The sequence below is a fragment of the Brevundimonas sp. UBA2416 genome (genome assembly GCF_002343105.1).
Taxonomy (GTDB): domain Bacteria; phylum Pseudomonadota; class Alphaproteobacteria; order Caulobacterales; family Caulobacteraceae; genus Brevundimonas.
The window spans coordinates 451-55,161 of sequence record NZ_DDRM01000019.1; the positions used below are offsets into that span (position 1 = coordinate 451).

At 67.8% G+C, this 54,711-nt stretch carries 53 protein-coding genes and 2 tRNA genes (1 of these 55 only partly in view); 24 read left to right on the plus strand and 31 right to left on the minus strand.

The features are described from left to right. Positions 1 to 129 precede the first annotated feature (129 nt). Genes B3E43_RS06285 through B3E43_RS06300 form a run of 4 tightly spaced genes read left to right on the plus strand, consistent with a single transcriptional unit; the run spans position 130 to position 3,211 of the window. Positions 130 to 933, plus strand: a complete 804-nt coding sequence (locus B3E43_RS06285; RefSeq protein ID WP_292027672.1) for an aminotransferase class IV — start codon at positions 130 to 132, stop codon at positions 931 to 933. Between the two features lie 50 nt (positions 934 to 983). Further along, positions 984 to 1,466, plus strand: a complete 483-nt coding sequence (coaD, locus tag B3E43_RS06290; RefSeq protein ID WP_292027674.1) for a pantetheine-phosphate adenylyltransferase — start codon at positions 984 to 986, stop codon at positions 1,464 to 1,466. Between the two features lies 1 nt (position 1,467). Further along, positions 1,468 to 2,322, plus strand: coding sequence for a peptidylprolyl isomerase (locus B3E43_RS06295; RefSeq protein WP_292027676.1), 855 nt, complete (start codon positions 1,468 to 1,470; stop codon positions 2,320 to 2,322). A 4-nt stretch (positions 2,323 to 2,326) separates the two neighbouring features. Next, a complete protein-coding gene (locus B3E43_RS06300) occupies positions 2,327 to 3,211 on the plus strand; it encodes a peptidylprolyl isomerase (RefSeq protein ID WP_292027678.1) in 885 nt (294 codons plus the stop codon). Here B3E43_RS06300 and B3E43_RS06305 read toward each other — a convergent pair. Next, a complete protein-coding gene (locus tag B3E43_RS06305) occupies positions 3,208 to 4,317 on the minus strand; it encodes a Ppx/GppA phosphatase family protein (RefSeq protein WP_292028117.1) in 1,110 nt (369 codons plus the stop codon). The two genes, B3E43_RS06300 and B3E43_RS06305, sit on opposite strands and share 4 nt — an antisense overlap. A 147-nt stretch (positions 4,318 to 4,464) precedes the next feature. Between B3E43_RS06305 and hspQ the strand changes: the two genes are divergently transcribed. Both hspQ and phhA read left to right on the plus strand, forming a co-directional pair. Continuing rightward, positions 4,465 to 4,779, plus strand: coding sequence for a heat shock protein HspQ (gene hspQ, locus B3E43_RS06310; protein WP_292027680.1), 315 nt, complete (start codon positions 4,465 to 4,467; stop codon positions 4,777 to 4,779). 82 nt (positions 4,780 to 4,861) lie between these two features. After that, the gene (gene phhA, locus B3E43_RS06315) at positions 4,862 to 5,737 is read left to right on the plus strand and encodes a phenylalanine 4-monooxygenase (protein ID WP_292027682.1); all 876 of its coding nucleotides are present in this window, start codon (positions 4,862 to 4,864) and stop codon (positions 5,735 to 5,737) included. Here the strand turns inward: phhA and B3E43_RS06320 are convergent. Further along, positions 5,704 to 6,945: an acyltransferase family protein gene (locus tag B3E43_RS06320; RefSeq protein ID WP_292027684.1), complete on the minus strand. Its 1,242-nt coding sequence runs from the start codon at positions 6,943 to 6,945 to the stop codon at positions 5,704 to 5,706. The genes phhA and B3E43_RS06320 overlap by 34 nt on opposite strands. 130 nt (positions 6,946 to 7,075) lie before the next feature. On the opposite strand from B3E43_RS06320, the gene B3E43_RS06325 reads away from it, so the two are divergent. Then, positions 7,076 to 7,897 carry a LytTR family DNA-binding domain-containing protein gene (locus B3E43_RS06325; RefSeq protein WP_292027686.1) on the plus strand — a complete coding sequence of 274 codons (822 nt, stop codon included), beginning with the start codon at positions 7,076 to 7,078 and terminating at the stop codon, positions 7,895 to 7,897. Here B3E43_RS06325 and B3E43_RS06330 read toward each other — a convergent pair. The 9 genes from B3E43_RS06330 to B3E43_RS06370 are packed head-to-tail and all read right to left on the minus strand — an operon-like array spanning position 7,894 to position 16,331. Then, on the minus strand, positions 7,894 to 9,168 hold the full coding sequence (locus tag B3E43_RS06330) for an MFS transporter (protein ID WP_292027687.1): 1,275 nt from the start codon (positions 9,166 to 9,168) through the stop codon (positions 7,894 to 7,896). The two genes, B3E43_RS06325 and B3E43_RS06330, sit on opposite strands and share 4 nt — an antisense overlap. 23 nt (positions 9,169 to 9,191) lie before the next feature. After that, positions 9,192 to 9,635 (minus strand): hypothetical protein, encoded by a 444-nt coding sequence (locus B3E43_RS06335; RefSeq protein ID WP_292027688.1) that lies wholly within the window; start codon positions 9,633 to 9,635, stop codon positions 9,192 to 9,194. Next, a complete protein-coding gene (locus B3E43_RS06340; protein WP_292027689.1) occupies positions 9,632 to 10,246 on the minus strand; it encodes a DUF998 domain-containing protein in 615 nt (204 codons plus the stop codon). Before B3E43_RS06340 ends, B3E43_RS06335 begins: the two co-directional genes overlap by 4 nt. A gap of 30 nt (positions 10,247 to 10,276) precedes the next feature. After that, the gene (locus B3E43_RS06345; RefSeq protein ID WP_349677564.1) at positions 10,277 to 10,837 is read right to left on the minus strand and encodes a GNAT family N-acetyltransferase; all 561 of its coding nucleotides are present in this window, start codon (positions 10,835 to 10,837) and stop codon (positions 10,277 to 10,279) included. Continuing rightward, positions 10,834 to 11,301: a GNAT family N-acetyltransferase gene (locus B3E43_RS06350; RefSeq protein WP_292027690.1), complete on the minus strand. Its 468-nt coding sequence runs from the start codon at positions 11,299 to 11,301 to the stop codon at positions 10,834 to 10,836. The genes B3E43_RS06345 and B3E43_RS06350 overlap by 4 nt, the downstream gene beginning before the upstream one ends. Positions 11,302 to 11,306: 5 nt before the next feature. Beyond that, on the minus strand, positions 11,307 to 12,644 hold the full coding sequence (gene astB / locus B3E43_RS06355) for an N-succinylarginine dihydrolase (protein ID WP_292027691.1): 1,338 nt from the start codon (positions 12,642 to 12,644) through the stop codon (positions 11,307 to 11,309). Next, complete coding sequence (astD, locus tag B3E43_RS06360) at positions 12,641 to 14,059, minus strand: succinylglutamate-semialdehyde dehydrogenase (protein ID WP_292027693.1); 1,419 nt, start codon at positions 14,057 to 14,059, stop codon at positions 12,641 to 12,643. Before astD ends, astB begins: the two co-directional genes overlap by 4 nt. 8 nt (positions 14,060 to 14,067) lie before the next feature. Then, the gene (locus B3E43_RS06365; RefSeq protein ID WP_292027696.1) at positions 14,068 to 15,075 is read right to left on the minus strand and encodes an arginine N-succinyltransferase; all 1,008 of its coding nucleotides are present in this window, start codon (positions 15,073 to 15,075) and stop codon (positions 14,068 to 14,070) included. Between the two features lie 5 nt (positions 15,076 to 15,080). Beyond that, on the minus strand, positions 15,081 to 16,331 hold the full coding sequence (locus B3E43_RS06370; protein WP_292027697.1) for a hydrolase: 1,251 nt from the start codon (positions 16,329 to 16,331) through the stop codon (positions 15,081 to 15,083). Positions 16,332 to 16,440: 109 nt separating this feature from the next. Here B3E43_RS06370 and B3E43_RS06375 point away from each other — a divergent pair, with 109 nt between their 5' ends. Further along, positions 16,441 to 16,968 (plus strand): hypothetical protein, encoded by a 528-nt coding sequence (locus B3E43_RS06375; protein ID WP_292027699.1) that lies wholly within the window; start codon positions 16,441 to 16,443, stop codon positions 16,966 to 16,968. A gap of 6 nt (positions 16,969 to 16,974) precedes the next feature. Here the strand turns inward: B3E43_RS06375 and B3E43_RS06380 are convergent, their stop codons facing one another. From B3E43_RS06380 to B3E43_RS06390, 3 genes are all read right to left on the minus strand, one after another. Further along, the gene (locus B3E43_RS06380; RefSeq protein ID WP_292027701.1) at positions 16,975 to 21,201 is read right to left on the minus strand and encodes a translocation/assembly module TamB domain-containing protein; all 4,227 of its coding nucleotides are present in this window, start codon (positions 21,199 to 21,201) and stop codon (positions 16,975 to 16,977) included. After that, positions 21,198 to 22,988 (minus strand): autotransporter assembly complex protein TamA, encoded by a 1,791-nt coding sequence (locus tag B3E43_RS06385; RefSeq protein ID WP_414631343.1) that lies wholly within the window; start codon positions 22,986 to 22,988, stop codon positions 21,198 to 21,200. Before B3E43_RS06385 ends, B3E43_RS06380 begins: the two co-directional genes overlap by 4 nt. Before the next feature lie 75 nt (positions 22,989 to 23,063). After that, positions 23,064 to 23,321: a hypothetical protein gene (locus tag B3E43_RS06390; protein ID WP_292027703.1), complete on the minus strand. Its 258-nt coding sequence runs from the start codon at positions 23,319 to 23,321 to the stop codon at positions 23,064 to 23,066. Between the two features lie 137 nt (positions 23,322 to 23,458). Between B3E43_RS06390 and B3E43_RS06395 the strand changes: the two genes are divergently transcribed. Beyond that, positions 23,459 to 25,192 carry an ATP-binding protein gene (locus tag B3E43_RS06395; RefSeq protein WP_292027705.1) on the plus strand — a complete coding sequence of 578 codons (1,734 nt, stop codon included), beginning with the start codon at positions 23,459 to 23,461 and terminating at the stop codon, positions 25,190 to 25,192. 3 nt (positions 25,193 to 25,195) lie between these two features. Here B3E43_RS06395 and B3E43_RS06400 read toward each other — a convergent pair whose 3' ends face one another. Beyond that, positions 25,196 to 26,278, minus strand: a complete 1,083-nt coding sequence (locus B3E43_RS06400; RefSeq protein WP_292027707.1) for a CaiB/BaiF CoA transferase family protein — start codon at positions 26,276 to 26,278, stop codon at positions 25,196 to 25,198. A 109-nt stretch (positions 26,279 to 26,387) separates the two neighbouring features. Here B3E43_RS06400 and B3E43_RS06405 point away from each other — a divergent pair. Both B3E43_RS06405 and B3E43_RS06410 read left to right on the plus strand, forming a co-directional pair. After that, positions 26,388 to 26,464 (plus strand) — tRNA-Lys (locus B3E43_RS06405). A 271-nt stretch (positions 26,465 to 26,735) separates the two neighbouring features. Beyond that, positions 26,736 to 27,281 (plus strand): hypothetical protein, encoded by a 546-nt coding sequence (locus tag B3E43_RS06410; protein ID WP_292027710.1) that lies wholly within the window; start codon positions 26,736 to 26,738, stop codon positions 27,279 to 27,281. On the opposite strand, the gene tgt is transcribed toward B3E43_RS06410, so the two are convergent. Both tgt and queA read right to left on the minus strand, forming a co-directional pair. Next, the gene (tgt, locus tag B3E43_RS06415) at positions 27,278 to 28,402 is read right to left on the minus strand and encodes a tRNA guanosine(34) transglycosylase Tgt (protein WP_292028124.1); all 1,125 of its coding nucleotides are present in this window, start codon (positions 28,400 to 28,402) and stop codon (positions 27,278 to 27,280) included. The genes B3E43_RS06410 and tgt overlap by 4 nt on opposite strands. Then, positions 28,399 to 29,502: a tRNA preQ1(34) S-adenosylmethionine ribosyltransferase-isomerase QueA gene (queA, locus tag B3E43_RS06420; protein ID WP_292027711.1), complete on the minus strand. Its 1,104-nt coding sequence runs from the start codon at positions 29,500 to 29,502 to the stop codon at positions 28,399 to 28,401. The genes tgt and queA overlap by 4 nt, the downstream gene beginning before the upstream one ends. Positions 29,503 to 29,620: 118 nt before the next feature. On the opposite strand from queA, the gene B3E43_RS06425 reads away from it, so the two are divergent. From B3E43_RS06425 to B3E43_RS06435, 3 genes are all read left to right on the plus strand, one after another. After that, positions 29,621 to 30,496 carry an alpha/beta hydrolase family protein gene (locus B3E43_RS06425; RefSeq protein ID WP_292027712.1) on the plus strand — a complete coding sequence of 292 codons (876 nt, stop codon included), beginning with the start codon at positions 29,621 to 29,623 and terminating at the stop codon, positions 30,494 to 30,496. 52 nt (positions 30,497 to 30,548) lie between these two features. Continuing rightward, positions 30,549 to 32,222: a lysine--tRNA ligase gene (locus B3E43_RS06430; RefSeq protein WP_292027713.1), complete on the plus strand. Its 1,674-nt coding sequence runs from the start codon at positions 30,549 to 30,551 to the stop codon at positions 32,220 to 32,222. Positions 32,223 to 32,346: 124 nt separating this feature from the next. Further along, on the plus strand, positions 32,347 to 32,820 hold the full coding sequence (locus tag B3E43_RS06435) for an SH3 domain-containing protein (RefSeq protein WP_292027714.1): 474 nt from the start codon (positions 32,347 to 32,349) through the stop codon (positions 32,818 to 32,820). Between the two features lie 54 nt (positions 32,821 to 32,874). Here the strand turns inward: B3E43_RS06435 and B3E43_RS06440 are convergent, their stop codons facing one another. From B3E43_RS06440 to B3E43_RS06470, 7 genes are all read right to left on the minus strand, one after another. Beyond that, entirely contained in the window at positions 32,875 to 33,510 is a 636-nt protein-coding gene (locus tag B3E43_RS06440) for a S24 family peptidase (RefSeq protein WP_292027716.1), read from the minus strand. 69 nt (positions 33,511 to 33,579) lie between these two features. After that, entirely contained in the window at positions 33,580 to 34,008 is a 429-nt protein-coding gene (locus B3E43_RS06445) for a hypothetical protein (RefSeq protein ID WP_292027718.1), read from the minus strand. An 88-nt stretch (positions 34,009 to 34,096) separates the two neighbouring features. After that, a complete protein-coding gene (locus tag B3E43_RS06450) occupies positions 34,097 to 34,450 on the minus strand; it encodes a hypothetical protein (RefSeq protein WP_292027720.1) in 354 nt (117 codons plus the stop codon). A 34-nt stretch (positions 34,451 to 34,484) separates the two neighbouring features. Further along, positions 34,485 to 34,874 carry a hypothetical protein gene (locus B3E43_RS06455; protein WP_292027722.1) on the minus strand — a complete coding sequence of 130 codons (390 nt, stop codon included), beginning with the start codon at positions 34,872 to 34,874 and terminating at the stop codon, positions 34,485 to 34,487. Between the two features lie 65 nt (positions 34,875 to 34,939). Beyond that, a complete protein-coding gene (locus B3E43_RS06460; RefSeq protein ID WP_292027724.1) occupies positions 34,940 to 35,338 on the minus strand; it encodes a PaaI family thioesterase in 399 nt (132 codons plus the stop codon). Continuing rightward, positions 35,335 to 35,808: a PaaI family thioesterase gene (locus B3E43_RS06465; RefSeq protein ID WP_292027725.1), complete on the minus strand. Its 474-nt coding sequence runs from the start codon at positions 35,806 to 35,808 to the stop codon at positions 35,335 to 35,337. Before B3E43_RS06465 ends, B3E43_RS06460 begins: the two co-directional genes overlap by 4 nt. A gap of 59 nt (positions 35,809 to 35,867) precedes the next feature. Then, entirely contained in the window at positions 35,868 to 37,511 is a 1,644-nt protein-coding gene (locus B3E43_RS06470; RefSeq protein WP_292027727.1) for a response regulator, read from the minus strand. 193 nt (positions 37,512 to 37,704) lie between these two features. Between B3E43_RS06470 and queC the strand changes: the two genes are divergently transcribed. The 3 genes from queC to B3E43_RS06485 are packed head-to-tail and all read left to right on the plus strand — an operon-like array spanning position 37,705 to position 39,418. Further along, positions 37,705 to 38,421, plus strand: a complete 717-nt coding sequence (gene queC, locus B3E43_RS06475) for a 7-cyano-7-deazaguanine synthase QueC (protein ID WP_292027729.1) — start codon at positions 37,705 to 37,707, stop codon at positions 38,419 to 38,421. Continuing rightward, positions 38,418 to 39,053 carry a 7-carboxy-7-deazaguanine synthase gene (gene queE, locus B3E43_RS06480; protein WP_292027731.1) on the plus strand — a complete coding sequence of 212 codons (636 nt, stop codon included), beginning with the start codon at positions 38,418 to 38,420 and terminating at the stop codon, positions 39,051 to 39,053. The genes queC and queE overlap by 4 nt, the downstream gene beginning before the upstream one ends. Beyond that, a complete protein-coding gene (locus B3E43_RS06485; RefSeq protein ID WP_292027732.1) occupies positions 39,050 to 39,418 on the plus strand; it encodes a 6-pyruvoyl trahydropterin synthase family protein in 369 nt (122 codons plus the stop codon). The genes queE and B3E43_RS06485 overlap by 4 nt, the downstream gene beginning before the upstream one ends. A 1-nt stretch (position 39,419) precedes the next feature. Here the strand turns inward: B3E43_RS06485 and B3E43_RS06490 are convergent, their stop codons facing one another. Beyond that, the gene (locus B3E43_RS06490; RefSeq protein ID WP_292027734.1) at positions 39,420 to 39,692 is read right to left on the minus strand and encodes a hypothetical protein; all 273 of its coding nucleotides are present in this window, start codon (positions 39,690 to 39,692) and stop codon (positions 39,420 to 39,422) included. A 130-nt stretch (positions 39,693 to 39,822) separates the two neighbouring features. Here B3E43_RS06490 and B3E43_RS06495 point away from each other — a divergent pair, with 130 nt between their 5' ends. From B3E43_RS06495 to B3E43_RS06505, 3 genes are read left to right on the plus strand one after another with little or no spacing between them, the layout of a single operon-like run. Beyond that, on the plus strand, positions 39,823 to 40,401 hold the full coding sequence (locus B3E43_RS06495; protein WP_292027736.1) for a helix-turn-helix domain-containing protein: 579 nt from the start codon (positions 39,823 to 39,825) through the stop codon (positions 40,399 to 40,401). Beyond that, positions 40,398 to 41,249: a GNAT family N-acetyltransferase gene (locus B3E43_RS06500; protein ID WP_292027738.1), complete on the plus strand. Its 852-nt coding sequence runs from the start codon at positions 40,398 to 40,400 to the stop codon at positions 41,247 to 41,249. Before B3E43_RS06495 ends, B3E43_RS06500 begins: the two co-directional genes overlap by 4 nt. A gap of 17 nt (positions 41,250 to 41,266) precedes the next feature. Continuing rightward, positions 41,267 to 41,785 (plus strand): hypothetical protein, encoded by a 519-nt coding sequence (locus B3E43_RS06505; protein WP_292027740.1) that lies wholly within the window; start codon positions 41,267 to 41,269, stop codon positions 41,783 to 41,785. A gap of 64 nt (positions 41,786 to 41,849) precedes the next feature. Here B3E43_RS06505 and B3E43_RS06510 read toward each other — a convergent pair. Then, a tRNA-Val gene (locus tag B3E43_RS06510) sits at positions 41,850 to 41,926 on the minus strand. Between the two features lie 31 nt (positions 41,927 to 41,957). Further along, on the minus strand, positions 41,958 to 45,140 hold the full coding sequence (locus B3E43_RS06515) for an autotransporter outer membrane beta-barrel domain-containing protein (RefSeq protein WP_292027741.1): 3,183 nt from the start codon (positions 45,138 to 45,140) through the stop codon (positions 41,958 to 41,960). Between the two features lie 200 nt (positions 45,141 to 45,340). Here B3E43_RS06515 and B3E43_RS06520 point away from each other — a divergent pair, with 200 nt between their 5' ends. The 4 genes from B3E43_RS06520 (at position 45,341) to B3E43_RS06535 (ending at position 48,368) form a co-directional block, all read left to right on the plus strand. After that, positions 45,341 to 46,231: an SPFH domain-containing protein gene (locus B3E43_RS06520; protein ID WP_292027743.1), complete on the plus strand. Its 891-nt coding sequence runs from the start codon at positions 45,341 to 45,343 to the stop codon at positions 46,229 to 46,231. Positions 46,232 to 46,259: 28 nt separating this feature from the next. Continuing rightward, positions 46,260 to 46,415 (plus strand): hypothetical protein, encoded by a 156-nt coding sequence (locus B3E43_RS06525; RefSeq protein WP_292027745.1) that lies wholly within the window; start codon positions 46,260 to 46,262, stop codon positions 46,413 to 46,415. Between the two features lie 133 nt (positions 46,416 to 46,548). Then, positions 46,549 to 47,796: a glycosyltransferase gene (locus B3E43_RS06530; protein ID WP_292028126.1), complete on the plus strand. Its 1,248-nt coding sequence runs from the start codon at positions 46,549 to 46,551 to the stop codon at positions 47,794 to 47,796. A 56-nt stretch (positions 47,797 to 47,852) separates the two neighbouring features. Continuing rightward, positions 47,853 to 48,368 (plus strand): SixA phosphatase family protein, encoded by a 516-nt coding sequence (locus B3E43_RS06535; protein WP_292027747.1) that lies wholly within the window; start codon positions 47,853 to 47,855, stop codon positions 48,366 to 48,368. A gap of 96 nt (positions 48,369 to 48,464) precedes the next feature. On the opposite strand, the gene parE is transcribed toward B3E43_RS06535, so the two are convergent. The 4 genes from parE to B3E43_RS06555 form a co-directional block, all read right to left on the minus strand. Next, the gene (gene parE / locus B3E43_RS06540) at positions 48,465 to 50,576 is read right to left on the minus strand and encodes a DNA topoisomerase IV subunit B (RefSeq protein WP_298701950.1); all 2,112 of its coding nucleotides are present in this window, start codon (positions 50,574 to 50,576) and stop codon (positions 48,465 to 48,467) included. Beyond that, positions 50,542 to 51,894, minus strand: coding sequence for an O-antigen ligase family protein (locus B3E43_RS06545; RefSeq protein ID WP_292027751.1), 1,353 nt, complete (start codon positions 51,892 to 51,894; stop codon positions 50,542 to 50,544). The genes parE and B3E43_RS06545 overlap by 35 nt, the downstream gene beginning before the upstream one ends. A 106-nt stretch (positions 51,895 to 52,000) precedes the next feature. Further along, positions 52,001 to 52,456, minus strand: a complete 456-nt coding sequence (locus B3E43_RS06550; protein WP_292027754.1) for a hypothetical protein — start codon at positions 52,454 to 52,456, stop codon at positions 52,001 to 52,003. A gap of 146 nt (positions 52,457 to 52,602) precedes the next feature. Beyond that, a protein-coding gene (locus B3E43_RS06555; RefSeq protein WP_292027755.1) for an ATP-dependent helicase crosses the window boundary here: on the minus strand, positions 52,603 to 54,711 show its 3' portion. 228 nt of this gene lie beyond the right edge of the window; 2,109 of the gene's 2,337 nt are visible here — the last part of the coding sequence; the start codon falls outside the window, past its right edge; the stop codon is at positions 52,603 to 52,605.

Below are 54,711 nucleotides of genomic sequence, written 5' to 3' on the forward strand. Positions count from 1 at the left end.
TCCCGGCGAAAGCCGGGACCCAGTTCTTTTGCAAGGCAGGCTGGATGGGATTGATGTCAGCGGGAAACAGCGACACCGGAACGCCCAAAGCACTGGGTCCCGGCTTTCGCCGGGATGAGCGGGGTTATCATGTCCGCTGCGCTTGAGCTGCACGTTGATGGTCAACCCGCCACGGCGGAGGATCTCGCCCACGTCGCCCTGGTCAACTATGGCGGCTACACCTCTTTCCGGGTGGAGCAGGGCGGCGTGCGGGGGCTCGACCTGCATCTGGCCCGGCTCGAAGCCGAGGCTGTCGAACTGTTCGGCGAACCGGTCGGCGCGGATCGGTTGCGTGGCCTGATGTGCAAGGCTGTGGCGGGCCGCGACGCCTGCTGGTTGCGGGTCAGCCTGTTCTCGCCGGACATCAGCCCCCGGACGCCGGACTGGCACGGTGCGCCGAGGGTGATGATCGCCCTGTCGCCGCCGCCTCCGCCCTTCTCCGACTCGCCGCGCCTGCAACTCCAGACCTATGGCCGCGAAGCGCCGCACCTGAAGCACGTCGCCACCTTCGGCCTGATCCGGGCCCGTCGCGTCGCCCGCGCCGCCGGCTTCGACGACGCCCTGTTCGTGGACGAAGGGGGAAGGGTCTCGGAGGGCAGTCTCTGGAACATCGGATTCGTCAGCGGCGACGACATCATCTGGCCGCAGGCGCCGATGTTGGCCGGGGTGGCGCAGGCGCTGGTGCAGCGCGGCCTTGCCTGTGTCGGGCTGACGGGCCGCACGGAGCGGGTCCTTGCCGACGATCTCGCCCGGTTCGACGCCGCCTTCCTGTGCAACAGCGCCACGCCGGCCTGCGCCATCGCGTCTATCGGCGATCGTGTCTTCAAGACGCCATCCGGCGTGATCGGGCGCCTTCAGGACGCATGGGCCTCGAACCCGGTCCAGTCACTCTAGGCCAGCGGTTTGGCGCCTGCTAAACCCTTTGGGACGCGGGGAGGAAAGCGATGCGCATCGGCCTGTATCCGGGCACATTCGATCCCGTCACCAACGGGCATATGGACATCATTGGCCGTGCGGTGAAGCTGGTCGACCGTCTGGTCATCGGCGTGGCTCGCAATGACGAGAAGGGCCCGATGTTCGCCACGGACCAGCGGGTGGCCATGGTCCGCGCCGAGGTGGCCCATCTGGGCGACCGGGTCGAGGTCCGGCCATTCTCCAGCCTCCTGATGCATTTCGCCGAGGAACTGGACGCCGGCATCATCGTGCGCGGTCTGCGCGCGGTTGCCGACTTCGAATACGAATTCCAGATGACGGCGATGAACCAGCGCCTCAATGCCGACATCGAGACGGTCTTCCTGATGGCCGATCCGCGGCACCAGGCCATCGCCTCGCGTCTGGTCAAGGAGATCGCCCGCCTGGACGGCGCGATCGACAGTTTCGTCAGCCCCGCCGTCGCTGAAATGGTGCGGGCCAAGGTCAAGGGTTAGAATGAGCTTCAAGATCGCAATCGCCGGCGCGCTTTCCATGGCGCTACTCGCCGCGTCCGGCCCGGTCGCCGCCCAGACGGCGGCCCCCGAGTGGCGCACCATCGCGCCCGAGAACCTGCTGATCATCGACACGGCGAAGGGCCGCATCCTGATCGAGCTGGAACCGCGCATGGCGCCCCTGTCGGTCGAGCGTATCCGCACGCTGTCCGACCAGGGCTTCTTTGACGGGCTGAAATTTCACCGTGTGCTCACGGACTTCATGGCCCAGACCGGCGACCCCCTGGGCACCGGAGAGGGCAGCAGTGATCTGCCGGACCTCGAAGGGGAGTTTCAGTTCCGCCGGGGGCGCGACCTCGGTTTCGTCAGTGTCGCTACGGGTCAGGCCGGTCTGCTGGGTTTTGTCGGATCCATGCCGGTCTTCACCCAGCCGGACGCCCAGATGATGGTCACGGCCGACTTCAAGACCGCGGCCCAGGCCCTGTTCTGTCCCGGCGTCCTGGGCATGGCGCGCGGTCAGGATCCGCACAGCGCCAACAGCCAGTTCTTCATCATGACCGGGACCAATGAGGGTCTGAACGGTCTGTACACGCCCTTCGGTCGGGTCGTGGCCGGGCTCGACGTAGTGCGGGCGTTGAAACCGGGATCCGAGGCGGCCAATGGACAGGTCGTCGATCCGGATCTGATGACCCGCGCTCGCACCGCCGCCGCCCTGCCGGCAGCGCAGCGTCCGGTCGTCCGTGTGCGACCACCCGCCAGCCCCGCCTTCACCGCGATGGTGGAGCAGGTGCGGGCCGAGCGTGGCGCGCGTTTCACCGTTTGCGACGTTCAGCCGATCGCCGAAGTCACCGGGGGATAATGCAATGAAAGCCATCGCCGGCCTCACGGCCGTGGTCGCCCTGATCGCAACGCCAGCGTTCGCCCAGGATGTCGGCGGTCCGCCGCCGCCGGCCCCTACGGCCGCGACGACGGTCGAACTGCCCGAGTGGCGCATGGTGCCTGCCGAGAATCTGCTGGTCATTGATACGACGCGCGGCCGCATTCTGGTGGAACTGACGCCCGAGGTCGCCCCGCTTCATGTCGAGCGGATCAAGCTGCTGGCGCGCCGGGGCTTCTACGACAATGTGCCCTGGCATCGGGTCATCGACTGGTTCATGGCCCAGACCGGCGATCCGCTGGGCAATGGCGAGGGCCAGAGCCCCTATCCCGACCTGAAGGGCGAGTTCACCTTCCGACGCGACACGACCATGCCGTTCGCCGCCGTGGCCGAGCCGGCTGGAGCGCGTATCGGTTTCTTCCATTCCCTGCCGATCCAGACCCAGCCCGACGCCGCCTTCGCCCTCACCGGCGACGGCAAGGTGCACGGCTGGGGCCTGTATTGCCCCGGCGTGGCCGGCATGGCCCGCGACGAAGGCAATGACACCGCGAACAGCCAGTTCTTCCTGATGCGTCAGGCCTATCCGGCCCTGGACAAGCGCTACACCATCTGGGGCATGACGGTGTCGGGCCTCGATGTCGTGCGATCGCTGCGTGTTGGCGACGGGGACAACGGGATGGTCACGGCCGAGCCCGACCGGATGACGCGGGTGCGTGTCGCGGCCGACCTCGCCGAGGGCGAACGGCCGGCGGTGCAGGTGCTCGCCACGGACTCCCCGAGGTTCCGGGCGATGGTGGACGAAACGCGGGTCTCGCGCGGCGCCGACTTCTCGGTCTGTGACATCACCCTGCCGGTTCAGGTCACCAACTAGGACCGGCCGCGACGGCGACGCCGGTTCGGCTTCCTGTCCTCGCGCATCTGTTGCAGCAGAAGGCCCTCGCGCAGGCCGCGGTCGGCGACGCGTACGCGCTCCGACGGCCAGGCGCGCTGCACCGCCTCCATGATCGCGGCGCCGGCCAGCACCAGATCGGCGCGGTCGGGCCCGATACAGGGTTCGGCGGCGCGTCCCTCCGCCCCGAGGCGTTTCAGGGTGTCGGCGGCGGCCTCGCAGTCGCCCCGGGTCATCCACAGGCCATCGACCAGATTGCGCTGGTAGCGGCGCAAGCCCAGGTGGATGCCCGCCAGGCTGGTGATGGCGCCCGAGGTGCCGACCATATGGGCGCGCCCGCTCACGAACTTGTCGCGTAGCGCCCGATCGACCGGCGCGTCCGCGATGGCGGCGCCCATGTCGACCACCATGGCCTCGTACCAGTCGTCGAGGCCGCCAGCCGGTTCGGGATGCCGCTCCGCCAGGGTGACGACCCCCACCGGCGCCGACATCCAGCCCTCCAGCACGAAGGAATCGCCGCGCTTGGAAAGCCAGTTCAGCTCGGTCGAGCCGCCGCCGACATCAACGACCAGCACCGCCTCCACCGAAGGGTCGAACAGGTTTAGACAGCCCCGAACGGCCAGCCGGGCCTCCTCGATGGGGTCGATGATACGCAGTTTCAGGCCGGTGCCGATCCGCACCCGCTCAATGAAGGCCGGCCCGTTCTCGGCCTGTCGGCAGGCCTGGGTGGCCACGGCCATGAGCCGGGAGGATTCGACCCCCTTCCTGGCGACCCGTTCACCGCACAGCGCCAGGGCCTCATAGGCCCGGTCCATCGCGGCGTCATCGAGAAGGCCCGTGCGCGACAGCCCCTCGCCCAGACGGACGATGCGACTGAAGGAGTCGACGACCCGAAAGCCGTCCCGCGCCGGCTTTGCGATCAGCAACCGGCAATTATTGGTCCCGAGATCGAGCGCGCCATACAGGGGCGCATCCCGACCTGACGCCCCTGGATCTCCGGCGGCGCCGTTCGCGGCGCGCTGCCTGTCAGACCTGCGGGGCTGGGACCGGTCGTCACGCCGTGGCGGCGCGCCGTCGGTCTCCGGCATGGGCCGAACTTTCATGGTGGGCGGTCCGAAGCGGCGCCCGTCCCGGACACTCTAGGACTGTGTGATCGTCCGCGCCAAGCGTGTCTGTCGCGAAAATGAACGACGTCACGCGGATTAGGCTCAGGTGGGGTCAGCCATTGTCGCGCCATGACCCAGGAAACTGTCGCAAAATTCGGCCTCGGCCAGATCGTCCGTCACCGCGACGACGCCTTTCGCGGCGTGGTGATCGACATCGATGCCTCCTATGCCGGCCTGCCCGGCGAGACGGGTGAGGTTGCGCCGGACCAGCCCTTCTATCAGGTGCTCGCCATCGGCCCGGACGGCGGCTTCATCGCCTATGCGGCCGAGACGGCGCTGGAGCACGACCCGGAGCTTTCAGCCCTGACCCGGGAGGCCGAGACCCGCTGGTTCACGGTCGACGCCAACGGCCGCCACGCGCCCCGGGCCCACGCCATTCACTAGACCGGCGCTGGCGCGGACCGCGCGAGCGGCCTAGATTGCCGGCAAGGGCCTTTCAGAGCCCGCAGGTTGCAGGAGCAGGTCCATGTCCGACTTCGAACATGTGTTCGATGCGCCGCCCGAAGGCGCCGCCGCCGACTGGACCATTCCGCAGGACTGGGCCGCCTACAGCGAGGTCGAGCACCGGACCTGGGACACACTGTACGCCCGTCAGATGAAGATCCTGCCCGGGCGCGCCGCCGACGTCTTTCTCAAGGGGCTGACGGCGCTGGACCTCAACACGGGCGGCATTCCCGATTTCGCGGTGATGAACCCCAAGCTGCAGGCCCTGACCGGCTGGACCGTGGTCTGCGTGCCGGGACTGGTGCCGGACGAGGTCTTTTTCGACCACCTCGCCAACCGCCGCTTTCCGTCCGGCCAGTTCATCCGCAAGCCGGACCAGCTGGACTATCTGCAGGAGCCGGACATCTTCCACGATGTCTTCGGCCATGTGCCGATGCTCACTGACCCCGATTTCGCCGCCTATATGGAGGCCTACGGCAAGGGCGGGCAGCGCGCGGCCTCGCTGGGCGTGCTGCAGAACCTGGCCCGGCTCTACTGGTACACGGTCGAGTTCGGGCTGATGCAGGACACCGATGGCCTGCGCATCTACGGGGCGGGGATCGTTTCCTCGGCGACAGAGAGCGTCTTTTCGCAGGAGGATCCGTCCCCCAACCGCCTCGGATTCGACCTCGAGCGGGTGATGCGCACCCTCTACCGGATCGACGACTTCCAGCAGGTCTATTTCGTCATCGACTCGATCGAACAACTGAAGCGCGAGACGCTGCAGGATTTCGGCCCGATCTATGAGCGGCTGAAGGGCGCGGCGGACATCGCCATAGACGCCATCCTGCCGACCGACGCCATCTTCACCCGCGGCACCCAGGCCTATGCGGCGCGGGGCGGGCGGTTCGCGGCCTGAGGGCGGACGCCCAGCAGCAGGCCCGCCCAACCCAGCCGGCGCGCGAGTTCATAGGCGAGGAAGCAGGCGGCGAAGGTGGCGGCGATCAGGATGCCCGCCTCCGCGGCCAGCGGCAGATGCAACTGCGCCAGATGGTGGCCGACGACGACGATGACCGTCTGGTGCACGATGTAGAAGGGGAAGACCCCGACTGTTAGATAGCGCAGCACGGGACCGCCGCGGTTCAGGTGTTTCGCACCGAAGCCGAGGATGGCGACGATGAAGGCCCATTGGTCCGCCGCATAGACGATCCGCATGACCCGGCGCAGGGCGTCGGCGGGCAGGGCGTCCTCGGCGCGGTATTCCCAAGCGTAGCCGGCCCAGGCGGCCCAGGCGACGAGGCCGAGGATCAGCGCCGGCCAGCGCAGGCGGATGAAGCCCTCGCGCAGGGCCTCGGACCGGGCCGTCAGGAAGCCGAACAGGAAGGCGCTGAACGACAGGGCGTGGTTGTACCAGTCGTTGACCAGATCGTGGGTGATCTCGAACCGGAGGGCCAGATCCCAGCGGATCACAGCCAGAAAGACGATGGGCCAGATCAGCAGGCCCCAGCCCTTCAGGCCGCGCTCCAGCAGGTCGCCGAGGCCGCGCAGCCGCCCGAAGGTGAGCGCCAGCAGGCCAGCGAGGATCAGGCTGTAGACCAGCAGATAGGCCACGAACCACATATGGTTCCAGGTCGGGGTGATCAGGCAGCCGTCGGCGTCGCACCAGTTCCCCGAAGCCGTGGCGTAGCGAACCCAGAAGTCGGCGGTGAAGGCGTTGCGATAGGCGTCGGCCTGCGGCGCCAGCCGGCCGAGGGCCTCGACAATCTCGTAATAGCTCTGCGGCGGCACGATCACGAACATGGCGAACAGCAGCGGCGGCAGCAGCCTCAGGATCCGAGATCCGGCCAGCCGGCCGGCGCCGACCCGGCTGTCGCGGGCCAGGTTGTCAGCGAGGAAGCGCGTCGCCGCCCCCGAGACGAGGAACAGCAGGGTCAGCCGCCACGGACTGGTCAGCTGCATGATCGGTTCAAGCGCCGGAACCTCGTGGCTGGACTTCACGTGCCAGTCCCAAGGCACGTAGAACATGCCGACGTGGTAGAGAATCAGCAGCAGGAACGCCCCGACCCGGATCCAGTCGAGGTCGTAACGGCGGACGGAAACGGACGAGGGCGCGGATTCGGTCGTCATGCAAAAACCCATGCGTAAGGATCATCCGGACCGTGTCACCCCGCGCGGCGGAGCAACTCAAGCGTCCGGGGACGTTCGGCGTCCCGCCGGGGGCGATCGCGCGCCTCCGGTGACGAGCGGCGCGCCTTCCGTGACGAACGGCGGAGGACCGGGTCTCTTCCGGCGGGCGGACCGGCGCGACCTGTGGAGCGCTGGCCTGACCATCGCCGCCGTCGGCATGGCGGTGGTGATGGTCAACGCCCTGACCGCCCTGGCCGATCGTGAGGATCTGGATGTCTGGGAGCCCTGGGTCTGGGAAGGGTCCAGCATGGTCGGGGCGTTGCTCGCCCTGTGGATTCCCTGGCTGGCCGTCGCCCTGGCGCCGCCGGACGAGGCCCTCGCCGAGGGCTGGCGGCCCAAGGCGCGGTTCGTCGCCGCCCATCTGATCGGAGCCCTGGCCTATTCCATCCTCCACGTCGGAATCTTCGTGCTGTTGCGCGAAGCGGCCTATGCGGTGGCCGGCGCGCCCTACGATTTCGGCGACCGCTTCCTCTACGAGTTCCGGAAGGACGCCCTGACCTATTCGCTCTTCGTCAGCGTCTTCTGGGTGACGGCCTTCCTGCGCAGACGTCACGATGAGCCGGTGCGGCCGGTCAGTTTCGACATCCGCGACGGCGCCCGCATCCTGCGCGCGCCGCTGGGCGACATCCTCGCCGTCTCGTCGGCGGGCAACTATGTGGAATTCTGGCTGGCGGACGGCCGCCGGCCGCTGATGCGCACCACCCTGTCTGCCATCGAGACGGAACTGGAGCGGTTCGGTTTCGTGCGGGCGCACCGGTCGTGGCTGGTGAACGGAGCGCGGGTCACCGGGCTGGAGCCGGACGGATCGGGCGACTGGACCATCGAACTGGGCGAGGTTCGCGCGCCGCTGTCGCGCCGGTTCCCTGAGGCTCTGGCGCGACTGAAGGGTTAGTCGTGCGTAATCAAGCTATTACGACCTGTATCTCGCATCCGGATATAGGTCAGTAGCGACACGCCGATCAGAGCTGTGACGTACCAGAAATAGGCGCTCTCCATGCCTTCGCCCTTGAACCACAGGGCGGCGTATTCGGCCGTACCGCCGAACAGGGCGTTGGCTATGGCGTAGGGCAGGGCGACGCCCAGCGCGCGGATATGGGCCGGAAACAGCTCGGCCTTCACCACGGCGTTGATCGAGGTGTAGCCGCTGACGATGATCAGGGCGGACATGGCCAGCAGGAAGGCCATGAAGGGGCTCTCGACGCCTGCCAGCGCCGTCATGATCGGCACGGTGAACAGGACGCCCGCCACGCCGAAGGCGATCATCACCGGTCGTCTTCCGACCCGGTCCGACAGGGCTCCGATGGCGGGCTGCAGCAGCATGAAGACGAACAGGGCCGCGGCGCTGACCTCGGTCGCCGTCGCCTTGGAGAAGCCGCTCGTATTGACGAGGAATTTCTGCAGGTAGGTGGTGTAGGTATAGAAGGCGATGGTCCCGCCGGCGGTGAGGCCGAGGACCATCAGCGCCTCCTTCGGATGTTTCAGGATCAGCAGCAGGGCGCTGGATTTCGGCGCCTCGTCCGCATCGGTGGCGATGAAGGCCGAGGTCTCGTCCAGCCGCCGCCGCAGCCAGAATACGACCACCGCCAGCGCCGCCCCGATGAAGAAGGGAATGCGCCAGCCCCAGGCCGCCAGGTCGGTCTCGGCCATCGTCTTCTGCAGCACGATCAGCAGCAGCAGGGCCAGCAGCTGGCCGGAAATCAGGGTGACATACTGGAAGCTGGACCAGAAGCCGCGGTGCCTGGCCGTGGCCATCTCCGACAGATAGGTGGCCGAGGAGCCGTACTCTCCGCCGACGCTGAGCCCCTGCAGCATGCGGGCGAACAGCAGCATGGCCGGGGCGGCCAGGCCGATGGTCGCATAGCCGGGCGTGCAGGCGATGATCAGACTGCCGGTGCACATCAGGGTCACCGACAGGGTCAGCCCGGCCTTGCGGCCCCTGCGGTCTGAATAGACCCCCATGACCCAGGCCCCGACGGGGCGCATCAGGAAGCCGACGGCGAACACCGCCGCCGCGCTCAGCAACTGGGCCGTGCTGTCGCCCTTGGGGAAGAAGATCGGCGCGAAATAGACGGTGAAGGCGGCATAGGCGAACCAGTCGAACCATTCGACCAGGTTGCCCGCCGATCCGCCGATGATGTTCTTCAGTCTGCGGGCGGGAGTCATGGCTGACGTCATTGGGGCGGCGCTCATCGGCGGGGTTTCAGATTGGGCCAGGCCGTCCAGGTGCCGACCGCATAGGCGATGCCGTAGACGAGCACGATCAGCGAGCTCCACAGGATGAACGGCACCACATCAGCCCCGTTGATCACCAGCGCGGGGATCAGGGCCAGTCCGCGCAGCAGGTAGATGGCGCTGATCACGACCAGTCCGGTGCGCAACAGTGGAAGGCGGGGCAGGAGACCCGCGCCGGAAAAGGCGTAGGCCGCCCAGATCGCGAGGATGGCGGCGATGCCGAGAGTGATCAGGGTCGGTGTCATCGAGCCCTGCTCGGCCAGGGTCGCCATGGCCTCGCCGGCGCCGAAGAACCGGTACCAGGCAGGTCCGCCGATAATGCAGCCGATGTGCAGCACGGAAGCGGCGACGCTCAGCAGGCCGCCGATGATCAGGGCGGGATTTCGGGCCGGCTTCATGCGGGTCTCCGGTTTGAGGTTCGAACCCGCAGCGCTACGGCCATGGTCCAGACGGCGAGGGCGATCTCCACGACCCGCTGGGCCGCGCCGTACCATTCGAACGCCGGATGGATCAGCCAGATGGCCAGCGCAGCCGGGATCCCGCAGATCAGGCTGAGGCCGAACAGCCCGCGACCTTGCGGCCAGCCTCTCGCGGCGAACCCGACGACGAAGACGCCCGCGATCCCGCACAGATAGCCGATGCCCCCGAATACATCGTGCAGCAACGCTGCAGGGCTCAGGTCGGCGGTCGAGCACTCGAAGTCGCAGCGGAACACGCCCCCGAGCACCAGCCCGACACCATTCAGGGCGCTGAGGCCGAAGCCGATCACCGACAGGAGGCTGCGCGGAAACAGAACCGCACAGAGAAGCCAGAAGACCGTCAGCAAGGCGCCGGAGACGATGAAGGCGAGGCTGACGCCCGCGCTGGTCGGCGCGCCGGTCGCGCCGAGCTCGCTGATGTATTGCGTCAGGTGATCATAACCGGGGTAGGCCATGCCGCCCGCGATCGTGGCGGCGGCCAGCACCAGCAGACTGAGAACGCCGCATCCGAAGGCGATGTGTCTGATCACGCTGCTCCCCCCGTCGCTGACCCGCGGACGCTAGCCGGGTTCGCCCGGAGCGCCAAACCCGTCCAGCCGCTTGCCCATCCGCACCAGCGGTACGGGCGCGCCGCCGCGGTCGTCCTCGAACCGTTCGATCTCGACATAGCCGGCGGCGCGGTAGAGCGGCTCGCCGCCCATGGTGGCCACGAGTTCGGCGCGGTCATAGCCGGCAGCGCGGGCCGCGGCCTCGCAGAGCTCGAGGATCAGGCGACCGACCCCCCGGCGGACGAACTCCGGCGCGGTGTACATGGCGCGGATACGGGCGGCGTCGACGCCGGGCGTCAGCGGCGCCGGCATCCGGCCAGGCGTGTGGTCGCCGCCGTATTCAGTGATGCGCCCGCTCCAGCCGCCGCAGCCGGCGATCACGCCGTCCGCCTCGACGATGACATAGGTGCGGTCGGAGACGATCTGGCTGTCGATCCCCATCAGCTTGCGGCTGGCGACGATCTGGTCCGGCGTCAGGAAGGCGGCGAGCGGGCCCGCGATCGACCGGTCCATCAGCGCCACCAGAGCCGGGATGTCGGCTTCGGTGGCGATGCGGTGGGTGAAGTTCGTCACGCGTCCCGCTCGCGAGCCATATAGACGAGTTCGATACCCTCGTCCGAGACTCTTCGGTCAAACTCCTCGAATCCGAGAATCCAGTACAGGGCGATATGGCGCTCGCTCAGGGAGCCGGTGAAGAGCTCGAAACGCTTCACCGACGGCGGTGCATAGTCCTGTACCGCCTTGACCAAACGGACGCCGAGGCCTGCACCCTCCCGATCCGGAGCCACCACCAGCCGCCCCATATGGCCGACGGTTCCTTCTATGCGGATCCGTGCGGATCCCACGATGCGATGTCCGTCGACCGCCGCCAGCACGATCTCCGACCGGATGGCCTCGGCCACCTCGTGAAGGGTTTCCAGAAGGGGCGGCAGGAAGGGATCGCGATACAGTTGGGCCGTGGTCACATAGGCGGCCCGCTGCAGCGTCAGGAGCTCCCCGGCGTCCGCCTCGACGGCCCTGCGCAGGACGACGGGCATGCGAGTCAGCCCCTCTGGAACGGATAGAAGCCGCCGCCGAGCCCGAGCAGGCCGGTCAGTTCATCCAGCGCGACGCGGCTCTCCTCCAGCAGGTCCGCCCCGGCGAGGTCGGCGGGCGTCAGCCGGTCGCGGTAGTGCCTGGCGCCCCAGGCCGACAGCCGCATGTGCAGGTCGTCGGTCAGCCGCATGGCGGGGTTGGTCGCCGCCTGTTCAGCCTCGGTCAACACCACGCGCAGGCGCAGGCAGGCCGGCCCGCCGCCGTTGCGCATCGACTGGCGTACATCGACGTACTCGACCTTGCCGATGGGCCCGTTGGAGGCGGCGAGCCGTTCGGCGACCGCATGGCTGCGCGGGTTGTCGCGCGTCTCGGTCGGGCAGATCAGGGTCAGGCGGTCCTCGCCGGGAATCTGCACCAGCATGGAGTTGAACAGATAGCTGGAGATCGCGTCGGCCAGGGGCAGGTCGGCGGACGAGACCTCGACGAAGACCGGCTCGAACCGGCCGTCTGCTGCGGCGCGGATGGCGGCTTTTGTGCCCGCCGTGTCCTCGAAGGCGAGGTCATGGAAGAACAGCGTCTCCAGGGCCCCGACGCAGACCACGTCATTGTGGAAGGTCCCGCCGGCGATGGCGGCCCGCGACTGACGGGCCAGCACCACGCCGGACGCGCCATGGCGAAGGGCGACGGCGTCGGAGGCCTCACGCGTCTGGCGGGCGGGGAAGGCGTCGGCCCAGGGTTCGAAGGCCTCGCGGCCCCAGACCAGCAGATTGACGCCCGGCTCGCCATGGTCGGCGCACAGGCGGACGTGGTTGGCCGCGCCCTCGTCGGCGAGATGGGCGACGGAGGGCAGGGCGTCGTGGACGGCGAACCGGGCCGGGTCAGGGAAGAGGGCGTCCAGCGACCGCTTTGTCTGTTCGTGTTCCAGCGAGCGATGCAGGTTGGTGACCAGATTGGCGGGGGTGAAATGCACCCGGCCGTCGGCGCTGTCGGCGCTGGGCGTCACCGTCGCGGCATTGGCCGCCCACATCGGCGAGGCCGAACAGGCCGCGGCGGCGAAGCTGGGCGCGTCCTTCCAGGCCTGTTCCAGTACGCGGGCGTCGGAGCCGGTGAAGCCGAGGCTGCGCAGAAAGGGGATGTTGGGCCGTTCGTGCGGCGGCAGGACGTACTGCGGCAGGCCGAGGTCGGCCAGCCGCTTCATCTTGTCGAGGCCCTGAAGGACGGCCGCGCGCGGGTTCGACGCCTCGCCCTTGTTCAGGCTGGACGCCAGATTGCCCGGCGACAGGCCCGCATAGGAGTGTGTCGGGCCGATCAGGCCGTCGGCATTGGCTTCGACGGCTGAGGTCATGCCTTCAGGCCCTTGATCTCGCTTTCAATATTCCTCACGGAGCCGGCCTCGAAACTCGCCACCGGATAGGCGCAGTAGTCGGCGGCGTAATAGGCCGAAGGCCGGTGATTGCCGCTGGCGCCGAGGCCGCCGAAGGGCATGTCGCCGGCGGCGCCGGTGGTCGGGCGGTTGAAATTGACCACGCCGGCGCGGATGCGGCGGATGAAGCGGTCCCAGTTGGCCGGGTCGTCGCTGACCAGACCCGCGGACAGGCCGTAGCGGGTGGCGTTGGCGGCGGCGATGGCGGCGTCGAAGCTGGCGACGCGGGTCACGGACAGGAAGGGGGCGAACATCTCCTCGTCGGGGACCTCCACGCCGGTGACGTCGATGATGGCGGGTTTGACGAAGGCGCCGGGCAGGTTGCCGACGGGGCCGGAGCCACGGATCACTTTCGCGCCCATGTCGATGCGGTCCTGCAGGGACTTCAGCGCAGCCTCCGCCGCCTTCACCGAGATCAACGGCCCGGCATAGGGCTCGGGGGTGGAGTTCCACGGCGCCAGGATCAGGCGATCGACCATGGCGTCGACGGCCGCGATGACGGCGTCCCCTTGCGGACCTTCGGGCACGATCAGGCGGCGGGCGCAGGAGCAGCGCTGGCCGGTGGTGACGAAGGCGGACTGGACAACGATGCCGGCCACAGCCTCGGCGTCGGCGGCGTCCCAGACCACCAGCGGATTATTGCCGCCCAGCTCCAGCGCCAGAATGACGTGCGGATCGTCGGCGAACTTCCGCCGGAAATGCGCCCCGGCGGCGCCCGAGCCGGTGAACATCAGGGCGTCGATGCCGCTGTCGAGCAGGGCCGCGCCGGTGTCGCGTCCGCCCTGGACGACATTGACCACGCCCTCGGGCAGGTCGGCTTCGGCGAAGGCCTCGGCCATCAGCTGGCCGATGAAAGGGGTCTCCTCCGACGGCTTGAACACGACCGTGTCGCCGGCCAGCAGGGCCGGAACGATGTGGCCGTTGGGCAGATGGCCGGGGAAGTTGAACGGGCCGAGCACCGCCGCCACGCCGTGCGGGCGATGGCGCAGGGTGGCGTGACCGAAACCGGTCTCGGCCGTGCGTTCGCCGGTGCGTTCGTCATAGGCGCGGATGGAGATGTCGACCTTGCCGGCCATGGCGCCGAGTTCGGCGGTGGTCTCCCACAGGGCCTTGCCGGTCTCGCGGCTGATCGCCTCGGCCAACTGCGGCGCGCGGGCCTTCAGCACGGCCTGATAGCGTTTGACGGCGTCGATGCGGTCCTGGCGCGCGCGGTCGGCCCAGTCGGGGAAGGCGGCGCGGGCGCGGTCGGCGGCGGCCTGTACTTCTGCGGCCGAGGCGGCAGCGCCCTCCCAGACGGTGTCGCCGGTGGCGGGGTCGATGGATTTGAAATGGGTCATGCTGTCGCTCAAGTCTTCACGCGCACCGTATCGCCCGCGCGCACTCTCAGCACGTCGGCGGTCTCGGTCGTCAGGGTCACCACATCGCCCTCGATGGCCGCGCGCTGGCGCACCGACCGGAAGCCGGAGGCGTTGTCTGTCGAGATCAGGGCGGGCAGCTCGGCTTCAACCTCAGCGGCCAGAGCGACGGCAAGGCTCCGCGCGTCACGCACAGTGCGGATGTTGTCGCGGTCGCAGGTGACGGTCGGGCCGGCGTCGAAGATGTCGACCAGACCATTGGGGCGGAAGCCCTCGCTCTCGAGCAGGGCCATGGCCGGCACGCCCTGCGGATGGACCTTGCCGATCACCGCCCGCGCCGGCTCGGGCAGCAGGTCGATATAGATCGGGTGGCGCGGGGCGAGGTCGAGGATGAACTGTTTGTCGGTCGAGCCGGTCATGCGGTCGGCCTCGTCGAAGTCCATGGGGAAGAATTTGTGCGCGACGTGATCCCAGAACGGGCAGGCGCCGTCGGGGGTGAAGACGCCGCGCAACTCGGCCAGGACGGTGTCGGCGAACAGGTCCGGCTCGGCGCCGATCAGCATGTAGCGCGACTGGCTGAGCAGCCGTCCCGCGCCGCCCTTGCGGCGGTCGGCCTTGAGGAACAGCGAGCCGACCTCGGTCCAGCCGGTGCACTCATTGACCAGCACGAGGGTCTTCTGTTCCAGCTTGATGCCCAGCGAGGGCGAGGACTGGGTGTTGGTCACGACGCGGAAGGAGAAGAAGGGCCGGTTCAGCCCGACCGCCGCCTTGACCGAGCCGATGCCGTCGACGTCGCCCGTTTCGGTCTCCTCGAGCATCAGCGTGTACCAGCGATGCCGGGGCTCGATCTTGCCGGCGAAGCTGTCGCGGCTCAGGTCGAGCCGCTCGGCCAGCTGGTCGGGGTCCTCGGGCAGGCTGGTGAAGCCGGGGCCGGACAGGATGGCCAGCTCCAGCAGGAAGTCGAGGTCGGCGGGGCCGGCGGGGCGGACGACGAGCATGGGAGTTACATCGTCTCCAGACGCAGGGCTTTGAGTTTCAGCGCATCGATCTCGCCCGAGGCGATCTTGCAGAGGATCAGGGCGCTGAGTTGCGCCCGCTCGACGAAGCTGGCGGGCCAGGCGAATTCCTGATCCGAATGGATATCGCCGCCCAGGACGCCGAGGGTGTCGATATTGGGCAGGCCGGCGGCGTGGAGGTTGTTGCCTTCACACACCCCGCCCGACGGCTTCCACCCAATGGGTTGTCCCAGCAGGGCGCCGGTCTCGCGCACGGCCTCGAACAGGGCCGTCTGGCTGGCGTCCATCGGCTTGGGCGCGCGGGTCATGCCGCCGTGCAGATCGAGGGTCAGGCCGGGGAAGGGGGGCTCGGTCGCGATCTGCCGCACGGTCTCCGAGATCCATGCCGAGGCCTGGGCGTCGGGAACGCGGACGTTGAATCGGACCACGGCGTTATCGGCGACGACGTTCAGCGCCCCGCCGCCGCTGATCTTTGCGACATTGACCGTGACGCCCTCGCGCTGGCCGTTGAGGGCGTGCAGGCGGGCGGCGATGATGGCAGCGCCGGCGACGGCATTGGCGCCCTCGTGGAAGGCGCGCCCGGCATGGGCGGCCTTGCCCGTGACGATAAGGTGGTAGTTGCCGCTGCCCTTGCGCGCTCCAGCGAGGGTTCCGTCCGACAGCGCCGGCTCATAGGTCATGCCGACATGGCCGCGCGCCCCCAGTTCGGCCAGCAGGGGGGCGGAGGCGGGCGAGCCGATCTCCTCGTCCGGCGACAGCAGCACGGTCCAGCCGACGCGCGCGCGATCGGGATGCGTCTCGAAGGCTTCGAGCGCCGCGAGCATCACCGAAATCCCGCCCTTCATGTCGGCGATGCCGGGACCGTTGAGGGCGCCGTCGGCCCGGGTTGTCACCGTCTGGAACGGGCTCTCGGCCGGGAAGACGGTGTCATAGTGGCCGGTCAGCACGACCTGGAGCGGAGCGTCGGGCCGGGCGGTGATCTTCAGGGCGTCGGCATGGGCCTCGGTCCGCACCGTGCCGTCGTCGGCGACAGTGGTGGAAGCCCGGGTCGGGATGCGCACCACCTCGGCCGGCAGGCGTCGCGCCTCGGCTTCAAGCACCGCCAGAACATGCGCCAGACCGCTCGCATTCCGGCTGCCGGAATTGAGGTTCGCCCACTCAACCGCGCGACCGACGATGGCGGTCTCGCGCGCCGCGACATGGTCGAGCACGATCTGGTCGGAGGGCAGAATCTGCATGCGGCGGAACCCTAGCCGTCCGGGGCGGAAAGGTGAAGGCGAGCCATGGGTTTCGCCTCGGGCGCGAGCGGGCTAGGCTTCAATCATCTTCAAGGGAGGGACTACCCAAATGACTGACTGGATCAAGGCGTCAAACCCGAGCGCGCCGATCACCACCGAGGCTGAAGCGATCGGGGCCGCCCGGGCGAGCGCCCTGGCGATCTTCCTCGGCGTGATCTGGGGCGGCGTCGGCGTCGCCCTGCTGATGACCAGCGGCTCCGCCGAGATCGAGGCGGCTATGGCCCAGGCTTCGGCCGATACGCCGGAAATGGCCGGCATGGGCGGAGCGATGGTGCAAATCGCCATGTGGAGCGCGATCGGCCTCTGCGTGATTCAGCTGGTTCTGGGCCTGGTCCAATGGGCCAAGCCGAATATTGTGATCCCGATCATCTTCGCGATCCTGGTCGCTTTTGGTCTCGTGTCCGGCGTGTTCGGACTGATGATGGCCGGTCAGGAAGGCATGCCTGAAACCGCAGCGGCTCCGAACTGGCAGGTCTACGTCGGCTTCGTGATTCTGGTCGTCCAGTTGGTCATGCACATCGCCGGGATCCGCGGAGCGCGTGCGCTCGACAGGATCCGTATGGCGGCCGCCCAGTAGGGCGGATCACCGGTTCGGGCGTCGGTCCTCGCGGCCGGCGCCCGGCTCGCGCGACTGACGGCGCCAGCGGATCGACAGACTGGCCTCGCCCTGTCCGCCGAATTTCGAACTGACGGTCAGGTTGCGGCGCACCTGCCATTCGACATTGACCGCCGCCCCGTTCTCGCCGCCGCCGATAATCTCCAGATAGACGTCGTCGGTGATGTAGCGGCCGCCGGCGACCGTCAGGCTCGAGGCCTCGCCGCCAAATGACAGCCGGTCCAGCCCGGCCAGTTCCCGCAGATTCCCGATCACGTCGAAACCGCCGCCGCCGGCCAGCGCCGCCACGCCCGCGGCCAGCTGGGCCGCCTCGAAGGCGGACAGCTGGGACGCCGAGCGTCCGAACAGCACCTGGGACAGGATCTCGTCCTGGGGCAGGGCCGGGGTCGAGGTCAGGACGATCTCGGGCCGCGCGGCTGTCCCCGTGACGCGGATGGTGGCGGTCAGGGCGGGGTCATCACGCGTGGCGGTCAGGTTCAGCCGGATCTGCTCCGGATTGGTCGACAGGGTCACCGTGCCGCGCTCGTCGAAGACGAACCGCTTGCCCGCAAAATCATAGTCGCCGCGCACGACCCGGGCCGTGCCGCTCAGGGTCGGCCGGGCGATGGTGCCGGTCACACGGGCGTTGACGTTCATCTCGACGTTCAGGCCGCGGCCGATGACCCGGACGTCGCCGCCGGGCGAACGCAGGGCGATATCGAGACCGAACTGCAGGCCGCGCTGGCGGTTCTGTTCCTCTTCGGGCACGTCGCCGCCGGGCCGGTTGATCTCGATCACATCCATGCGGACGATCCCGTTCGATCCGGGCGGATTGGCCTGGATGCGCGCCTCGTCGATGTCCATCTCGCCGCTCAGGGTGATGTTGCCTTCCGTCCCGCGAGTCACGGTCAGCAGGCCGGATGCCTTGGCTTCGGCGATGTCATTGTCGATGATGCGGAAGCGGTTGAGGAGCAGCTGGAAGCTGGATCCGGAGCCTTCTTTCAGACCGATCCGCCCGTTGCCGCTGACCGACCCGCCCGAGCCGTCGACGGCGCTGAAGCGCTCGACCAGACCGGTGGTGTCGTCGAAGCGGCTGGCGAGCGCGACATTGTCGAGGCGGACGCCCGTGGCGCTGTCGCGGAAACTGCCCTGTTGAAGGTCCAGCCGTCCGTTGAGGCGCGGCTCGGCCATCGTTCCGGCGATGGTGGCGCGGGCGTTGATCTGGCCGGTGAGCGAGCGCTCGCCGCCCGCCAGCAGGTCCCAGATCGGCTGGATCTGACCCTGGATCGAGATTTCGCCCGACATGGCGCGGGTCCGCACAATGGCCAGCCGCAGCGGGGCCGCGGACGCCTCGACGGGCAGGGTGAGGTCGGCGACCGCCCGGACTTCGTCGCCATCGACGGCGTTCGCCTGGATACGCAGGGTGTTGTTGACCAGCAGGGCGTTCAGCGTGCCGTCGACGGCGATCCCGCGTGGCGCGTCGATGCTGCGAATATCGTCGAGGGTGACATTGGCCGAGCCCGAAAGATCCTCGCCCGCCCCGCGCAGCGACAGCCGGCCAGTCACCCGTCCGCGCATGTCCTGGATCAGCGAGCCGAGATCGACGCTGGTCAGATTGGCCTCGATGATGGCGGCCCGGGAATCCTGGCGCAGTTCACCCAGCAGGACGCCGCCGCCGATGCCCAGATCGACCCGCGCGACGCGGCCGTCGCCGGACAGGGCGATGACGGCTGGGTTGCGGGTGGTGAAGGCGATCTCACGCACCCGTCCGCCGCCCTCGAGAACGACCGTCTGGGCCGGCCCGTTGCGGGAGTAGACGCCGGCGCCGTCGAACGACACAGGCGTGGTCCCGCCGACGTCGGCCTTGAGCGTGAAGGGCAGGCGCTCCAGCGTGCCGCGGCCGTTCAGATCGAGGCTGCGGACGACCCAGGTCGAACCCGCAAGCCGCACATTGCGACCCGTCACATTGAGGATCGCCGTCTCGGCTCCGGCGCCGTCCGTCAGACGTATCCGGCCGTCCGCCGTGCCTGACGCCAGGAAGGCCCCCGGGCGGGCGGTAAAGGTAAGGTCCGCGCTGGAGGGGATGTTGTTCGACAGGTCGATGGCCCCCTGGGCCGTCACCCCGCCCGCGTTCAGGTCCACCTCTGTCAGCCGCAACCGGTCTCCGCCCAGGAAGAAGTTTCCGCTGGCCCTGGCCCGCCCGTAGTTCGATCCGGCGGTCAGTGCGATCCGCCCGTCCGACGCGTCGGGGCCGCGCCGGAAACTGAGGACCATGCCGGCGTCGGTCAGGACGAGGGCTCCGGCGCTGACCTTGCCGAAGGTCGCGGTCAGGTCGGCGCGCGGCTCCGCGAGCGTCCCCGTCAGCGCGCCCTCGCCGGTCATGGCGCCGTCGACGGCCACGGGACCGACGCCGAACGGCCCGGTGGCGTTCCAGTCCAGCGAGAGGCGCAGCCGCCCGTCGCTCTCGATCAGACCCCGGGCAGCGGCCGAGCCCTGGGCGCCGGTCAGCTGCGCCCGCTCTACCGCGATGCGACCCTCATCCAGCGCGCCGGTCAGTTGCAGGCGGGGCGTCGCGCCGAGCAGACGATCCAGCTCGTCCAACCCGATGGACAGCCCCCGGCCGCGCCCGTCGAACGTCAGCTGCCAGGGCGCCCCTGCGCGTGACGTCGAGGCGGAGATCGGCCCGCCGAAACGCCCTCGCGCGCCCTCGCGCAGCCGGGCGGCATCGGTGATCTCGGCTCGGCCGCGGAAGCCGAGCGCGCCGACGAGGTTTCGTCCGCCGGACCCCGTCACGGTGAGGGCCTGGCCGGTCAGATCGATCCGCTCCAGCAGGAGGGCCCCATCCGCCTGACGAAGCGCCTCGAACGACAGGCGCGGCGAGGCGCCCAGAAGGCCTCCGAACAGCCCGGCGCTGGACCCGCCGGCGACCTGGAGGTCGCCGTCCAGATCCAGGCGTCCCTGCCTGACCTGAATATTCAGCGGTCCGCGGATTCGCTGCGCCCGGTAACTCGCGACGTCTGCGGCGATCAGATCGACAGACCCCTCCAGGCGCCACTGCGCGGCATCGCCCCGGAAAACACCGCGATAGGCCGCCGGGCCGCCGACTTGCTGACCGACCAGTCGGGTCAGCGAGCGGGTCGAAACGTCGAGCGTGATTCCGTCCGGGCTGCTCTGGTCCCTGATCCGGATCTCGCCGCTGGCTCGGGAATCGAGGTTGTCGGCGATCAGCCGCCAGCCGACGCCGATCCGGCCGTCGTCGTCGCTGTCGCCTGATGTCGCGAGGCCGAACCGCACGGTGCGGCCGATCCGCTCGGCAAACGGCGCCAGCAGGTCGGAGCCCGAGAAGTCCGCAAAGCCCGAAATCCGCGTCCGGGTCTCGCCATAGCGGCCCTTGATCACCAGCGGCACAAACTCGCCGGTGCGCACGACCGCGTCGACGACCTCGCCGTTGACGACCGCCGTGGCGAAGAAGGGCTGATCGGGGGAATACCCCAGGGCTCCGGCCAGGGGCCCGCCGCGCGCCTCATTGGCTCGCAGGTTCAGCCGCAGATCCTCAAGGCTGTCTCCAATGGTCGCATCGAGGCGCAGGTAGTCGCCCGGCCGGCTGTTGCTGACGGCGTTGACGGCGGCTGTCTTGGCGCCCTTGCGCGGCACATTGGCCTCGCCTGACAGCCTCCACAGCCCGTACTCCTTGCTGAAGCCTTCGAGGAGTTCCACGTCCGCAGCGAACCGGTCGATATCAATGGAAAGCGGCTGTGGACCCGGCGGCTCGGTCGAGGCTTCCACCTCGGGGCGACGGATCAACCGGATGACCTCAGCCTCGATCTCGGTGGCGTGGAAGCGGCGGGTGATCAGCGGCCACCAGTCCCAGTCGACGCGGACCTTGCGCGCTTCCAGCCAGACACCCTCGGCGTCAGTGACGGTGACGCGGTCGATGGTGAAGTCGTCGAACAGGTCGCCGCGCACGCCCTCGACATTGATCCGGCCATAGCGGCCCAGCTTCTTGCCGGCGACGAAACTGGTCACCAGCCCCCGGCCGGAGTCAGACAGCAGATACATCCGCCCGCCGACCGCGACGACAATCAGCAGGGCGGCGAGTACCGCCGCGGCCATGCCGCCGAAGAAGGCGGCGGCCTGCAGCCGCGTGCGCTTCTTTTTCGCCACTTCGGCCGGCGTGTCAGGCGCGTCGTCGGGGGGAGGGGCGGCGTCCGTCAAAACGCCTGTCCGATGCTGACATAGATCTGGAAGTCGGCGTCGCCGTCGCGACGGTCCAGCGGGACGGCGATGTCGGCCCGGATCGGGCCGAACGGCAGCTTGTAGCGCACCCCGACCCCGGCGCCGTAGCGCAGGTTGTTGAAGTTGGGCGTCTCCTGGAAGCCGATCGCGCCCGCGTCGAGGAAGGCGACGGCCTGAAAGTTGCGCCAGACGTCGCGCCGGATCTCGATCGAGGTCTCGAACAGGCTCAGGCCGCCGCGCGGGGTGTTGTCGGGCAGGCGCGGCCCGACGCCCTGATATTCGAACCCGCGCACCGAGCCGCCGCCGCCCGAATAGAACAGGCGGTCGGACGGGACGGTCAGTTCCTGACCGCCAAAGATTGAGCCTATCCGCACGCGTCCCGCCAGCACCGTCCGGTCGCGGTCCTGCAGCGGCAGATAGGCGGTGGCCTGCGCCTCGGTCCGCAGGAACAGCACCGAGTCCTCGCCGGTCACGGCCGTGGGCTGGGCCGAAACGGTGAGCCGCCATCCGGTTGTAGGATCGAGGGGGTCGTTTGACCGGTCCAGATAGGCGCTGCCTCGCGCCGTCAGGATGACCAGATCGCGGTCGAAATTGACCGGCAGCCGCGTCACCGGATCGAACCGGTTCTCGTCGTACTGACCCGCATCAAGGCCGACGCCGTAGCTCGCCCAGGAGGTTTTTCCGATCCGCTGCTGCAGATCAGCGGCGAGGGCGACCGCGGTCCGGCGATAGGCGTCGGTGTCCTCGTTCAGGAGGGCTCCGGACAGCCTCAGGGTCTCGCCCGGCCGGCGCCAGTGCGGCAGGCTCAGGGTGGTGCCCAGTCGGCTGTCGACGTCGGCGGCGCGGGCCTGCCAGACCAGGGTGTCGGCGCGGCCGAACCGGTTGTGCCAGGTCCAGATCAGGTCCAGGCCCGACCCTTCGGCGGTCGAGAAGGTCGCCCCGGCCTCAAGGATGCGGCGCGGACGGTCGGTCAGGGTGACGATGACGGGGCGGTTGCCGTCCGCATTGGTCTGGTCCGTCGGCGCCAGGGCCACCCCGACACCGTCATAAACCCCGGTTTCCAGAAGCCGGCGCTCCAGCTCGGCCACGTCCTCGGGGTCGTACACCTCGCCTTCGGACCAGGGCGCAAGGCCGGCGACCCAGCCGGGATTCGTCGGGCCGCGGGTTTCCAGGCGCACGCCGTCCAGCCGGACCAGCGGTCCCGGGGCGATGCGAAAACTGGGCTGGACCGTAAAGGCGGCATGATCGACCACAACCCGGCGGGGCTGGGCCGCTGCATCGGCATAACCCCGGCGGGTCAGGCCGGCGATGATCCGGCCCTCGGCAGAGATGATGTCGCCTGCGCGCCCCGGCTGGCCGGGGGTCAGGCCGATTTCGCCACGCACCGTCGTATCGGTGTCCGCGTCGGGCGACGGATCGGCCCAGAGCACCTGGACCTCGCCCAGTTCAAAGCGGCGACCCGGGGTGACGTTGACGATGGCGACCGGCGTCTCTTCTCCCTCGACGATGTCCTCGAGCACGGGCTGATAATAGCCTTCCGACCGCAAGAGAGCCTCTGCGGCCTCCAGCGCGCCGCGTGCCCGACGCCGGGCCTCGAACCGGTTGGAAGGAGGGTCATCGACCTCGCCGATGGCGCGGACCAGTTGAGCGCGCAGCTCCGCATCCATCTCGCCGCGGACTTGCGCGCGCGGGTCGGCCGTCGCGGCGGAGGCCAGCAAGATAGCGCCCGCCGTGCCGATGAGAAACAGGGCGGGCCTTGGCGTCAAACTGGAACCTTCGTCAGGGCGCGAACATCGACGCCGTCGCATCCCGCCGTGGCGCCGATGAGGCGGCGACCGGGATCAATAGAAGAGGGTTTCGCTTTCCGGCTGGACCGATTCCTCGGACGACCGCTTCTCGGAAGGCAGGGTGGTCGAGTCCGTCGGCGACGTATTGACGGCGCCCGGCGCCGCGACGGGCACGCCGGCGTCTTCGGCGACGGGCGCGACCGGCGCCTCCATCGGCGCCTCGGCGGTCTCCGAATCATAGTTGTTCGGGTCATCGCAGGCGGCGACGCCAAAGGCAGTCGACAGGGCCAGAATGGCGATCAGGCGTTTCATCAGCAGCATCTCCCCCGCAACGGCCTTCCAACGCGTGGCCGGTTCGCCTGTTCCATAACCCCGAACGCGCGCGTGGTCACCACGCCGGCAACCAATCCTTTCAGAATTTGGCGTAGGCTGAAATCAGAGGGGATCGAATGACTGTCACCGCCTATGCCATGGTGTCGCTGGTACGATACCGGGAACTCAAGACACGGATCGCCCTGGCGGCCTTTATCGGCTGCACCGCCTGGTTTGTGGTGCCCTCCATCTGGCCGCCTGTCTGGTTCGCGGCCGTTCTGGTTACGCAGGCCCTGGACTGGGCTGTGTTCAGGCGGTTCCGTCTTCGGCAGGATTGGCAGCCGGATCGGCTTTATGTGGTGCTCTGCTGCGCCACGACGGTGCTCAGCGTCGCCGTCTATGCGGCCATGAGCGCCTATATGTGGTTCTACGGCGGGGATGTCGGCCGTGTGTTCGCCATGGTCCAGTGCGCCGGCGGTCTCCTGCACGTCAGCCTGCACATGCACCATGCAAGGCCGATCCTGATTTCGGCGGTGGCGCCTCATGCGACCTATTTTCTGGGCCTGCCCGTGTTCACCGCGATCTCAAGCCAGAACTGGCAAGAGCTGCTCGTCGCCATCGGCTGCATCCTCTATATGAGCCACCTGGTTGTGACAGTGCGGCAAAGCTCATCGACGACCGGCGCCCTCAAATCCGCCCGGGACGCCGAACAGAGCGCCCGCCGCAAGGCCGAGGTGGCCAGCGCCGCCAAATCGGACTTCCTCGCGGTTGTCAGCCACGAGATCCGCACGCCGATGAATGCGGTGATCTCCGCCGCCAACCTGCTCCGCCGCACCCGTCTGGACAGCCAGCAGCGTGAACATGTCTCGATGCTGATCGATGCGGGCGACGTCCTCATGGGCCTGCTCAACGACGTGCTCGACTTCTCGAAGATCGAGGCCGGCAAGATGGAGCTGGAGAGCGCCGACATGATCGTGCGCGATCGGCTGTCGACAGTCGTCCGCCTGTGGGAGCCGCGCGCCCTGGCCAACGGAGTCCGGCTCAAGGTCCGGGTCGCGCCCGATGTGCCCGTCGCCGTGCGGACCGATCCGCTTCGGGTGCAACAGATTCTGTTCAACCTGATGTCCAATGCGGTGAAATTCACCCATGAGGGCGAAATCCGGATTGAGGCCAGCTGGACGGACGGCCGCCTGAACATGGCGGTTTCCGACACCGGCTGCGGCATTCCCGCCGATCGGCTGGGCCAGATCTTCAACAGTTTCGAACAGGCGGACGTCGGCACGACCCGGCGCTACGGCGGCACAGGCCTCGGTCTGGCGATCAGCCGCAAGCTGGCCGAGTTGATGGGCGGTTCGTTGTCCGTCCAGAGCGTGGACGGCGAGGGCTCGACCTTCATCCTCAGCCTGCCGATGACCCCGGTCGAGAATGCGCCTGCCCAGCCCGGTCGTGCGCTGGAAACAAGCGGGTCTCTGGTGGGCCGTTCGATTCTGGCCGCTGACGACCACGAGGTGAACCGCCGTATCCTGCAACTGCTGCTGGAGCCGCACGGCTGCCGCCTGACCCTGGTCGAGAACGGCGCCGAGGCGCTGGAGGCGGCGTCTGGTCAGCGGTTCGACGCCATTCTGATGGATATGCAGATGCCTGTGATGGACGGACTCGAGGCGACACGCCGGATCCGGGCCGGCGAGATCAACGGCGACACGCCGGTCATCGCCCTGACGGCCAACGCGCTCGACGTGCACCGCGCCGCCTGGGACGCGGCCGGCGTTCACGCCTTCCTGACCAAGCCCATCGATCCCGTCATGCTGGCGTCCACGCTTGCCGAGGCCTGCGCCATCGAGCGGCCCCGTGCGGAGGCTGCGGTCGCCTGACCGTCAGCTCCAGCGGTTGCGGGCTTCGTCCAGCGACAGGGCCGCCGCCTCCGCCACGGGCTCCGCAAGTGTTCCGTCGAACCGGGGCGCGGGCGCGGCCTGAGTGACCCCTTGTTCGACGAAGGCGCCACGCGCTGCGTTATGCGGATGACGGGCCGCCTCGGCCATGGTCAGCACCGGGGTGACGCAGGCGTCCGTGCTCTCGAAATGCGCCGCCCAGTCGTCCCGGTCGCGCGTGGCGAAGATCGCCTCGAACCTTGAGTGCAGCGCCGGCCAGCCACCGATGTCGAACTGCGGCGCGGTCTCCGGCGACAATCCAAGACCGGAGATCAGGGCGGCGTAGAATTGCGGCTCCAACGCCCCCACGGCGACGAACCGGCCGTCGCTGCAGGCGTAGCAGCGATAGAACGGCGCTCCGCCGTCCAGCAGATTGGCACCGCGCGTCTCGCTCCACAGGCCGCGCGCGCCCAGGGCCTGGAACAGGCTCATCAACAGGGCGGAGCCGTCGGTCATGGCGGCGTCCACGATCCGGCCCTTGCCCGTGGTCTTCGCCTCAAGCAGGGCGGCGAGCACGCCGGTGACCAGCATCATCGCCCCGCCGCCATAGTCGCCGACCAGATTCAGCGGCGCCCGCGGCGGCCGGTCGGGCTCTCCCATGGCGTGGAGGGCGCCGCTGAGGGCGATGTAGTTGATGTCATGGCCCACCTGTCGCGCCATCGGGCCCGTCTGACCCCAGCCGGTGATCCGGCCGTACACCAGCCTTCGGTTCCGGCCGGCGCAGACGTCGGGCCCCAGCCCCAGCCGCTCCATAACCCCGGGACGGAAACCCTCGATCAGGGCGTCCGCCGCTCCGACCAGGTCCAGCACCGCCTCAAGGTCGGCGGGATTCTTGAGATTGACGCCGACGGCCGCGCGCCCCCGGTGCAGCACGGCACCGCCGACCTCGCTGAAGGCTGGCGTTCCGGCGTCAGCGCTGCGGCTGAGGCGCAGGACGTCTGCTCCAAGGTCGGCCAGAACCATGCCCGCGAAGGTGACTGGCCCCAGGCCGTCGAACTCGAGGATGCGCAGGCCGGACAGCGGTTTCATGGTCACTGCCTATCCTCAGCACGCCCGCGCGTCGAGCCAGCCCTTGACCCCGACGACGGTTTGCAACAGAAGGCGCGTCGCCGGGCCGCAAATGGGTCCGGCGTGGTATGCGCCCTTAGCTCAGTTGGTTAGAGCATCTGACTTTTAATCAGAGGGTCCTCGGTTCGAGCCCGAGAGGGCGTACCAACCCTTCCTGCCGGTGTATTGATTGCGGCCTCAGCCCTTGGGCTTGGGTTTCCGGGCCCGGCAATTCTTGCAGACAAGCGTACCCGGCTTGCTACGGCTGTAGCGAAAGCGGTGCTTGCAGCGAAGCTGTTTGAGCCATGCCTCCAGACGCTGAATCATTGCGTTGGTCACACCGGTCGTTGAAATGTGTGCAACCTCTATATGGTAAAGCTTGCCTCGTCGAATCCCGGCCCATGCTTCCGCTATGGCCCGCGCCGTGATTGAAGGAGGGATGCGCGCCGCCGGTCTGATCCTCGCCCTTTGTATTCCCCTGTCAGCCTGCGGCGCGGTCGCGGGAGGTGCGCAGCAGTTTGGAGCCGGACTGGGAGCCGCGGCCACTGCGCCGCTGGACGACCTGAATCTCCGCCGACAGTACATTCCAACGGTCCTGCTGCAGGCCGAGGCCAATCCCTATGACCTGCGCAATTTGAATCAGTGCGCCACCATCGGGGCCGAAATCGCCCGGTTGAACGAGGCCCTCGGCCCCGACACGGACGAGCCGCCGGCCCCGGACGGCTCATTCCTCAGCGAACGGGCGGCGGATGCGGCCTCGGCGGCGGCGCTGGACGCCATTCGCGACGCCGTGACCGACTTCATCCCGGGGCGCAGCTGGATTCGTCGCCTGTCCGGGGCCGAACAGCACAGCCGCCACGTCCAGTCGGCCATCCAGGCCGGCCGGATGCGGCGGGCCTTCCTGAAGGGAACCGGAATGCAGCGGAACTGCGCCCCGCCGGCGGCGCCGAGCTGGTTCCGGCCGCGGGCCCGCAGCCAGCGCTAGTGCTGGTTGTTGGACGTGTGCCGGGCGTGGAAGTCGCGCCGGAAGGCCTCGAACCGTCCGTGGGCGATGGCCTCCCGCATGGCCGCCGTCAGGGCCTGGAAGAAGGCGATGTTGTGCCAGCTCAGCAGCACCTTGCCGAGGATTTCATCGGCGCGGACGAGGTGGTGCAGATAGGCCTTTGAATAGTCCTGCGAGGCCGGGCAGGGGACATCCGGCTCCAGCGGGTCCTGATCCTCGGCGAAGCGGGCGTTCTTGAGGTTGATCGGCCCCGCCCAGGTCCAGGCCTGACCGTGACGGCCCGCGCGGGTGGGCAGGACGCAGTCGAACATGTCGACGCCGCGCCACACGGCCTCGACCAGATCCACCGGCTTGCCGACCCCCATCAGATAGCGGGGGCGATCGGCCGGCAGCATCTCCGGGGCATAGTCCAGCACCTCGCACATGGCCTGATGCCCTTCGCCGACGGCCAGGCCGCCGATGGCGTAGCCGTCGAAGCCGGTCTCGATCAGCCGGTCCGAGGACTCGCGGCGCAGGTTTTCGAAGGTCGAGCCCTGCTGGATGCCGAACAGGGCCTGGGTCTCGCGCGTTCCGAAGGCCGCCTTCGAGCGCGCGCCCCAGCGGGCCGACAGCTCCATGGCGGCGCGGGCGGCAGGCTCCTCGGCGGGCCAGCTAACGCACTGGTCCAGCTGCATGGAGATGTCGGCGCCGATGCGGTCGGCCTGGATCTCGATCGAGCGTTCGGGGCTGAGGACGTATTTCGAGCCGTCGATATGGCTGGCGAAGGTAACGGCCTCCTCCTTCACCTTCGAAATCCCGGCCAGCGACATGACCTGGAAGCCGCCGCTGTCGGTCAGGATCGGCCTGGTCCAGCCCATGAATTTGTGCAGCCCACCGAGCCGCTCCATCCGCTCGAGGCCGGGGCGCAGCATCAGGTGGTAGGTGTTGCCAAGGATGATGTCGGCGCCGGTCTGGGCGACCTGGTCCACCGTCATGGCCTTGACTGTGGCGGCGGTGCCGACGGGCATGAAGGCCGGCGTGCGGATGTCGCCGCGCGGTGTCTTCAGCACCCCGGTGCGGGCGCGGACTTCGGTGGCGGTGATGTCGAAGGGAAAGGGCATCAGGCGGCGCGGAATAGCAGGCTGCCATCCCCGTAGGAATAGAAGCGGTAGCCGTCCTTCACCGCATGGGCATAGGCCGCCTTCATCGTCTCCAGCCCGGCGAAGGCGCTGACCAGCATGAACAGGGTCGATTTCGGCAGGTGGAAATTGGTCATCAGCACATCGACGGCGCGGAAGCGGTAGCCGGGGGTGATGAAGATGGCGGTGTCGCCGTGGAAGGGGCGGACTTCGCCTTCCGGCGTCGTGGCGCTCTCCAGAAGGCGCAGGGAGGTGGTGCCTACGCAGACGATCCGGCCGCCCGCCGCGCGCACGGCGTTCAGGGCTTGGGCGGTCTGTGCGGAGACCTCCCCCCATTCCGAATGCATCCTGTGGTCGGCGGTGTCGTCCGCCTTGACCGGCAGGAAGGTCCCGGCCCCGACGTGCAGGGTGACGGCGTGCGTGGAGACCCCGCGGGCCTCGATCGCGGCCATCAGGGCCGGGGTGAAATGCAGGCCCGCCGTCGGGGCGGCGACCGAGCCGTCCCATTTCGCGAACAGTGTCTGGTAGTCCGACCGGTCGCGGTCGTCCTCGGCCCGCTTGGCGGCGATATAGGGGGGCAGGGGCATCACCCCGACGTCGCGGATGGCCTCGTCCAGCGCGGGGCCCGCAAGGTCGAAGCGCAGCGCAACCAGCCCGTCCTCGCCCTTGTCGACCACGGTCGCGTCGAGGCTTCCGAGCAGACATGCGCCGTCGGCCGCCGCGCCGAAGCGGATGCGGTCCCCCGCCTTGATCCGCTTGCCCGGCTTCATGAAGGCGGACCAGACGTCGGGCGCGTCCCGATGATGCAGGGTGGCCTCGACGGCGACGGTGAGGGTCTCGCCCTCCGGTCCTTCGATCACGGGATTTGGCCGCTCGCGCACCCCCGCCAACCGGGCCGGGATCACCCGGGTGTCGTTGAACACCAGGGCGTCGCCGGGCCGCAGGAAGTCCGGCAGGTCGCGGATGATCCGGTCTTCGAGCTCGCCGTCCCGCACCACCAGGAGGCGCGCGGAATCCCGCGGCTCGGCGGGGCGGAGCGCGATCCGGTCGTCCGGGAGGTCAAAGTCGAAATCGGCGGTCTTCATGAAGCGGGGCAGAGGCCACAGGGCCGGGGCCGGGTCAAGGCGGCCAGTCCGGTCGGTCGGGTGAGGTGATTGACCGGGAATCCTCTGCTATCGATGGAGGGCTTTCAGGGAGGATGTGATGCGCGTTGTCTGCGCCCTTGTTTGTCTCATGGCCGTGGCCGCTCCGGCGCTAGCCCAGTCTCCTTCCATGGAAGCCCTGGCAGAGGCGCGGACCGCAGCCAGCGAACCGGATCTGGTTCAGTCCTACGGCCCGGCTCCGTTGCAGTTTGGCCATCTCCGCCTGCCGCCGGGCGAGGGGCCCCATCCGGTGGCGGTTCTGGTCCATGGCGGGTGCTGGTCTGCTGGCTATGAGGACCTCTCGGGGATGGGGCCGCTGGCCGATGCCCTTTCCGCCCGGGGCCTGGCCACCTGGAATTTGGCCTATCGCAGGCTGGGGGATGAGGGCGGAGGCTGGCCGGGGACCTTCGGGGATATTGCGGCCGGCATCGATCATCTGCGGGCCCTCAGCGCCGATCACCCGCTGGACCTGTCGCGCGTTGTGGTGGTCGGCCATTCTTCCGGCGCCCATCTTGCGCTCTGGGCGGCGGCACGGACCTCGGCGGCCGACGCCCGTTTCGGAGCCACGCCCCTGACGCCCTTGGCCGTGGCGGCCATCGACGGCCCTGGCGCGCTGGCGCCCCTGATCGGCGTGGATGAGTCGATCTGCGGCCAGCCGGTGATCGTGCGGTTCATGGGGGGCACGCCCGAGGAACGCCCGGACGCCTACCGCGCCGCCACACCACAGGAACACCTGCCTCTTGGCGTACGCCAGCTCCTGATCAGGGCCGAATTGGCTCCCTTGATGGCACAGTATGTCGAAGCGGCGACCGCATCCGGGGACGCGGTTGAAGTCCTCGACCTTGAGGACGCCGATCACTTTGACGGTATTGTGCCCGGGCGGCCGATTGGCGACCGTGTGGCCGATGCCATCAACGCGCTCGTCCAGGCCCGATAGCGCGAGGCGGTCGGCATTGACCTTGCGGTTGCCAGCCGCCAAACCCGCCAGCATGCTGCAGAACCTCGAAGCCCTCGCGCGCGACGCCAAATCGTGGCCGTTCGAACAGGCCCGCAATCTTCTGGCCCATGTGCTGAAGAAGCGGCTGAGCGACGCTGAGCGGAATGCGGCAAAACTGCTGATCGACGCCGGCAAGGCGGACGAGGCGCTGGCGACCTTTGAGGCGCTGCAGAAGCCCGTCATCTTCGAAACCGGCTACGGACCGTCCGGCCTGCCGCACATGGGCACCTTTGGCGAGGTGGCGCGCACGACCATGGTACGCAATGCCTTTCGGGCCCTGACCGGCGACCATTGGCCGACGCGGCTGATCGCGTTCAGCGACGACATGGACGGCCTGCGCAAGGTGCCCGAGGGTGTGCCCAATCCCGGGATGCTGGCGGAGGACCTGCACAAGCCGTTGACCGTTGTGCGCGACCCGTTCGGGACACACGACAGCTTCGGCGCGCACAACAACGCTCGCCTGCGCGCCTTCCTCGACGGATTCGGCTTCGACTATGAGTTCCTGTCCTCGACGGAGCAGTACAAGGCCGGCCGCTTCGACGCGACGCTTCTGACCCTGCTGGAGCGGTTCGACGCCATCCAGGCCATCATGCTGCCGACCCTGGGCGAGGAGCGCCGCGCCACCTATTCGCCCTTCCTGCCGGTCAGCCCCGTCACCGGCCATGTGCTGCAGGTCCCGACCCTCGAGCGGAACGTCGCCAAGGGAACGATCACCTTTGACGACCCCGCCGGCGGCCGTACCGAGCTCCCCGTCACCGGCGGCCATGTGAAGCTGCAGTGGAAGCCGGACTGGGCCATGCGCTGGACGGCGCTGGACATTGACTACGAGATGTCGGGCAAGGACCTGATCGAGAGCGTGCGCGAGAGCTCCAAGGTCTGCCGTGCGCTCGGCGGTGTTCCGCCCGAGGGGTTCAACTACGAGCTCTTCCTCGACATCGAGGGCAAGAAGATCTCCAAGTCGAAGGGCAACGGCCTGACGATGGACGAATGGCTGCGCTACGGCACGCCCGAGTCGCTGAGCTGGTATATGTTCCAGTCGCCGAAATCGGCCAAGAGTCTGCATTTCAACGTCATTCCGCGGGCCATCGACGATTATCTCGCCTTCATCGAGGCGTACAAGACGCAGGATCCGGCCAAGCAGATCGACAACGCCGTCTGGTCGATCCACGCCGGGTCGCCGCCGACCCATACCTCGCCGGTGTCATTCGGCCTGCTGCTGAACCTCGTCGCCGTGGCCAACGCCTCGAACAAGGACCAGCTCTGGGCCTATTTCGCGAAATATCTGCCGGATGCGACGCCCGCCAGCGAGCCGCTGCTCGACCGGCTGATGGGGCATGCGCTGAACTACTACGAGGACTTCGTGAAGCCGACGAAATCCTATCGTGCGCCTGACGAGAAGGAGAAGACGGCCCTGCTCGACCTTGCGGCTCGCCTGAAGGCCCTGCCGGCCGACACGACCGACGGCGAACTGATCCAGACCGAGGTGTACTCTGTGGGCAAGGATCACGCCTTCGAGCCCCTGCGTGCGTGGTTCGGGGCGCTGTACGAGGTGCTGCTGGGCGCATCCCAGGGCCCCCGCTTCGGCTCGTTCGCCGCAATCTACGGCCTTTCGCAGACGATCGGGCTGATCGAGGCGGGCGCGAACGGGAAGCTGGCTGAAGCGTGACAACAGGACGTCGCCTCTTCCGGCGAGGTTCATGAACCCAATATAACGGCGCGGCTCCGGGAGCCTTCATGCGCCGTCGCGCATTCTCCCTGCCATCGACCAACCTCGATGAATGGAGAGAGCCATGTCGAAGATCATGAAATCCACCCTGGCCACCGCCGCCGCCCTTGCGGCGCTGGTGACCGCGGTCCCGACCGTGTCGATGGCCCAGCAGGCCAACGGCGTCACCAACTGCGACGCCCCCGGCGGACGCCAACGCGCCGGCGCCATGATCGGCGGCGTGCTCGGCGCCCTGGCAGGCAGCCAGGTATCGGACAATGAGCGGGCCCTCGGCGCCGTGGTCGGCGCCGGCGCCGGCGCCGCCGCCGGTTCCTACATCGGCTGCAACCAGCAACGTGCCCGCGCCGACAGCGCCACCTCGGGCGGGGCCTACCGCGCCACGTCCAACCTGCGCATCCGTTCGGGTCCCGGAACCAACTACCGCCAGGTCGGCACGCTTTCGGCCGGCCAGCCGTTCAGCGCCACCGGCTCGCAGGGTGAATGGGTTCAGATCGCCGGTGGCGGCTGGGTCAACGCCCGTTACGTCGCCGCAAACTAGATTTGCATAGTCAGGCGTAACGAAGAGGCCGTCCTTTCGGGGGCGGCCTTCTTGCTACTGACTGACCCAAAGGATCCGGCCCATCCAGACGACATCCTTGCGGGCCACAATCCGCGCGTCATAGGCCGGATTGACCGAGGCGAGGGTCACGGCCCGCGCTGTCAGCGCAGCGACCTCCTTGGCGAGGGTCTCGCCGCCCGTGGTCCGCACCACCACCCGGTCGCCCTTGCGGACCTCCGTCGCCTCGCGATCAACGATGACCCGGTCGCCCTCGCGGTACAGGGGCGCCATGGAGTCCCCGACGATACGCAGGCTGAGCAGGCTGTCCTTCGGCCTGGGCAGGTGGGTCTGCTCCCAGCCGTCGCCGATGGGCAGGCCCGCATCATCAAAGAAGCCCTCCAGCCCCGCCTGGGCCATGCCCAGCATGGGCACCGTCGAGGGCCGTTCCGTTGCATCCCCGGCCAGGGCCGCAAACTCGCCCAGCGACAGGCCGGTCACCGTGAGGATCCGCGTCAGGCTTTCGGTCGAGGGCCAGCGCGGTCGCGGCGTCTCGCCCGGTCCGAACCGTTTGGACGGATTGAAGCTGGTCGCATCCAGGCCGGCCCGCCTGGCCAGGGCCGAGACGCTCAGCCCCTCCTGGCGGGCGAGGCCGTCGATCGCCTTCCAGAGCTGGGCATGGGAGAGGGGCATGGGTTCACCGCGACCGAGGGGTCGATTTGGCGATATTCCAGGAATATAAGCCTGCGTGCAACGCAGGGCCTACTCCAGCCCGGCGGCGCGGCGCTCCTGCCAGGCCCAGAAGGTGCCGATGGCGATGACCAGAAGGATGCCGGTGCTGGCCAGGTTGATGACCGCATAGAAGGCGGAGGCCGGCGGCCGTATGTCGACGAGAGTCAGCACGTGGCTCATGGCGACCAGCGACTGGAGGGCTGATGCCCATACGGGCCAGGAGCGGCGACTTTTCCACGCCAGGGCCACCCAGACCCCGAGCATGATCAGGTCGATGCCCATCAGGCCCCATTGGGTGCCGGGGGTCGCGCCGTCGCCCTGGACCAGCAGGGAGGCGAACCAGGCAAGTACATAGGCTCCGCCGCCGATGCGCTCCGGCTCATCGCCCTTCAGGAAGGCGAAAGCGACAACCAACACTGTCAGGCCAGCCCCGATCTGGGTTGGCAGGGTGTCAAACATCAAATCGCCCCCATGCCGAATGGCACGGGGGCGACAATGCAACGAGTCTGCCCAGACCGGAATGACCGGTGTGGGACATTACGCCGAATTAAACCGCGCGGAGAGTCCGCGGACGGGCCAGCTCGCCGGTGGTCGGGAGCGTGGTGGATTCCGGCTTGTTCATGTGGCCGGAGGCGTAGACGCCGTAGCCGAGGCGACGGTGATCCTTGGCCAGTTCCTCGTGGCAGGCCACGAGGGCTTCACGGGCGGTCGCCATGGCGGCGATGGCTTCCATCGCACGGGCTTGCGAACCGGCGCCGGAGATCGGCGAGAGGCTGAGCACCGTACGGGCGCCGATCATAGACTGGATGAGCGTCGTCGCCTGGGCGATGGCGGTGTCCAGCGATTGTTCTGCGGAATTCAGGTCGCCGGCGACGCTGGCGATCACTTCAGCCTTGTTCATGTAAGCCTCCCACTAAAAAACGGTAAACGGGGAGTTAACACGCAATGGTTCTCCTTGGTAGGGATTTGTTGACCATGTCCGGCGCGACGCCGGGACCGTCGCCACCTCCACCACCGATCGGCGGCCCGTCGCCCGGCTTGTCCAGCGGTCCGACGGCGAGAGTCTCCAGCCCCAGTTTGCGGGCGAGGGCCGTCAGGGTGTTGTGAGTCTCGACGATATGGGCCCTCGCGTCGGACAGGGCGCTGATGGTCGCGGCGGTTCCGGCGAAGGCTCGCTGTCCCGCTACAGCCGACAACCATGCATCGGCCCGGGCCGCGGGCAGGGCCGCCGCGAGGGTCGCGGTTTCAATCAGGGCCTGATCGATCGCCGATTCGGCGGCGTACAGGCGAACGGCGAGAGCTTCGCCGACAGCTAGTCTGGTCATGTTTGAATCTCCCCGTGACCTCGCGTCACAAACGGGAGACCAGCATAGGTAGCAAACAAATACAACTAATGGTCGTCGTCAGCCATCAGGAAGTGAGCGGTCAGGGCGGCGATGGGTTGGGCCTCGTCGTCCTGCCAGGCCTCGGCGAGAACATGCGCGACCCTGCGTCCGGCCTTGCTGATCCGGGCGCGGGCATGGACGTCGACGGGACGGCCCGATCGCAGATAGGCGACGGTGACATTGATCGGTCTCGGCAGCTGCAACCTTGGGTACAGGGCGGCGACCTGGGCGACGGCGGTCAGTTCGAGCAGGGCGGCGGTCGAACCGCCGTGGAGAGCGGGCAGGACCGGATTGCCGATCAGTTTCTGATCGAACGGCATGGTGACCGTCAGGGCCTGTCCTTCGCTTGCTGTCTTCAGGCCCAGAAACAGGGCGTAGGGCAGGCGGTCCAGCAGGTCGCTCATCGCCCGGTCTCCGGCCGGGCCTTGAGATTGGAGCCGAGGCCGCGGCTGCGCATGGAGGACAGCATATAGGCGCTCTGGGCCGCGGCGACGGGGTCGTCGGGACTGTCCTCGAACGCCCAGGCCCGAACGAAGGCGACCGACCGGCTCAGGTGGTAGCAGCGTGCCTCCGCGATCAGGTCGCGCCGCGCCTCGGCGGCCCGCATATAGTCGACGCGCAGATCGAGGGTGGCGATCGCTTCAAACTTTCCGAGCGCGACCCATACCGCCAGCCCCCCGACATGATCCAGCAGGGTGGTGACCAGACCCCCCGACAGCACGCCGGTGTCGGGATCGCCGACCAGATCCTCGCGCCACGGCGCCCGGATGCGAACCCGGTCCCCGTCGAGACTGTCGTAGGAAAATCCCAGTGCATGGGTATGGGCGGCGCCCGCCGCCAGCTGGGGGAGAATGTCGAGGATCGGAGACTGCATCGTCCGCTTCTCGGTCCGTCCGGAACGGAGCGCAAGGGCGCCCCTTCATCAACCGTGCGTCAGGCGGCGGAGCGGCTCTTGCGATTGCGGTCCGGCGCCGCCTCGACAACGGCTGCAGCGGCCGCGGCTTGCTCAAGCGCAAGGTTCATCGCCATGCGCAGCCGTTCCGGCTTGATCGGCTTCTCGACGACCGCGGCCATGCCGATGGTGAGATATTTCTTCGCATCGTCGGGATCGGCGTTGGCGGTCAGGGCGACGATGGGGATGTCCCGCGCCGGGCCGGTCAGGGCGCGGATCGCCTCGGTCGCCTGTACGCCGTCCATGCGCGGCATCTTGATATCCATGAGGATCAGGTCGAAGCGACGCTCCTGCACCGCTTCGAGCGCCTCGACGCCGTCCTCGGCGGTCTCGGAGGTGCAGCCAAACATCTCGCACAGGGCCTGGGCCACCACGCGGTTGGTGGCATTGTCGTCGACGATCAGGATATGGGGACTGCTCGTCAGGTCGTCCTCGCTGCCGAGGCTCTCAACGTTCGAGGGTGCGGCGGTCTCCACCTGGGTCCGTTCCACGTCCAGATCGAAGGCGAAGGTCGCGCCGCGGCCCGGATTGTTCTCGGCCCATATCCGGCCGCCCATGCGGTCGACGATCTGGCGGCAGATGGCGAGGCCGAGGCCGGCGCCATCCTGTCCCGAACCATGTACGAACGGCTCGAAGACCGCGTCCACGCGGTCGCCGTCGATGCCGGCGCCGTCGTCACGGACGCGGGCCTCCAGCCGGATGCGGTTCCCGTCTGCAACGGCCTTCAGCCCGGCTTCGACAACGCCGTTGCGGGCGAAATTCAGGGCGTTGCCGATCAGGTTGTTGAACAGCTGGGTGACCCGGGCGCCATCGATGACAGCTGCCAGTTCGGTGTCGCCCTCATAGCTCACCATCAGGGTCACATTGTCCTGCAAGGCCCGCGGCGCCCACCTCGTCTGGACGTCGTCCATCAGGGCGCGCAGGGGCGTGGCCTGCGGACGAAGCTCGAGTTCGCCCGCTTCGGCGCGCGACAGGTCCAGCGCGTCCTGAAGAATGTGCAGCAGGGTTTCGGACGATTCCACGATCGTGTTGATGTGGGCGTGCGACTGGGCGTTCAGGGGTTGCCGCCGAAGCAGTTCAGCCATCGCCAGCACGCCGTTCATCGGCGTCCGCAGCTCGTGGCTCATAATGGTCAGGAACTGGCTCTTGGAGCGGGCCGAGGCGAGGGCCTGGGTCCGGGTGTCGGACAGGACGCGCGCCTGTTCCGCCAGTTCGAGGTTCTGCTGGCGCTGGAGCTCATTGACCGCCTGCAGCAGGGAACCCGCTGTGCCGACGCCATGATAGCGGCCCTCGCGGGTGACGATGAAGCCACGCATGAGTGCGGCCGGGCCGCCCTTGAGCAGGACATCACAGAAGGCGTCGATGCTGACACCCGCCTCAACGACCGCGGGCTCGGAATCCATGACATGAAGGACTGGGCGATTGGCGAACTGGGCATGGCCGAAGGCGCTGGCGATCTTCAACAGGAAGGCGTTGCGTTCAACCAGGCCGACAGGCCGGCCGTCCTCGACGACAGGGATCACCAGGGTGTCGGGCTCACGCTCGAACCGCGAGAACACATCGATCCCCAGCGTCTGGGGCGAGACCGCCTCGGCGCGCTCGGTCAGGACTTCTATGGTCGGCATGGCGGGCCGCAACTCCACTGGGACCGGTAGACATTGGCCCAGAACCGTTTGCAGAAGGGTTAAGGGCGGTAACGGTCATTTTTGAGCCGCTTTTGCTCTGCCCGCGAGGCTGGTGTAGAAGGCGCGCCCCGCCATTCTGCGGCCTATCCCCCTTGTCCATGCGCGCGGCCGACCGGCCGACCGCAGGTTTGTCATGAGCGAATTCCTGTCAAAGCCCGCCCAATCGGCTCTCGTCCTGTTCTCGGGCGGGCAGGACAGCGCGACCTGTCTGGCCTGGGCGCTCGAGCGGTACGCGCATGTCGAAACTGTCGGTTTTGACTATGGCCAGCGTCATGCCGTCGAAATGGAGGCCCGGATGGCGGTCCGGGCCGGCATGGCGGCGGTCCTGCCGCAATGGGTCGGACGGCTCGGGCCGGATCACGTCGTCGACCTGACCGGCTATGGCAGGATCGCCGAAAGCGCCCTGACCGCCGACCGGGCCATCGAGATGGATGCCAGGGGCCTGCCGACCACCTTCGTGCCCGGCCGCAATCTGGTGTTCCTGACCTGCGCGGCCGCCCTGGCGGATCGGCGTGGTCTGGACGTTCTGGTCGGCGGCATGTGCGAGACCGACTATTCCGGCTACCCCGACTGTCGCCGCGACACGATCGACGCCATGGCCGCGGCGCTCAGCCTCGGGCTGGACAAGCCGGTCGTCATCGAGACGCCGCTGATGGCCCTCACCAAGGCGGAGACCTGGGCCCTGGCCGACCGGATCGGCGGGGCGGCGCTGGTCGAATTGATCATCGAGGCGTCGCACACCTGCTATCGCGGCGACCGCTTCCACCGCCACGCCTGGGGTTATGGCTGCAACGACTGCCCGGCTTGCGAGCTGCGCGCCGCGGGACACGCCGAATGGATGGCTGCATGACCTATTCGGCCAAGGAGGTCTTCCTGACGGTGCAGGGCGAGGGCGGACAGGCCGGACGGCCCGCCGTCTTCCTGCGGTTCGCCGGCTGCAATCTGTGGAACGGGCTCGAGCGCGACCGCGCGACCGCCGTCTGCACCTTCTGCGACACGGATTTCGTGGGCACGGACGGCGACGGCGGCGGCAAGTTCGCGACCGCCGACGCCCTGGCGGATCATGTCGGGGCGATGTGGCGGGGCCGGGCAGGGGATCCGAAACTGGTGGTCTGCACCGGCGGCGAACCCCTGCTGCAGCTCGACGCCGCCCTGATCGAGGCCCTGCATGCGCGCGGTTTCGAGGTCGCGATTGAATCCAATGGCACACTCGCCGCGCCTGAGGGAATCGACTGGATCTGCATCAGTCCAAAGGCCGATGCCCCCGTGGTCCAGACTTGCGGCCATGAGCTCAAACTGGTCTTCCCCCAGCCCGCGGCCATGCCGGACCGGTTCGAGCATCTGTCGTTCGATCGCTTCTGGCTCCAGCCCATGGACGGCCCCGACCAGGCGGCTAACACCGCGGCGGCCATCGACTATTGCCTGACCCACCCGAAATGGCGGCTCAGCGTCCAGACCCACAAATACATCGGCGTAAGATGAGCGTTTTCGAGATCACCAAGGCCGCCACCTTCGACGCGGCCCACCACTTCCCGAGCGAGCCGGAGGGCAGCCCCTACCGGCGCATCCACGGCCATTCGTTCCAGGTCGAGGCCACGGTGCGCAGCGAGGTGCTGGACGCGGAGCATGGCTGGGTCGCCGATCTCGGCGCGCTGGATCGCGCCCTCAAGGCCGCCGCCGAGGAACTGGACCACGGCATGCTCAACGAACACGCCGGGCTCGAACTCCCCTCGCTGGAGCATCTGTGCCTGTGGTTCGCCGGCCGCCTGAAAGCGGACTGGCCGGGCCTGAGTCGGGTCACGGTCTCCCGACCGACCATCCACGAACGCTGCGTGCTGACGCTCTAGTCTAGCAGTCGCGGCCCTGACGCTGGCGCTGCTCACAACGCCGCTGCTCACGCTCGTGGGCCCGTTGTTCGCGCTCGCGTTTGGCGCGGGTCTCCTCATCGGAGGTCGTGACCGCATCGACGCCGGCGCCGACGACGGCCCCGGTGGCCTGGGCGGCCCCGCCGACGATCGCGCCGGCGGTTCCGACGACCGCTCCCACGAGACAGCCTTGCAGCATCAGGCTGACGCCGAGAATAGCGACGATGGTCGCGCCGGTTTTGATGGTCTTGATCATGACGCCTTCTCCCTGTGGCGCAGGGTTAACCGGCAATGGTGAACGCAGTCTGACCGGGAGACACGCGAGCGCGGGCAGGGCTGGCCCGCTGTTTGACCGACGCTGCGCCGTCGTTTACAGGTTCCCGAATATGAGAATACCGGCCGAAAATGGGACAGTAGATGCGGCGCTCGCGGCCCGTCTGCTGGCCGTTCGGAGCGAGCGCGGTCTATCCCTGGATCAGGCCGCAGAGCTGTCCGGGGTCAGCCGCGCGACCCTGTCACGCACCGAACGTGGGGAAACGAGCCCGACGGCTCATGTCCTCGGTCGCCTTTCGGCAGCCTATGGCATCACCCTGTCGGCGCTCCTGGGTGGGCTGGATGAGGCGCGCCCCTCGGTCATGTCCCGCGATCAGGCCGGCTTCTGGACCGATCCGGAGACCGGGTTTCGACGCTGGTCGATTTCGCCCCCGGCGCGCGGCTACGACATCGAGCTCATCTGGGCTGAACTGCCGGCCGGGGCTCGCATCGAATACCCGGCGCCGGCCTATTCGGGGATGGAGCAGCACATCGTTCTTTTCGAGGGCGCGCTGAGATACGAGACCGATGGCGCGACCTATCAACTGGAAGGCAACGACAGTCTTCGGATCAAGATCCATAACGAGAGTGCGCTGGAGAGCTGTGGCCGCGGCCCGGCGAAATACCTCCTGGCGGTCAGGAGCTCCCAGTGATCGTTCGTGCGGCCGATCTGTCCGATCCTGAGGTGCTGGCCCTGTTGAAGGACCACCTGGCCGGAATGCACGCACACTCTCCGCCCGGCTCAGTCCATGCGCTTGAGCCGGAGGCGCTGAGAACCCCGGACGTTTCCCTCTATTCGGTGTGGGAGGGGGACGCTCTCATGGCCATCGGGGCCCTGAAGGACATCGACGCCACGACCGCCGAGATCAAGTCGATGCGGACGGCCGCCGCGCATCTCAGGCGAGGGGCCGCCGCCTTCCTTCTCGAATACCTCATGAACATCGCGCTCGAGCGCGGCTATCACCGTCTCAGTCTGGAAACGGGTTCCGGTCCGGCCTTCGAGCCGGCCCTGGCGCTCTATCGCCGGTACGGATTTGAGAATGGCGATGCATTCGGAGGCTACGAGGCGAGCCCGTTCAACCAGTTCATGCACCGGCAACTGCGCCCTGACAGCGACTCCCTTCCGATCTTGTTCGATATGGAGGCTTCTATCGTGCCGACGGGTTTCGCTGACACACCGCAGCCCCCCTACTACGCGGTCATTTTTTCGAGCCGGTTGAGCCGGACGGACGAGGGCTATGAATCCATGGGGAACGCCATGGCCAGACTCGCGGAGAGCCAGCCCGGGTATCTGGGTATTGAGACCACCAGGGGCAGTGACCGCCTGGGCATAACGGTGTCCTATTGGAAGGATGAGGACAGTATCCTGGCGTGGAAGGCTGATATGAAACACCTTCTGGCCCAGAAGAACGGCATCGAAAGATGGTACGAGCACTACGAACTACGCGTTGCGAAGGTCGGGAGAGCTTATAGCGGTCCGCACGGGCGAACAGTCGGGTGAAGTCCGGGAGAGAGTTGATGAAGCACCGCTGGACCCGGCAAGCAGCCATCGCGGCGGGGATCATGATCTGTTCGGCGACCGGCATCGCGCCGGCCACAGCGGAAGACGCGCTGCCTGTTTCCACCCTTCAGTTCGAGAAGATCGCCGCCCTCGCAGGAGAATGGCGGGTTCAGGAAAGCCCGTCCCTGAGGATCGTGTTTGAGCCGACCGCGGGTGGAAGCGTCATCGTCGAGAGATGGATGGTTGGCGAGCGCATGCACTCAATGACGGTCTATCACCTCGACGGCGAACGCCTGGTCGCGACGCATTACTGCCCTCAGGGCAACCAGCCGCGACTGGTGGCCAGTGCTGCTGGGTCTGCCGGGGTCCGTTTTGCGTTCCTGGATGCGACCGGCCTCGATCCGCATGAGTCATTCCAGCACGACTTGTCGTTCAGCTGGGATGCGGAGGGGACTGTCTCGCGGGCGGAGACCTACCGGGGCCCTGAGGGAGCGATGGAAGAGAGCTCGCTTGTCCTTGTTCCGGCGATGGAATGAGTGATCGCCTGAAGGTCCAGCCGAGACCCGGCGAGGCTGGATCAAGGCCTGCACCGTTCGGAGGTGGTGGGCGGCGAGGGGTTCGAACCCCCGACCCCCTCGGTGTAAACGAGGTGCTCTGACCAGCTGAGCTAGCCGCCCGTCCGCATGAAACCCGAAGGTTTCCCGTGTTCTAGAACCGGAAGCTGGCCCGCAGGAACAGCATGTAGCGGATGTAGTCCTCGATCATCTCGGCGTCGGCGTTGATGGACAGCATGCCCAGTTCATTGCCGATGTTCAGCCGGAAGCCGACGATCGGACCGCCGCCCTCAATCGAGCCGCCGTCGAGGGTGAAGTCCGGGCCGCCCGAGCGGAAGCGGGCGATGGTCTCACCCGGATCGACCGAGATATTCTGGCGCCAGCCAACCCGGACCTCCGGGCGCAGCCAGCTGTTCTCGCCCATCGACATGCCGAAATTGACAGCCGCCGTGGCGGAGAACAGGTGTCCATCCCGGTCGTCGATCTCGAGATCGAACCCGTCGCCACCGCCGGTCTCGACGTGGCCTTCCTCGCTGAGGGAGAAGAACTCGGCATAGGCCTCGGGCCGGATGCTGAAGCGTCCGAAATTGCGCTCGTAGGAGACGCCGCCCGCGGCCGCGAGGGTGAAGCCGTTCCAGTCCGATTCATTGGCCAGGTTCAGCCCGGCGCCCACGAAACGGCGCTCGGATTCAAAGGTCGCATAGCCGGCCGCGGCCCGCGCCCATGTCGTCCAGTACTGGCCCTGGGCGCGCCAGTAGAGGCCCAACTCCAGCAGACTGGCCGACAGGACTTCTTCGGCTTCGGATTCGGGATCCTCGAGGTCCGACGAGGTGAAGGCCAGCGAAATCCCGACCGCGCCGAGGCCCGAGCCGCGCTCGATACCGCCGGCGACGCCGAAACCTTCCGAACGGAAGCCGTAGGTGTCGGTCTTGTCCTTGTCAGCGTAGAAATTGATTTCCTGCACCCAGGCGCTGGTTTCGCCCGGAGCCGCCGAGGCGTTCCGGCCCGTGAGTGCGCGGGTCACCGCATCCACGCCCGAGGACAGGGACAGCAAGGGCCCGCCGGCGTGGTCGGGCAGCAGCTGCTCATACAGGTTGATGAAATCCTCGCGGCCGGCCTGGGCCAGGAAGGCGTTGCGGACGCTTTCCGCGCCGGCGCCGCCGAGGGTCGAATAGAAGGAGTCGAACATCGCCGCCTCGACCGCGATGAGATCGGCCTCGTCGGCGGTGCGTCGCCGCACGTCGACGAAGACCTGACCCGCCGGCACATCCGCGCCCGCTGCCACCATGTAGAGATAGGGCGAGTTATTTTCGATCGCATCCAGATCGAGAGCGCCGAAGTTCAGGGTTGCGGCGTCGATCAGGGTGAAGCGCTCGGGCGTGGTCAGAAGCGAGGTGAAGCGGACGCCCAGACCTGCGCCGTCCGCCAGGGTCGCGGCGCCGGAAACATTGAAACCGCCCGAGGTGCTGTTCGCCGGGTCGATGGTGACAATCAGGTTGCCGTCCGCGCCCACGTTCAGCGTGGTCACATCAAGGGCGTTCGCGTGGCGGGCATCGAGGATGCCGTTGCTCACGTTGATGGTCAGGTCGCCGCCTGCGTCAGAGAGGGCGCTTCTGACGATAGCGCCGCCGGTGATTGAGAGGGTGTCGGCGCCCAGGCCGAAATCGATATCGCCGAAGACAACGCCGTTGCGGATATCAACCAGGTCGGCGCCCGAGCCCAGACGGATGTCGCCGACGATGATCGGTTCGACGCTGTCCGGCACGCCGTCGCCGTCGGTGTCGGGGTCAAGTGCGCTGGGCGTCGAGGCTACGCCGGTCTGAACGATGGTGACGCCGGTCGTATTGGCAGCGACGTTGATCGCGGTCGTCGAGCCGGTCACCGGATCCCCGGCAGCATTGGTATTGAGGGTCGCCTGGAGCGAGCGGGTGTTGGTAATCGATACCAGGGTGCCGCTGAGGTCATTGATGGCGGTCACAGTGGCTGCACCGCCGCCGGCTGACGCGAGGATGGAGCCGTTGTTCGTGAAGCTGGGCAGCGAGGCGCCCGCGTCGATCTGGATGGCGGTCGAGTTCGCGGCGACATCGCTGGCGACGCCGCCGGTGATGGTGCCCACGTTGACGAACCGGGGCGTCGAGGCGCCGACGCCGAAATGGTAGGCCGTGGCGCTGGCGCCGTTCGCCAGGGCGGCGACCGTGCCCTGGTTGCGAACGCCGCCTTCAATGGTCACGGTCTGGCCGGCGTTGCCGCCGAACACGACAGCGTTGGCGGTGATGCCTTCGTAGATACCCTGGCCTGTAATCGTGCCGCGGTTGATGAAGCCGAAATTGTTGTCGCCGGCGCCGACTACGCCGAGGGTGATGGCCTGGGTCGTCGAGGCGACAATGATGGCCGGCGCCGAGCCGTAGCTGTTGATGTTGCCGGTGCCTTCGGTTCCGTCGGCGATGCCGTCGCCATCTTCATCCGTGTTTGCGGCGTCAGTATCGGTCGGGGGCCGATCAACCACCACGCCGCCGGCGACACTGCCCGCGATGATGACCGCGGGTCCTCCTTGCAGCTTGTCGTCGGCGTCGAGCTTCGCTTCGAAGGCTTCGCTGCCCAGGCTGGTGTAACGATAGCCCGTGGCGTTGATTTCGCCCTGCAGGGTCAGTCGGCCGCCGACATCGCCGCCGATCGAGACGGCTGAGGTGTTCATGCCCCGCGCTGTGACCGAGCCCAGCAGGGTGATGTCGCCAGTCACGCCCTGGGTCCGGATCGCGACGGAGTTGTCGCCGAACACGCGAATGGCGCCTTGGGACTGGATGTTGCCGATCAGGCCGGATTCAATGGAGATGGCGTACGAATTGTTGCCTTCGACGCCGATGGAGCCAAGGGCGCCGACCAGCAAATTGCCTGTGACCGGTGCGCCGGCGGCGTAGCGGATGCCGTACCGGTCCGACCCGGTTGCCCAGGGTCCATCGATATCGCCGTCATTGTCCGTGTCCGGATAGGTCTCGATCGTATCGGTGATCGAGATCGTGGAGCCGATGGAGATATCGGAGGTGACACCCGCGTTGACCAGCACCGCCGTGGCGCCGTCCGCCGCCAGGGCCATGGTGATCGATGAGGCGCCGCCCGTTGAAAAGTCGTGGTTCGAATCGACCGTCACGGCCGTACCCGACGCCAATGTGATGCCGCCGCCTTCCGCGATCCGGATATCGTCTGCGGTTCCCGTGCCTGAAGCGTTCGACGTCGTGACCGGCGTCGTCCGGACAGTCGAGATCACGACCTCGGCCATCGCGCCGGTGGCCGCCATCAAGGGAGCGATCGCAACCGCGGTCGCGAGTAGAATACGCATTCGGTAGAAACCCCTGTGGACGACACACGCAGAGACGCCGGCGATCCTCTAACAGGGACCGCGCCAGCCTGCCTCAAGTTTCTCGAATTTGAGGCGAATGCAAGGCCGAACGCGCGGACGGGGCGCGTTTGGCAAGCGCGGCTATTGCCAATATCGCAATCAAAGTGATATCGTTTTCATATCGACTTTGGGAGGCAGAGATGACCAACGCACACTCCAGATCTACCGAACGCCCGGCCAGCACGGCCAACGGCATCCTGATGCTGCTGGTCGGCTTGCTGCTGATGATCGCCGGGCCCGCCAGCGTGGCCCAGGACCCCGAGTCCACCCTGCGCGTGGTGGCCGGGGTCGGCGCCGCGGTCATCGGCCTGCTGCTGGTCTGCGGACTCTATTCGCTTCAGCCGAACGAGGGCATGGCCATCATGCTGTTCGGCGCCTACCGCGGCACCGACCGCAAGACCGGCCTGCGCTGGGTCCTGCCCTGGTACAGCCGCAAGAAAATCTCCCTGCGGGTCCGCAACCTGACCAGCGACAAGCTGAAAGTGAACGACAAGCGCGGGAGCCCGATCGAGATCGCCGCCAACGTCGTCTGGCGCGTCCAGGATTCGGCCCAGGCCCTGTTCGATGTTGATGACTATCAGGCCTTCGTGAACATCCAGGTGGACACGGCCCTGCGCGATATCGCCTCCCACTACGCCTACGATCACGGGGACGAGACCGATGTGCCCGAACTGACCCTGCGCGCGGACGCCGAGGACGTCGCCGGGCGGCTGCGCGAGGAGCTGGTGGGCAGGGTCAGCGTCGCGGGTGTCGCTGTCGACGAGGCCCGCCTGGCCCACCTCGCCTACGCCCCGGAAATCGCCGGCGCCATGCTCAAGCGCCAGCAGGCCGAGGCGGTGCTTTCCGCCCGCCGTCTGATCGTCAAGGGCGCCGTCGGCATGGTCGAAAGCGCTCTGGCCGACCTGAACGAGCGCGGCGTCGTCGAACTCGACGAGGACCGCAAGGCGGCCATGGTCTCCAACCTCCTGGTCGTCCTGTGCGCCGATCGCGAGGCCCAGCCTGTGGTCAACACAGGCACGCTGTACGGCTGACATGGCTCGAACCCGGAAGCCCTTTCTCATGCGGGCCTCTTCGGGGGTGATGGCGGCGGTCGAGCGATTGGCCGCCGCCGAGCTGCGCTCGGTCAACGCCCAGGTCGAATGCCTGCTCCGGGAAGCCCTCGCCAGACGCGGGATTTCCACCTCGGAAGACGCTCCGCCGACGGACAGCGCTTGAGCTTCGCCGTCGTCGGCGTTACGGGCCGCACATGGTGAAGTCGCATATGTCCAAGGTCCGGAAGGCCCGTCGCATCCAGCGGCGGGTCCGACGGGTCGGCGCATCCAGTATCAGCGCCACCGAGCGGGAGCTTATGACCCTGGCCGGGCTTGAGGTGCAGGAAGGCGAGCTGCGCCTTTTCCCTGGCTGGGACGAGGAGGTCTCGGAGACCCTGGCGGCGACCAAGGCCGCCGGCGAGGACGGCCGCCCACGGCTGGTCGACACCACCATGCTCTATGCGCCGCGCTCCGGCGGGGTGAAACGCTATCTGCTCTCCAAGAAGGCCTGGCTGGAGGCCAATCGTCCCGGCGTGGCCCATTCGCTGGTCGTGCCCGGCGCCCACCACAAGGCCGGCGACGACGGCATCGTACAGCTTCACGCGACCAAGCTCCCGTTCGGCGACGGTTACCGCTGGCCGACCTCGGTGAGCCGGTGGGCTGCCTGGGTCGCATCGCTGAACCCTGCCATCATCGAGGCGGGCGATCCCTATACGCCGGGGCAGGGAGCGCTCGCCGCCGGCCAGCGCGCCGGCTGCCCGGTCGTCGGCTTCTGTCACTCAGACCCGGCGGGGCTCGCCGCCCTGCATTTCGGCGAATGGGCCAAGAAGCCGGTCGAGAAGCGCTGGGCCCGGCTGTTCGGCCAGTTCGACCGGGTGGTTTCGCCCAGCCGCTACATCGCCCGCCGGCTCGAGGAGGCCGGCGTCGGCAATATCGTCATCCGGCCGCTGGGGGTCGAGATCGACACCTTCCGCCCCGACCGCGGCGACCGCGACTGGCTGCTGAAGAAGCTGAACCTGCCGGCGTCGGCGCGGCTGCTGTGCTTCGCGGGCCGTCCGGCGCGGGAAAAGAACATCGACGTCCTGATCCAGGCCGTTCAGGCCCTGGGCGCGCCCTACCACCTGATCCTGGTGGGCGCCGGCGCCGGAATGCCGGCGGAGGAGCGCGTCATCTCCCTGCCGTACGAGGCCAATCCCAAGGCGGTGGCGAAGATCATCGCCAGCTGTGACGCCTTCGTCCACGCCAATGACAAGGAGCCCTTCGGCCTCATCGTGCTCGAAGCCATGGCCTGCGGCCGCCCGGTCGTCGGGGTCAACGCCGGCGGGGTGAAGGAGACGGTCGACGACACCGTCGGCCAGCTGGCGAAGAGCGCCGATCCGCGCCACTATGCGGCGGCGATCGAGGCCCTGTTCGCCCGCGATATCGAAGCCCTGGGCCTGGCTGCCCGCCAACGCACCGTCGAACGCTTCGCCTGGAACCGGGTCTTCGAGGATCTCAGCTCCGTCTATGCCGAGGTCAGCGGCGAGCCGGCCTTCGCCCGGCCTGGCGAGTGGAAGGCGCACTGACCGCTCGACAGGCGCCGCGCCGCCCGCCAGTCTGGGCCGAAAGAGGATCCGGGATGATGAGACGCCTTCTGTTCGCCACCGCCCTGTCGATGCTGACCGCCGGTTCAGCCCTGGCCCAGACGGTCATCCTGGTCCGCCACGCCGAGAAGGTCGACGCCAGCGCCGATCCGGTCCTGTCCGAGACGGGCCAGCGTCGCGCGGTCGACCTCGCCGTCGTGCTCAGCGACGCCGACCTGACCCATGTCTTCACCTCGCCGCTCCAGCGCACCGTGTTGACAGCCCGGCTGGCGGCGGAGGCGCATGCGATCGACCCGGAAGTGATCTCGTTCGAAGGCGGGACGGAGGCCCACGTCCGCAGGGTGGCAGACCGCATTCGCGCCTTGCCCGAAAACGCCGTGGTTCTGGTCGTCGGACACAGCAATACCGTCCCGCTCATCGCCGGCGCGCTGGGCGAAACCGGCGCCTCGGAGATGGCAGACTGCGAGTATGACCGGCTGACCGTGATCTCCGTCGAGGATGACGGCGACTCGCCCGCCGTGATCGGCCGTTACGGGGCGCCGGCGAACTGCTGAGCCAGTCAGCAAGCTGCTCCAGCCGGCAAGGGTGGCTTGCCTCCTGTCATCCCCACGAAGTGACGCGGAGATCGGGGTCGTCAGCGATAAGGCGTCCTAAACGTCCAGATCGGCCACCGCGAACTGGGCGTTGTCCTGAATGAACTGGAACCGGGCTTCGGCCTTCTTGCCCATCAGCCGCTCCACCAGGTCCTCGATCTCGTCCTCGGAGGCCGGCACCGTGACACGCGCCAGGGTGCGCTTCTTCGGGTCCATGGTGGTCTCCTTGAGCTGGGAGGCCATCATCTCGCCCAGACCCTTGAACCGCCCGATCTCGACCTTCTTGCCCTTGAACACCGTGGCCAGCAGCTCGTCGCGGTGGGCGTCGTCGCGGGCGTATTCCGACAGCGGCCCGGCGCTGATCCGGTAGAGCGGGGGCAGGGCCATGAACAGCCGGCCCTGCCGGATGGTCTCGGGCATCGACCGGTAGAAGAAGGTGATCAGCAGGGCCGCGATATGGGCGCCGTCCACGTCGGCGTCGGTCATGATGACGATGCGCTCATAGCGCAGGTCTTCGATATTGAACCGGCTGCCCGGCTGGACGCCGAGCGCCAGGGCCAGGTCGGACAGTTCGATATTGGCCCGCAGCTTGTCGGCCGTGGCCGAGGCGACGTTCAAGATCTTGCCGCGCAGGGGCAGGATGGCCTGGGTGGTGCGGTCGCGCGCCTGTTTGGCCGAGCCGCCGGCCGAGTCGCCCTCGACGATGAACAGTTCGGTGCCGTTGGCGGACTGGCGCGAACAGTCCGACAGCTTGCCGGGCAGGCGCAGCTTGCGCGTGGCCTGGGCCCGCTGGACCTCCTTGTCCTTGCGCCGCTTCAGCCGGTCCTCGGCCCGCTCGATGACGAAGCCCAGCAGGGTGTTGGCCTGTTTCGGACTCTCGGTCAGCCAGTGATCCAGCGGGTCGCGCATCAGCTGTTCGACCAGCCGCTGGGCGTCGGGGGAGGAGAGGCGGTCCTTGGTCTGCCCCTGAAATTCGGGGTTGCGCACGAAGACGCTGATCAGCGCCCCGGCGTTGGCGATGACGTCCTCGGCCGTGATCAGCCCCGCGCGCTTCTCATTGGTGAGTTCGCCATAGGCCTTGAGGCCCTTGACCAGCGCCGCGCGGAAACCGGCCTCATGCGTGCCGCCGTCGGGCGTCGAGACGGTGTTGCAGTAGGATGAGACAAAGCCGTCGGCCTCGCCGAAACCGATCGGCGACCAGGTCACGGCCCATTCGACGGCTCCGGCCTCGCCCTTGCGTTCGACCCGGCCGGCGAAGGCCGGCGTCACGGTCTCGAGCTCGCCGATCCGCTCGGACAGGGCGTCGGCCAAGCCGTTGGGGAAGTGGAAGACGGCCTCGGTCGCCGTCTGATCGGTGATCCGCTCGGACGCGCAGGTCCAGCGGATCTCGACGCCGCGGAACAGATAGGCCTTGGACCTCGCCATGCGGAACAGGCGGGCGGGCTTGAAGGCCGCCCCGACGCCGAAAATCTCCTCGTCCGGCTTGAACCGGATCAGGGTGCCCTTCTTCCTGGAGGGCTGGACCTGGACGATGGAGCCCAGCGGCAGGCCGCGGCTGAAGGACTGTTTCCACTCGAAGCCGTCGCGCCAGACGGTCACGTCGAGCCGCTCGCTCAGGGCGTTGACGACCGAGACGCCGACGCCGTGCAAACCGCCTGAGGTTTCATAGGCTTTACCGGAGAACTTCCCGCCCGAATGGAGGACGGTCATGACCACTTCCAGCGCCGACTTGCCCGGATGTTTCGGGTGCGGATCGACCGGAATGCCACGTCCGTCGTCCTTGACCGACAGCCAGCCCTCGGCGTCCAGATCGACGGTGATCAGCTTCGCATGGCGGGCGACGGCCTCGTCCATGGCGTTGTCCAGCACCTCGGCGAACAGGTGGTGCAGGGCCCGCTCGTCGGTGCCGCCGATATACATGCCGGGGCGTTTGCGGACCGGCTCCAGCCCCTCCAGCACTTCGATCGAGGAGGCGGAATAGTTGCCGGCCAGCGGCGGCGCGGACGGGGCGGCGTGAGCGGCGCGCACGGGGTCCGGCTCCGGCCGGGGGGCGACAGCCTGCGGCGTCAGGGCCGGGTCGGGCATGGATGTGGCTGGAACAGGCGTCGGCGCCGGGCCTTGCGGCTCGGGCAGATCATCGAACAGGGAAGGCGCGGCGTTGGGACCCATGCGGATACTGTGAGACGATTCGGGGACCGGTCTGGTAGGCCCGGCGGCGCTTCTCCACAAGCGGGGCGGGGGCCGCGGACGGCGACGGCAGCATCGCCCGCGTCATGGCCGCCATGAACAGCACCCACGGAAGACCCTGGTGCGCCATCAGGATGCTCTCCGACAGGCTCAGCACGAAGAAGGCGGCCAGGAAGCCCAGGCCCCACCAACCTTCGCGCAGGCCCGATCCCATGCAACGCAGCACGGCGAGCAGGGCCGTCCCGGCCATCAGGGAGCCGACCAGCACAGCACCCGGCCAGCCCAGCTGGACCAGCAGGTCGATCCAGCCATTGTGCGCCGACGGCACAATCCAGCCGGTCTCCTTGCGCACCCAGTCGGCGGGCGGCGACTCCCCGATCCGGCCCCAGAAGGCGCCGTAGCCGTAGCCGGTCCACGGCCGGTCGGCGACCTTGCGCATCAGGCTGTCCCAGATGTCCGTGCGACCGGTCAGCGACGGATCCTTGCCCAGCGCCTCCAGCACCGCCACCGAATGGGTGTCCCAGATCCAGACGCCCAGACCCGCCAGCACAACCGCGCACCAGATGGCGATGACGGAAAAGGCCGCGCCGCCGCGCCTCAGGGACCAGAATCCGCCGATAAGGCCCAGCCCCACCATCAGACACAGCAGGGAGGTCTTGGATTGGGTCGCCAGCACGAGGCCGCTGGACAGGACCAGCGCCACGGCCGGCAGCAGTCGGCGCGGATCGGGTGAGGCCAGACAGGCGGCGGCGGCGATTGCGCCGATCACCATGACCGCCCCCATCTGGTTCTTCTCGTACCAGAGGCCGCGCCACAGGCCGGCGTTGTCCAACTGATGGACGCCGATGGACGGGAAGGCGACGACCATGACCAGACTGCCGAGCGCCATGAACAGCGCGGTATGCATCAGCAACCGCGGCAGATGCGGCCCCCGGAAGACGGCTCCCAGATACAGGGCGAAACCGCAACTGATGGCCAGGGCGATGACACGGCGCATGGTGGTGGCGAAATCGATCGACCAGTAGCGCGAGGCGAAGGCCAGGCCGACGATGGCGGCGATGGCGATCATCGCCGGCCACGCCCGCCACAGCCGGTCGATCCGGAACAGAAGCAGGCCGACGATGGCCGCATAGGCCGGCAACCACACCAGCCGCAGCACCGGCGTCTCTTCCTGCAGGGGCGCGAACACCGGCCCGATCAGGGCCCCGGTCAGCATGGCGATGATCACGCCGCAGATCACCCGCTCCCAGATGCTGGGGGCGGGCTCGGTCAGGACCTCGTCTGGACGGGATTCGCGCACGCGCCCAAGGTCGGGCAACGGACTTAACGAAGGGTTGGGAACGCTTTCTGTTGCCTGAGCGGCGGAGCAGATGCCGTCCCACACAAGCGACCGGTGGCGCTGAATTCTAGTGGTATCCGCCCATCGGATTGCGACCGATAGGGTGCGCAGCCACAGCTTCGGCAAGTTTCTTGTACGAAGCGTCGGCGTTCTTTAGCGGCTCAGCAAAGAACGCCTTGGGCAGAGATGACGTCGTGAGAAACAGATGTTCCGCTTGGCGTAGAAATACCAAGGCCAAGTCAGCGCTCGCTCTCGCGGCTACTAGATGGATGCGGAACGTAATCGGCATCTCTAGGCTAACAATTTGGGCAAGGTCCGCTTGGGTTGCCCTGACGCCACTCGCGATATGCTCAGCAGTGTGAGCATTGAATTTTCCGGCACCAGCAATGTGATGGGCAGAGGAGAAATAGGCGCAAAGTTCTTGGGCGGAGGCCATGAGGGATAGAACGGTAAGCGCTTGGCGGTCTCGAAGCGATTTCCTGCCGTGAAGAATGGGCACATAAACCGCAATCAGTGCGCTCACCAAAATTGCCAACACGCTACCGACTGCCTGCGTCCATGCAGCCGCGACCATTGAGTCAATCGGGCGCAACTCGAAGCGGGAGAGAGCCGGCGTACACGCGACGAGGGCGACTAGACCAACCCATGTGATAAGCGGCCAATGTCGCATCACGTCTTCTCCACAAACGTATCGATTACCTTCTTCTCCCCCGCCTTCTCGAAGTCGATCACCAGCTTGTTGCCCTCAATCAACCGGACCGCGCCGTAGCCGAATTTCTGGTGAAACACGCGTTCCCCCTTCGACCAGTCGCCGCCCGACTTCGGGTCGGCGGTGGCGACCAGCCGGCCGTCCCCTTCGATCAGCGCATGCCGCGCCGGTTTGGCCGCTGGACTGCGTCCGGCCGTGAAGGACTGCGCCCGTTTCCAGCCGGGCGAGGCGTACCCCGCCCCGAACGTCGGCATCTCGTCCCACCGGCTCTTGGCGTCCTTCATGCCGGGGGTGACGCCGTAGTAGCCGGTGTCGCTCTCGGCCTCGACGTGGTCGATCGGCAGTTCGTCGACGAACCGGCTCGGCAGCTGCGAGGTCCAGCGGCCGTAGACCAGCCGGTTGGCGGCGAAGCTGATCCGCGCGTCCGACTTGGCCCGGGTGACGCCGACATAGGCGAGGCGGCGTTCCTCCTCGAGGCCCTTTTCGCCCTTCTCGTCGATGCTGCGCTGGCTGGGGAAGACGCCTTCCTCCCAGCCCGGCAGGAAGACCAGCGGGAACTCCAGCCCCTTGGCCCCGTGCAGCGTCATGATCTGCACCGAGTCCGCGCTCTCGCCGCGGTCGAGGTCCATGACCAGCGAGACGTGCTCCAGATAGGCGGGCAGGGTCTCGAACTGCTGCATCGATTGCGTCAGTTCCTTGAGGTTATCCAGCCGCGTCTGGCCGGTCGCCCGGTCGGCCTTCTGCATGTCGGTGTAGCCGCTCTCTTCGAGCACCGTCTCCGTCAGTTCCCAGTGGGTCGTAGTCTGGGCGAAGCTCCGCCAGCGGTCGATGTCGCGCACGAAGTTCGACAGGGCCGTCCGCGTCCGCGCCTGCAGTTCGTCCGAGGTGATCAGGTCACGCACCGCGCTCATCGCCGAGACGCCGGACAGCCGCGCGATCTGCAGCACCTTCTGCACGCTGGTGTCGCCGATGCCGCGCTTGGGAACATTGACGATCCGCTCGAAGGCCAGGTCGTCGTCTTCGGACAGGATCAGCCGCAGATAGGCGTGAGCGTCCCGGATCTCGGCCCGCTCGAAGAAGCGCGGCCCGCCGATGACGGTGTAGGGCACGGCCAGCAGGACGAACCGCTCCTCGAACGCCCGCATCTGGAACGAGGCGCGCACCAGCACCGCCATGTCCTTGTAGGGCGTACCGGCCCGCCGCGCCGTCTCGATCTCGTCGGCGACCAGCCGCGCCTCGGCCTCGCCGTCCCAGACCCCGCGCACCTTGACCTTGTCGCCGCTGGAATCCTCGGTCCACAGCGTCTTGCCCAGCCGGTCGCGGTTGGCGGCGATCAGGCCCGATGCAGCACCCAGAATATGCTGCGTGGACCGGTAGTTACGCTCCAGTCTTACGACCTTGGCGCCGGGGAAATCACGCTCGAACCGGAGGATGTTGTCGACCTCGGCCCCGCGCCAACCATAGATCGACTGGTCGTCGTCGCCGACGCAGCAGACGTTGCCGGTCGAGGCCGTGAGCAGCCGCAGCCAGAGGTACTGGGCGACATTGGTATCCTGATATTCATCGACCAGGATGTAGCGGAATCGACGGCGATATTCCTCCGCGATATCCGCATGTTTCGACAGGATGGTCAGGTTGTGCAGCAACAGGTCGCCGAAGTCGCAGGCGTTCAGGCTGACCAGCCGCGCCTGATAGGCGGCGTACAGCGAATGCCCCTTGCCGTTGGCGAAATCCTCGGACGGCGGCAGTTTTTCCGGCGTCCAGCCGCGGTTCTTCCAGTGGTCGATCAGCCCGTTCAGCGACTTGGGCGTCCAGCGTTTGGTGTCCAGCCCTTCGGCCTCCAGCACCTGTTTGCAGACCCGCTCCTGGTCGTCGGTGTCCAGAATGGTGAAGGTCGACTTCAGCCCGACCAGTTCGGCATGCCGCCGCAGGATCTGCGCCGCCACCGAGTGGAAGGTGCCCAGCCAGCGCAGCCCCTCGGCCGACGGCCCGATCAGATGGGTGATCCGCTCGCGCATCTCGCGCGCGGCCTTGTTGGTGAAGGTGACGACCAGCAGTTCCCACGGCCG

Bases quoted from the DNA above. Each gene is read 5' to 3' on its own strand.
- B3E43_RS06440 (WP_292027716.1), bottom strand. From the start codon at position 33,510: ATGCCCCTCTCCCATGCCCAGCTCTGGAAGGCGATCGACGGCCTCGCC.
- B3E43_RS06450 (WP_292027720.1), bottom strand. From the start codon at position 34,450: ATGAACAAGGCTGAAGTGATCGCCAGCGTCGCCGGCGACCTGAATTCC.
- B3E43_RS06305 (WP_292028117.1), bottom strand. From the start codon at position 4,317: ATGCCGGAGACCGACGGCGCGCCGCCACGGCGTGACGACCGGTCCCAG.
- B3E43_RS06365 (WP_292027696.1), bottom strand. From the start codon at position 15,075: ATGCTCGTCGTCCGCCCCGCCGGCCCCGCCGACCTCGACTTCCTGCTG.
- B3E43_RS06320 (WP_292027684.1), bottom strand. From the start codon at position 6,945: ATGACGACCGAATCCGCGCCCTCGTCCGTTTCCGTCCGCCGTTACGAC.
- B3E43_RS06285 (WP_292027672.1), top strand. From the start codon at position 130: ATGTCCGCTGCGCTTGAGCTGCACGTTGATGGTCAACCCGCCACGGCG.
- phhA (WP_292027682.1), top strand. From the start codon at position 4,862: ATGTCCGACTTCGAACATGTGTTCGATGCGCCGCCCGAAGGCGCCGCC.
- B3E43_RS06445 (WP_292027718.1), bottom strand. From the start codon at position 34,008: ATGTTTGACACCCTGCCAACCCAGATCGGGGCTGGCCTGACAGTGTTG.
- B3E43_RS06535 (WP_292027747.1), top strand. From the start codon at position 47,853: ATGAGACGCCTTCTGTTCGCCACCGCCCTGTCGATGCTGACCGCCGGT.
- B3E43_RS06410 (WP_292027710.1), top strand. From the start codon at position 26,736: ATGCGCGCCGCCGGTCTGATCCTCGCCCTTTGTATTCCCCTGTCAGCC.
- B3E43_RS06505 (WP_292027740.1), top strand. From the start codon at position 41,267: ATGAAGCACCGCTGGACCCGGCAAGCAGCCATCGCGGCGGGGATCATG.
- B3E43_RS06335 (WP_292027688.1), bottom strand. From the start codon at position 9,635: ATGAAGCCGGCCCGAAATCCCGCCCTGATCATCGGCGGCCTGCTGAGC.
- B3E43_RS06515 (WP_292027741.1), bottom strand. From the start codon at position 45,140: ATGCGTATTCTACTCGCGACCGCGGTTGCGATCGCTCCCTTGATGGCG.
- B3E43_RS06530 (WP_292028126.1), top strand. From the start codon at position 46,549: ATGACCCTGGCCGGGCTTGAGGTGCAGGAAGGCGAGCTGCGCCTTTTC.
- B3E43_RS06425 (WP_292027712.1), top strand. From the start codon at position 29,621: ATGCGCGTTGTCTGCGCCCTTGTTTGTCTCATGGCCGTGGCCGCTCCG.
- queE (WP_292027731.1), top strand. From the start codon at position 38,418: ATGACCTATTCGGCCAAGGAGGTCTTCCTGACGGTGCAGGGCGAGGGC.
- B3E43_RS06520 (WP_292027743.1), top strand. From the start codon at position 45,341: ATGACCAACGCACACTCCAGATCTACCGAACGCCCGGCCAGCACGGCC.
- queC (WP_292027729.1), top strand. From the start codon at position 37,705: ATGAGCGAATTCCTGTCAAAGCCCGCCCAATCGGCTCTCGTCCTGTTC.
- B3E43_RS06455 (WP_292027722.1), bottom strand. From the start codon at position 34,874: ATGACCAGACTAGCTGTCGGCGAAGCTCTCGCCGTTCGCCTGTACGCC.
- B3E43_RS06460 (WP_292027724.1), bottom strand. From the start codon at position 35,338: ATGAGCGACCTGCTGGACCGCCTGCCCTACGCCCTGTTTCTGGGCCTG.
- astB (WP_292027691.1), bottom strand. From the start codon at position 12,644: ATGACCTCAGCCGTCGAAGCCAATGCCGACGGCCTGATCGGCCCGACA.
- parE (WP_298701950.1), bottom strand. From the start codon at position 50,576: ATGGGTCCCAACGCCGCGCCTTCCCTGTTCGATGATCTGCCCGAGCCG.
- B3E43_RS06350 (WP_292027690.1), bottom strand. From the start codon at position 11,301: ATGCCCGTCGTCCTGCGCAGGGCCGTCGAGGCGGACGCCGGGGAGCTC.
- B3E43_RS06390 (WP_292027703.1), bottom strand. From the start codon at position 23,321: ATGAAACGCCTGATCGCCATTCTGGCCCTGTCGACTGCCTTTGGCGTC.
- B3E43_RS06495 (WP_292027736.1), top strand. From the start codon at position 39,823: ATGAGAATACCGGCCGAAAATGGGACAGTAGATGCGGCGCTCGCGGCC.
- B3E43_RS06395 (WP_292027705.1), top strand. From the start codon at position 23,459: ATGACTGTCACCGCCTATGCCATGGTGTCGCTGGTACGATACCGGGAA.
- astD (WP_292027693.1), bottom strand. From the start codon at position 14,059: ATGACCCATTTCAAATCCATCGACCCCGCCACCGGCGACACCGTCTGG.
- B3E43_RS06375 (WP_292027699.1), top strand. From the start codon at position 16,441: ATGACTGACTGGATCAAGGCGTCAAACCCGAGCGCGCCGATCACCACC.
- B3E43_RS06525 (WP_292027745.1), top strand. From the start codon at position 46,260: ATGCGGGCCTCTTCGGGGGTGATGGCGGCGGTCGAGCGATTGGCCGCC.
- hspQ (WP_292027680.1), top strand. From the start codon at position 4,465: ATGACCCAGGAAACTGTCGCAAAATTCGGCCTCGGCCAGATCGTCCGT.
- B3E43_RS06470 (WP_292027727.1), bottom strand. From the start codon at position 37,511: ATGCCGACCATAGAAGTCCTGACCGAGCGCGCCGAGGCGGTCTCGCCC.
- B3E43_RS06300 (WP_292027678.1), top strand. From the start codon at position 2,327: ATGAAAGCCATCGCCGGCCTCACGGCCGTGGTCGCCCTGATCGCAACG.
- B3E43_RS06430 (WP_292027713.1), top strand. From the start codon at position 30,549: ATGCTGCAGAACCTCGAAGCCCTCGCGCGCGACGCCAAATCGTGGCCG.
- B3E43_RS06465 (WP_292027725.1), bottom strand. From the start codon at position 35,808: ATGCAGTCTCCGATCCTCGACATTCTCCCCCAGCTGGCGGCGGGCGCC.
- B3E43_RS06370 (WP_292027697.1), bottom strand. From the start codon at position 16,331: ATGCAGATTCTGCCCTCCGACCAGATCGTGCTCGACCATGTCGCGGCG.
- B3E43_RS06330 (WP_292027687.1), bottom strand. From the start codon at position 9,168: ATGACTCCCGCCCGCAGACTGAAGAACATCATCGGCGGATCGGCGGGC.
- queA (WP_292027711.1), bottom strand. From the start codon at position 29,502: ATGAAGACCGCCGATTTCGACTTTGACCTCCCGGACGACCGGATCGCG.
- B3E43_RS06435 (WP_292027714.1), top strand. From the start codon at position 32,347: ATGTCGAAGATCATGAAATCCACCCTGGCCACCGCCGCCGCCCTTGCG.
- B3E43_RS06490 (WP_292027734.1), bottom strand. From the start codon at position 39,692: ATGATCAAGACCATCAAAACCGGCGCGACCATCGTCGCTATTCTCGGC.
- B3E43_RS06400 (WP_292027707.1), bottom strand. From the start codon at position 26,278: ATGAAACCGCTGTCCGGCCTGCGCATCCTCGAGTTCGACGGCCTGGGG.
- B3E43_RS06295 (WP_292027676.1), top strand. From the start codon at position 1,468: ATGAGCTTCAAGATCGCAATCGCCGGCGCGCTTTCCATGGCGCTACTC.
- B3E43_RS06485 (WP_292027732.1), top strand. From the start codon at position 39,050: ATGAGCGTTTTCGAGATCACCAAGGCCGCCACCTTCGACGCGGCCCAC.
- coaD (WP_292027674.1), top strand. From the start codon at position 984: ATGCGCATCGGCCTGTATCCGGGCACATTCGATCCCGTCACCAACGGG.